We start from the raw sequence: 57,671 nt of genomic DNA on the forward strand, positions 1-57,671 counted from the left end.
TCTGCCCGTACAGGCAGGCAGCAACCGTATCCTGAAGCTGATGAACCGGGGTTACGACCGGAACTATTACCTGAACTTGGTAGAGCGCATTCGCCGGGCTATACCCGGCGTGGCCATAACCACTGATATCATGGTAGGGTTCCCCGGGGAAACGGAAGAGGATTTTACCCAGACCATGGATCTGGTGGAAAGGGTGCGCTTTGATGGCGCTTTTACCTTTGTATATAACCCCCGACCGGGCACCCCGGCAGCGCGCTTCCCTGAGCAGGTACCCGACGAAATAAAGAGCGAAAGGATCCAAAAGCTCATTGAAAGACAAAACGAAATCACCCTAGCCCATAACCAGGCCCTCGTTGGCCGGGTGGAGCAGGTTCTGGTGGAAGGCGAAAGCAAAACCAACCCCGAAATGATGAGCGGCCGCACCAGGACCAACCGGCTGGTGATTTTCCCCGGCTCCAGGGATCTCGCCGGACAACTGGTGAATGTGACCGTTACCGGAGCCCGCCTCACTCACCTGGAAGGCAAATTGGCGGCGACGGTATGATCAATATTTCCCCGGATGGGAGGTGATTGATGTGTCTATAATCGCAAAGGCCCGGGAACTGGGAGAAGAAATTGCCCGCTCCCATGAGCTGGCGGCCATGATCCAGGCCCAGCAGGCTATGCTGCAGGATCCTGCCGCCAAGCAAATCATCGATGAATTTCATCAAAAGCAGCGGTTCCTGCAAATGATCCAGACCCAGGGCCTGGAACTTACGGAAAGCCAGAAGGCCGATGTGGAAGATCTGGAAAAGCGCATGATGGATAACCCGTTGATTACGGAATTTTTCCGTGCTCAACACAACTTCGAACAGTTACTGGAAGAAATCAACCAGATCATTAGCGATGCCATTTCCGGCGGCCAGCATTCCTGTTCCGATGAAAGCTGCAGTTGCTGCTGCGGCTGTGAGTTTTAGTTATAACTGCTGGCGCACCTGCAAGCGGCGGTAGCGGTTAATAGCGGCGGCAATTTCCTGCACCCGGGGGCGGGCATAATCCCCCGGGTGCAGGCCTTTAAAGGGAGATACAACATCCAGGCCCTCTCTATCTATATCCGCCAGCACCGCCAGGACTACTTCCCTCAAGGTTCGTTCTCCGTTAACGTAGTGTTTAGCCGCATATTTGATGATCTCAGCTATGGCCCGCAATTGAGCTGGATCCACCAGTTGCTCCACATCCTGCAGGTCAATATCCATGTGGCCGTAGACAATTTCATCGGTACCCCGCGCTTTTACCTTGGCCCGTCCCTCGAGGATAAAGGAGGCAGGCAAAGGGATACGGGGGGTAACCCGGTTAAAAGTACCAACAGCCTCTACCCGGCGCTCATCACGGTGGCGTAAAGCAATCTCTCTGGCCCGCCGGGTTACATCCAGGGGGATGTAATTTTGCATCATAATAACCCGATCGGCCACCGCAAAGTAATCTCCCGATCCGCCCACCACCAGCACGGTGGAAACCCCCAGGTGCTCGTAAAGCTGGCGCACTCGGTCAATAAAGGGGGTGATGGGTTCGAATTCCTTGGCCACCAGTTCCTGCATGCGGCCATCTCGGATCATAAAGTTGGTTGCACTGGTATCCTCATCCAGAAGCAACAAGCGAGTCCCCACTTCCAGAGCCTCCACGATGTTGGCCGCCTGTGAAGTGCTGCCACTGGCGTTTTCCGTAGAAAAAGCCCGGGTATCCTGACCATGGGGTAAATTGTTTATAAAAGCGCTGATATCCACCTTTTCCACGCTACGGCCGTCCTCAGCCCGGATTTTCACCGCGTCACCCACGGTAATCACCAGTTCCCGCCCGTCGCCGGGGATATGGTTGTAGACTCCCCGTTCCAGGGCCCGCAAAAGGGTGGATTTGCCGTGGTAACCTCCTCCCACAATGAGGGTGACCCCCCGGGGAACGCCCATGCCAGTCACCCTACCGCGATTGGGCAGCTCAAAGGAAACCTCCAGTTCCGGCGGGGATTGAAAGGGAATTACCCGGCCCCGGGTTAAAGGACGGTCGCTTACGCCACTTTCCCTGGGCAGGATGGCCCCGTTGGCCACAAAGGCCACCAGGCCCCGTTCATCCAGCCGGGCCCTTAAAAATTCCTGGTCTTCCACAAGTTCCACCTGTTGTTTTAAGGCGGCTGTGTCCAGACTTTTATAAAACAGAGATTCGTTGACTATAAACGGGACCTCTTCAAAGAAGATGCGCAATGCTTCCCGGCCGGTTATGGTACGCCCCCGGGCAGGCAGGCCGACGGTAAAACGGATCTCTACATACTCTTTATTCACAACTGCCCCGGTACGCTCGAGAATTTCCTGACCGCAATGGTCTATAGCGATCAGGCCGCTTTTACCGGTACCCCGGTACCCCCGGGCATGGCGGCTGATTGCCCGGCCAAACTGGCGCATCAGGTAGTCCTCCAGGGCAATTCTCCGGGGGGTGGTGGAATAAAGTTCGGGGGGAAAACCGGCCAAACGCTGGCCCACCCGCACCCGCAGGCGGCTGGGGGGTGCAAAGGGATCGCTTTGTACGTGATCAATAAATAGAGTGTAACGGTCGAAGGAATAGCTGCCACCAATGGACTTATAGGCACCGTAACCACGGCCATCTATGCCCAGCAGGCGTGAACGCAGTGTTTCCTGGTTGGACAAGCAAAACACCTCTTTATGTAAACTACAAAATACTAAGGGGAAACGCCGAGGAACGCCCCCTGAAAGGAAGCAAAATCCACAACAAAGGGCCACCCGTGTGGCCCTGAAACAAGGCAAAACCCGCGGCCTACAAAACCCGGCCCAGGTTCAGCAATAACCACAGGCGGTCGCCTTTTTTTATTACCCCCCGGAGGAACTCCATGTTGTCTCCCGCCACCGCCGGCGGTTCCATTTCATCGGCGTTGTATCGACCCACCTCCAGAACATTATCAACAATCATACCCACTTTTTGTCCTTCATACTCCACCACAATGATCCGGGTGGCATCGGTGTAATCCCGCACAGGCAGGTCCAGGCGCCTGTTCAGGTTTATTACCGGCACGATACTACCCCTGAGGTTGATGATACCCTCAACGTAACTTTTAGTATTGGGCACCCGGGTAATATCGGTCATGCGAATAATCTCCTGGGTTTCCTGGATGGGCAGGGCATATTGTTGATCGTTTAATTGGAAGATAACCACTTGTTGCTCATCACCCATAATTGACTCACCTTCCTAGATTGCTATCAAACAAGTTAGTCTTAGAACGGTATGGCCCCACGCCGCTTTCCCACTACAGGCTAAGGAAGGTTTTGACGAAAAGGGAAGAAATTCCTGCCTGTGCCTGCGACAAATTTCTAAATAAAATTCGCTCCTGTTCGGGTTTATCGCCACGAGGTTATGTATGGGACATGGTTGCTCCAGAGAACTACTTCTTGGGCTGGGCTTCCTTGACCAGTTTATCTTTGGGTGCGCCGCAGGACTTGCACTTGCCGGGCTTGCAGCGGGCCTCCACTACATTCCCGCACTCCTGGCACTTCCAGACAGCCATCTACTCACCCCCTTTTGCCGCCTGCCGGATTTCCTGGATAGCCGCTGCCGGATCCGGAGCACCAAAAACAGCCGAACCGGCCACCAGTACCGTAGCCCCGGCCTGTACCACCAGGGGGGCGGTAGAGGGATTGATACCACCGTCCACCTGGATTTCCACCTCCAACCCGGCACCATCCAGCATCTCCCGAATCTTGCGGATTTTAGGAATGGTCTGGGGAATAAAGGCCTGCCCACCAAAGCCCGGGTTAACGGTCATCACCAGTACCAGATCAAAAAGTCCGGGCAGGTATTCCAGCACTTCAGGGGGAGTGGCCGGATTCAGGGCTACCCCGGCCCTGGCCCCCTTTTCCCGGATATGCGTGAGCGTGCGGTGCAGGTGCCGGCAGGCTTCCGCATGTACCGTGATCAGGTCTGCCCCCGCCTCAACAAAGGAATCTATATAACGGTCGGGCTCTTCGATCATTAAATGAACGTCAAAAAACAGCTGGCTGTGGGGCCGCAGAGCCGCCACCACCAGTGGCCCGATGGTAATGTTGGGCACGAAGTGGCCGTCCATGACGTCAAGGTGGAGATAGTCTGCCCCGGCCCTCTCCACCCGCTGCACGTCTTCCATAAGGCGGGCAAAGTTGGCCGAGAGAATCGACGGTGCTATTTTGATCACTCAGTATCTCCTCTCCAGTTCCATTACTTCCTGCAGCAGTCGCAAATAGTTTTCGTAGCGAAAGGCGGGGATTTCCCCCTCCTCGACGGCCTTTTTTACCGCACAATCGGGCTCCTGGAAATGCAGGCAGCCGGTGAAGCGGCAACCGTCGCGACGGGCCACGATTTCCGGGTAGAACTCCCCCAGTTCTTCCCGTTTCATTTCGGGTAAATAAAGGCTGGAAAACCCCGGGGTATCTGCTACCAGACCTCCCCCGGGCAAGCGCAGGAGCTCTACATGCCTGGTGGTATGCCGGCCCCGGCCCAATTTGCGGCTGATGTCCCCGGTTTTCAGATTTAAACCGGGGACCAGGGCATTTAACAGGCTGGACTTACCCACCCCCGAAGGCCCGGCCAGTACGGTAATATGCCCCTCGAGCAGGGCACGCAATTCATCAAGGCCGCTGTCATCCAGGGCACTGGTACAAACAACCGGGTAACCTGCCTGGCGGTAGGCCCCGATCATATCCCGGATCAGTTCTTCTCCCAGGTCCACCTTGTTAAAACAAATGGCTGGCCCTACCCCGGCATGTTCGGCCTGGGTGAGAAACCGATCCAGTAAAAAGGTATTGGGGTCGGGATCCTTCACCGCAAAAACAATCAGTGCCCTGTCTACGTTGGCTACCGGCGGACGCACAAGGGTGGTCCGGCGGGGATGTACTTCTTCAATTACCCCCTGACCCCCAGGTTGGAGGCGAAAGGTAACCCGGTCCCCCACCAGCACCTGCTTCTTTTCCCGGCGAAAGCGTCCCCTGAGGGCGCAATCGTGGATTTCCTCACCGCTGGATACATAATAATGTCCGCCGTAAGCTTTGACCACCGTTCCTTCCCGCAGCATCTTTTAACCGGTTACGCTCCCCCCTTTTCAATCATCGTTATCGTTTTTTCCCTCTTGAAGAGATTTCTGTCTCACCAGTTTATTATCAACGTATATTTGGATAGTGGCCCTGCCGTAATAGCGCACGGTCGTTTCCACTTTCTCCCCCGGTTGATGAGTATTTACATAGGCTAAAGTGGTTCCCCGGACATCGTTAATCACAATCTTGACCTGGTGAGCCTGCCCATCGTTGTCAAGGAGCACCCTCACCCCGGCCTCCCTGGGTACGGGTCCCGGCCCCTTGCTTAAGGTTACCTTTACGGACGTGCCCTGGTCAACCATGCTGTCGGAAACTGGATCCTGGCTGATCACTTGATTTTGAAAGTAATCGGTACTCTCCACCCAATGAACATTTTCATCCAGACTCAGATTGTTTTCGGCCAGCTTGGCCCGGGCCTGGTCCAGGGTCAGCCCAATGAGGTTCGGCACCTTGGACTGCCTGGGCTTTGGTCCCAGGGAAAGATAAACCGTCACCGGGGTGTTGGGAGCTACCCGTTCCCCGGCAGCAGGAAATTGTTGAAAGATCAGATCCGGGGGAACGTTATCGTCGTAGCCCTTCTGCACCTGTTCGGCCAGGACCAGACCCCTTTCAGTCAGGCGTATGCGCGCGTCTTCCAGACTCAGCCGGTACAGGTCGGGTACTTCCCGCAGGTCGGGGCCCAGGCTGACCGTGAGGGTGATATCCCGGGGAGGCTTTACCGGCGCATCCGCCGGGCCAATATCCTGGTCAATAACAAATCCCTCGGGGATCTTGGGATGGTGTTCCTTGCGCACTTTCACCTGCAATCCCAAATCAGCCAGTATCTTCTGGGCCTCGGACAACTCCTTGTTTATTACTGATGGCACTGTAACCGGGGGCGGTCCTTTAAGATAACTGTTCAGGGCAAAGGCGCCCCCTGCCAAAAGGGCCAACAGGAGAAGGGCCAGGGCCACCCATCCCACCGGACGCAGCCTGCGACGGCGCACCCCTTCCTCCCGGAGCTTCTCTACTGGCTTGAGCACCCGGGTGGCCATTTCATCCAGGGGAATGAAACGGGTGGCCTCTTCACCATCCCGGGCAAAAAGGTCTTCCAGGTGACGGGCCATCTCCCGGGCAGAAGCAAAACGTGATTGGGGGTTTTTCTGCATAGCCCGCAGGACCACCTGCTCCAGCCCCGGGGAAACAGCGGGATTGCGCAGGGAGGGAGGCTCCGGTTCTTCCTGGATGTGTTTAATAGCTACGGCAATGGGACTATCCCCGGCAAAGGGCACGTTGCCGGTAAGCATCTCATAAAGGACCACGCCCAGGGAATAAATATCCGACTGGGGGCCGGCCAGTTCCCCCCGGGCCTGCTCCGGCGAGAGGTAGTGCACCGACCCCACAATGGTATCGGTCTGCGTGACGGTTGCCGCCGTGGCCTCCCGGGCAATGCCGAAATCAGTTAGTTTTGCCCGCCCGCTCTTCGTGATAAGGATATTATGGGGTTTAATATCCCGGTGCACGATGTTGTTCTCGTGGGCGTGTTCCAGAGCCTCCAGGACCTGGAAAGCAATCTGCACCGCCTTTTCCGGAGACAGGGCACCTTCCCGGCGGATGACGGTTTTCAAGTCCTCCCCGTCCACATACTCCATTACCAGGTACTGGATGTCATCCTCCTGCCCAACATCGTAAATGGACACGATGTTGGAGTGGGAAAGGCTGGCTACCGCCTGGGCTTCCCGGCGAAAACGACGGGTAAAGTCTTTATCCGAGGAGAATTCGGGGCGCAGGATCTTGATGGTAACCAGGCGGTTTAAGAAGGTATCCCGGCCTTTATAAACAATGGCCATTCCCCCTCCGCCCAGCTGTTCCAGGACTTCGTACCGGTTTCCCAACTGCCTCCCAATCATTACTTGTCACCTCAAGTCTTGGTTGGGTAGTTTAGCTTTTCCAATTCCATTTTATTCTAAACTACGGGCCGGCAGTCAGTACCGCCCGGAACATCTCCCGGGCAATGGGGGCGGCCACCACCCCGCCGGCACCACCGTTTTCCACAATCACCGCCACCACCACCCGGGGCCTCTCGGCCGGGGCAAAGCCGACAAACCAGGCATGGGTCTCCCCTTTGGGATTCTGGGCCGAGCCTGTTTTACCGGCCACGGTTATCCCGGAAAGGGCCGCCCCCCTGCCGGTTCCTTCCCTTACCACGTTCACCATAGCCTCCTTGATGACACCGGCAACCTCCGGACTGACCGCGGTAAGCCAGGGCCGGGGGGTCGACTGTAAAAGCACCCCTCCCTGGGGGTCCTGCACCCGGGCTAAAAGATGGGGGTGCATAATCACCCCATCGTTGGCAATGGCCGCCGCCACCAGGGCCATTTGAAACGGGTTGACCAGCACCTCCCCCTGGCCGATGGCGCTGGAGCCCAGCTGGGGTTTATTCATCTTTTCCGGGGGGGTGAGGGCCCCGGGCCGGTAAGCAACCTCAGGAAGGCCACCCGCCCAGGGGTTTAAAGTCAAGCCAAAAGCGCGGGCAGTCTGGTAAAACCTTTCTGCTCCCATCTCCAGGCCCAAGCGGGCAAAAGTGGTATTGCAGGACACCGCCAGGGCACGACGAAGATCCACCTCCCCGTGGGCAGCAGTATCGGCAAGTCGAAAGCCGTCAATTATTAGACTGCCCTGACAATTAAAAATACGTTTGATCACCTCGGGATTTGTAGTCAGGGCACCGGCAGCGGTGATTAATTTAAAGGTTGAACCGGGCGGATAGGCTCCCTGGGTAGCCCGGTTTAAAAGCGGTGCCCTTTTATCCTGCTGCAATAAATCGTATACGGTGAGAACCTTACCGTCAGGGGAACGCCCGGCGGGTTGCCCGATAGCATTGGGATCGTAGCTTGGACTGCTGGCCAGGGCTAAAATCTCCCCGTTCCTTGGATCCAGCGCCACGACTGCTCCCCGCCGGTTGCCGAGAAGCCGCATGGCCAGTTGCTGCAGGCGGGCATCCAGGGTAACTACCACATCGTTGCCCACCCGGGAACGCCCCAGCAGGCGGTCAATAATCATCTCAATTTTATCTTCGTCGGTCATGGCTAAAAGGTAACGGTCATACGCCGATTCCAGCCCGGTGCGCCCGTAACGATGGGAGATAAAACCAACTACCTGGGCTGCATCTTTCCCCAGTGGGTAGCTGCGCCTGCCCTTCTGACTTTTCGCCAGTACCGTTCCCCGGCGGTCGTAGATGGTGCCCCGGTGCACTTTGGCTTCGTAAGCCGCCAGACGCCGGTTGTGGGGATCTGTGGTCAGCGCCGGGCCAAGGAATACATTGATATAACCAATATAAAAGCTTAACAGGACAAAGGAACCCAGGATCAAATAGCTTAACCGACGGATGTTTGTTTTCATTTTCTCCCTCGCTAATGTTTGCTCAAAAGCGCTAACCGTTTTCTAAAGGCTTTAAAAGCTGTGTCTCGTGGGATATATTCAATAAAAGGCCCAAAATGATGAAATTGGCCACCAGGGAACTGCCACCGTAACTGACAAAGGGCAAGGTGACGCCGGTTAAAGGCAACAGCTTGGTCACCCCGGCAATAATGATAAAGGCCTGCAGTCCCATTAAGGCGGTAAAACCTGTTGCCAGAAGACAGGAAAAATCATCCCGTGCCGCCAGAGCAATGAGAAAGCCCCGGTAAACAAAAAGCATGTAGATGAGTAACAGGCCAAGACCGCCGGCCAGGCCCAACTCCTCCGAAATAGCCGCAAAAATGAAATCCGTATGCACCGCCGGAATGAACAGGGGCAGGCCGGCCCCTAACCCGGACCCGGTGAGACCACCCGCGGCCAGGGCGAAAAGGGACTGGACCACCTGGTAACCGGCGGTTTCCACGTACTGCCAGGGATTGAGCCAGACTTCCACCCGCAGCCGCACGTGTTCGAAAAGGGCATAACTGCCTGCCGCCCCGGCTAAAAAAAGCGCTCCCCCCAGGAACACATACGTAATCCGGGCAGTGCTGGCATAAACCATGGCTAAAAAGGTGGTGAAATAAATGAGTGCAGCACCCAGGTCCTTTTGAAAGACTAAGAGCAAAAGGGAAATACCCCACATGACCAGCAAGGGTCCCCATTCCTGTGGTGCCGGCAGGGCTACGCCCATTATCGTCCGGGTGCCTTCAGCCAGGGCCAGGCGGTTTTCCGCCAAAAAGGCGGCCAGGAAGAGCACCAGCAGGATCTTCACAAACTCCGAAGGCTGCACCTGAAACAATCCTAAATCCAGCCAGCTTTTTGCCCCTCCCTGCTCCACCCCAAAAAAGATGGGCAGCAAAAGACCGATTACTCCTGCCAGGGCATAAACATACTTATAATCGGCCAGCACCCGGTAACGGATCAAAAAGCGGGTAATTACCCAAAGGGTGAACAGGCCGATCATCAACCACACAAACTGGCGGAACGCGTAAGCCGGATTTAAACGATAAAGAAAAACCAGGCTGGTAGAGGAAAAAAGGGCCACTAAGGGCAGCAGAAAGGGATCCCCGACAAAACCGGTCCACGACCAGAAGAAGTGCAGACCCCAGAAGGCCGCCATGGTGGTCAGCGCCCCCACCAGTACCACCGCTGTGGACGGTGCCGGTTTAAGGAAATAAAGTGCCCCCGCCCCTACCAGCAGGTAAGCGAAGGCCCAAAAAAGCAACTTTCCTTCGACGGCCCGCAAATGGTATGCCCTCGGAAAAAACATCTTTATTCCACCGCCATTAGAATCACGGTAATGTTGTCACTGCCACCCCGCTCCAGGGCGGCCTGCACCAGCTTGTTCACGGCCCGGTTCAAATCCGGGTTTTTTTCCACCAGCATGCCTATCTCCTGGGGCGATAAATGCACCGTTAAGCCATCGGTGCACAGGAGTACTTTGTCACCCGGCTGGAGTTTCACCCGCCCTCCATCAACTTCTACCCTGGGTTCAATACCCAGTGCCCGGGTGAGTACATTGCGCTGGGGATGACAACGGGCCTGCTCTTCACTGAGGCCCCCCAGCCGGACCAGTTCCTGCACCAGGGAATGATCTTCCGTAAGCTGGTGCATTTTCCCCTCGCGCAACAGGTATATGCGGCTATCCCCTACATGGGCCAGGTAAAGATAATCTTTTGTAACCAGTGCTGCGGTCAAGGTGGTGCCCATACCCCTGTAGCTCGCGCTGCTGGAAGATAACTGATAAACCAGACGGTTGGCTTCTTGCACACCCTGTACCAGTATTGTTCCCGGATCGTCCGGGAGGGGATGGTGCGCCTTAAGAAAGCGCACCAGTTCGGCGATGGCCATCCGGCTGGCAATTTCGCCGGCCTGATGGCCGCCCATACCATCGGCCACGGTAAATAAACCCAAACCGGGTTCTACGCACAGGCTGTCTTCATTTACTCGCCGTACCAGCCCCGCTTCACTAGCTTGACTCCACTTCATAAGCCCACCTCACAAATTGAAAGGTAACACCGCCGATACGTAAACGGTCGCCATCGGCCAGAACGGTGGGCCGGTCCAGGCGCACCTCATTAAGATAGGTACCGTTTAGACTACCCAGATCCTGCACCCAGTACTGGTCACCCCGGGAAAAAATAACCGCATGCTCCTGGGAGGAAAAAGGATCGGGAATAACCAGGTCGTTATGTTCCCCCCTGCCCAGGGTAATCCTTTCCCCCAGGTAAAAGGTCATTCCCTTTTCCAGCCGGGGATCGGGACTGGCCAGAACCACCAGCCGCCCACTCGGTTTCGAGACGGTAGCCTCCCGGTAACCAGGGAAAGGCTTAGTGTCACTGCCGGGGCCTCCCTCAGCCGCAGCCGGGGTCGGGTTTTCCCGTAGGCCCAAAAACATCTGGCGGACTACTACAAACAAGAAAGCGTAAAGGAGAAAGAGGAAAAGATACCGCAATACCGTCAGCAAAAGACCCAGCACATCATTCCACCTCGAAAACACAAAGGGTGGCGCCCATTTTAATGGTATCCCCCGGAGCTAATACCTTGGTATTCACCCGTACCCCATTAACATAAACACCGTTAGTGCTGCCCAAATCTGTAATCACATACTCGCCACCCCGGTATTCCAGCTGGGCGTGGCGGCGGGAGACGCTGCCATCGCTTAAAACTACATCACAGGTATCCCGCCGGCCAATGACCATGGTAGAGGGTCGTAGGGTGAAAACCTTTCCTTCCTGGGGGCCGGCCTTGACCACCAGGCGCGCTCTGGGCCCCGCGGTAATCACCGGTACCGGGGCAGTGTGCCGGGCCGGTTGATATTCCAGGGTATCCTCGAACTCCCCTTCCCTGTTTCCAGCCGGGCGTGCTTCCTCTGCGCCAGGTATGTAAACCGCTTCCCCAAAGCGTCCCTCAATGCGCATCTGCCCTTCCGGTACTGCCGCGTCCTCCTGGATTTCCACCCGGGGAGGGGCAACCAGGGTAAAGTTTTTTTCTTGCGCTTTTTGGGACAGATAATCCTGTAACTCCCTGGCCAAAAGTGGAGCGATCGAAGAGACCGCACGGTAATCCTCCGGGTGTAAATAAATGGTAAACTCATTGGGTACATAAATCCGGCTGATACTTACCCGTTTTCGGTCGCGCATTTCCCGGGCCAACCTCTTGGCCATTTCCAAAGGCTGTACCCGGCCTTTAAATTTATCCCGGAAGAAGCCCTCAATGTATTTTTCCAAACTGCCTTCCAAACCGGAAAAGAGTCCCATGGGGGTCCCCCTCCCTACCCATTCAATCCCAGGACCCGGCGCCGCAGCTGCCCGCAAGCAGCATCAATATCGCCGCCCAGTTCCCGCCGCACCGTTACTGAAAGCCCGGCCTTTTCCAGCAAATTTTTGAAGCGCTGTACCCGCACCGCGGGAGTGCGGGAAAAATCCTTTCCGCCCACGGGGTTCGCCGGGATAAGGTTGATATGGCAAAGCATTCCCCCCACCAGCCGGGCCAGCTCAAGGGCACAGCGGGGGCTATCGTTCACCCCGGCCAAAAGGGCATATTCAAAGGTGATACGCCGGCCGGTAAGTTTTATGTATTCCCGGCAGGCGGGTATCAACTCCCCCAGGGGATGGCGCCGGTTGATGGGCACGAGCCGGTTACGCAGTTCATCGTTGGGAGCATGCAGGGATACGGCCAGGGTTAGGGGCAGGCGCCGCCGGGCCAGCTTTAAAATCCCCGGTACCACCCCACAGGTAGAGAGAGTAATATGCCGGTATCCAATATGCAAACCGTAGGGTGCGGTAAGGTGTTCCAGAAAAATCATGACGTGTTCGAAGTTGTCCAGGGGTTCCCCGGAACCCATGAGTACCACGTGGCTGATCCTCTCACCAACGTCGGATTGCATGGCCAAAACCTGATCGTACATTTCCCCCGGTGAAAGGTTGCGAATAAGGCCGCCAATGGTGGAAGCACAAAAACGGCAGCCCATACGGCAACCAACCTGAGTGGAAATGCAGGCGGAACGACCGTATGTGTGGCGCATGAATACGCTTTCTACGGCCTGGCCGTCGGCCAGGCCAAAGAGGTATTTGATGGTATCCCCTCGGCGGGAAACCTGCTTCTGAACCAGGGTCAAGCCCCGCAAAATGGCCATTTCTTTTAGCCTGGCTCGCAAGTCCTTGGGCAGGTCGGTCATCTCATCCCAGGACGGGCAACCCCGCTGAAAAAGCCAGCGGGCCAGTTGCAGGGCCCTGTAAGGAGGTTCCCCCAACCGGCCTAAAAGGTCCTTTATCTGGTCAAGGGTGAGGTCCTTTAAATTAACCATGGCCGTGTTCCCCGTTTCGTCGACATCACCTATCACTATATTATACCATACCCGCAACTAAAAATTTTCAAATCCTGGAGCCCTTACTATGAGGCGGCAATGTCCCTGGTTGGGAAAGCCGCTTCTTCGTAGCGGACTGCCACTCACGCGGTGATCCTCTTGCGCAGGCGGGCCATGAAAAATCCGTCCATCCCGTGCCGGTGGGGTAAAAGCTGGATATAACCGCGGGACAGGGTTCCCTGTTCATCCAGACCGGCAGGCAAAAGTGTAGAAAGATCTTCCAGTTGAAATTCTGGATGGCGGGTTAGAAAGTCTTCCACCTGGCCGAGGTTTTCTTCCCTAGTTACAGTACAGGTGCTGTACACCAGCACCCCGCCCGGTTTCAGGCAGCAGGCTGCCCCCTCCAGCATCTCTTTTTGCAGGCCTGCCATTTCCGCAATGGAATCCTCGGCCTTGCGCCAGCGCGCATCGGGCCGCCGGCGGAGCACCCCCAACCCGGAACAGGGGGCATCCAGCAGGACAAAATCGGCCCATTGATGCATGCTTTGGTCAGGGTAACGTGCATCCCCTTCCACGGGCCGGACACAGGTGATGCCCAGCCGGCGGCAGTTGACGGCAATCAATTTTATTTTGTGGGGATGGATGTCCAGGGCAGTTATTTCCCCCCGATCCCCCATCAATTGGGCCAGGTGTGTGGTCTTGGTACCTGGAGCAGCTGCCGCATCCAGTACCCGCGCTCCCGGGAAAGGCGACAGGGCATGTCCCACCAGGATGGAACTCTCATCCTGGACCAGGAACAGGCCTTCTTCAAAGGGAGCAAAGCCGTGCAGGGAAGGAAAACCAGCTATCTTCAACCCTTCCGGAGCAAAGGAGGTAGGTTCCGCCGTCACATCCTCTTCCCTTAAGCGTTCCATTAACTCCTGCCGGCTGACCTTCAGGGTGTTGGTACGCACCGTGTTGGGAGCTGGGCCGTTGTTGGCCTGACAGAGGGCTATCGTTTCCTCCAAACCATATTCCTTAAACCACCGCCGGACCAACCAGGCCGGATGGGAGTAACGAAGGGAAATGTAGGCAACCGGGTCGTCATTTAGATCGGGAAAAGGTATCTGCCTGCCCCGCCGGGCCAGGTTACGCAGCACCCCGTTTACAAAACCCACCACCCCGGGGTGACCGTAACGGCGGGCCAGTTCGCTGGACTCATTGCATGCCGCCGCATCGGGCACCCGCTCCATGTACATGATTTGATAGGCCCCGAGACGCAGGATATTACGGATCCACGGGTTCTGGGAGGCCAGGGGTTGGCGTAAGAAGTGGCCCAGGAGCCAGTCCAGAGTATTTAAATGGCGCAGGACGCCGTAGGCCAGCTCGGTGGCAAAGGCCCGGTCCAGCTTACCCGGGCGGTAATGTTCCAGAATGCGGTCCAGAGCCAGGTTGGCATATGCCTCCTCCTGATCCACGGCATATAAAACTTTTAAGGCCACTTCCCGGGCACTGATCCGGGCCAAAACAAATCACTCCTTATCCAACCCGCAAAAGTAGCGAATTGCTCCCTCCACCATGGGTATGGACACGCAGGTATTGAAACAGGGTCCGCAGGGTCGCTCGTTGGTCACCCCCAGAACGGGAATGGGATTGCTGTCCAGAATGCCACTGGCCAAATCCCGTTCACAGGCAACGGCTACAATCGCCCGGGGGTGGTATTCTCGCACGTATTTACGGGCCAGGGTACCCCCCGTAGCCAGGCCCATATTAAAACCGTATTTATCCTTCAGGTCCAGCAACTTGCTTATACAGCATCTCCCACAGCGGCGGCAGTTGTCAACATGGACCGTGATTTTATGGGGACATTCGCTGTACTGCAGGCAGTGGGGTACAAGCAAAAGCAATTCTTTTGGCTTCACCTTTAGGTGCCTGGCCTGTACCAGCTGGTTGTTGACCTCAATAAAGGATCTTTTAATCCGGTTGGGGTCTATACGCAGCAAGCGGCCAAGGGCAAGGGCTACCGGGAAAAACAAATTTACGGCCACTCGCATGGGTCCCTGCAGCGGTTCAAAGGTACGTGCCGCCAGAAGGGTAATCACTATTCCCGCCAGACCGCCAAAAGCCCAAAAGACGACCCCTACCAGCAGGGAAACCATGGTAAAAAGGATCACCTGGTAGGCAATGGAACGGGCCGGGTTAAAAATCAAGTACCAGGTACCTGCCGCCAGTAAAGCTACCAATAACAGGCTGGCCCCTAAAAGCCCTAAAAATAGCCGCTTATGAGTGTTCATGAATGGCAACCGCCCTTTGACCGGCCCAGAACCGTCCCCGGAGCCAGGGGGTGACCGCGCAAAAACTCCGCCACTGGTAAACGCCGTCCCCCCTGCAGTTGCACTTCCTGCAAAGATAGACAACCCCTGCCCGTGGCCACCACCACTTCCTCACCGCCGGCTATTACTTGGCCGGGCAAGGCTCCTTTTGGAGCAGCTTCCTCCTTCACCCCCGCCCGCCAGACCTTGAGCACCTGTTCTCCCCACCAGGTCCGAGCACCGGGCCAGGGGTCCAGCCCCCGGATCTGGTTGTATAAATCCCGGGCGGGTCTCTCCCAGTCAATTATTTCATCCTCCCGGGTTAATGGGGGTGCATAGGTGGCGAAACTATCCTCCTGGGGACGGGCATGAAGGCATCCCCGTTTTAAGAGGTTCAGGGTTTGTAACAAAAGCTCCGCCCCCAGCAGGGCCAGCCGGTCGTGAAGCGCCCCGGCGTTATCTGCTTCACCAATAGCCACGGCCTGCTGCAACAGGATGTCACCCGTATCCAGACCCTCGTCCATGAGCATGATGGTTACACCCGTTTCCCTCTCCCCATTCATAATCGCCCGGTGAATGGGAGCAGCTCCACGGTAACGGGGCAATAAAGAAGCATGAATATTGATACACCTCCGGGGAGGAAGGTGCAAAATGGAGGGCGGCAGGATCTGTCCAAAGGCCGCCACCACAATTACTTCCGGCTCCAGCTGTTTAAGCTGCTCAACAAAGGCAGCGTCCCGTACCCGGACGGGCTGCAGAACCGGCAGCCCCATGTGCAGGGCAGCCTGTTTCACTGGAGAGGGTTGAATTTTTTTGCCCCTTCCTTTGGGACGATCGGGCTGGGTAACCACTCCCACCACCGGGTACCCGGCACCCACCAACGCCTTCAGGGCGGGCACGGCAAAGTCGGGTGTACCCATAAACACAACACGCATAAACCCTTCGCTCCCCTAATCAGGCCCCTGGTTTGACACGCCGGATGCGCACAGCCCGGTCGATAAATAGTATGCCATCCAGGTGATCAATTTCATGCTGCAATGCCCTGGCCAGGAAACCCCGGGCATGGTGTTCCACCGGGTTACCGTGCCTATCCAGCCCTTTGACCCGCACCTCAGCGGCCCTGGTTACTTCCCCTACCACATTGGGCAGGCTCAAGCATCCTTCGGTATCAGTTTCTTCCCCCCGGGCCTCTACAATTTCAGGATTGATTAACTCAATTAAGCCTTCTCCGGTATCCACCACAATTACCCGCTTTGAGACCCCGATCTGGGGTGCGGCTAGCCCCACCCCCCGGGCGTGATACATGGTGTCCCGCAGGTTATCCAAGAGCTTATGAATATTTGGGGTAATTTTGGCAACCGGCCTGGCCTTCTCGCGCAATACCTCATCTCCATAAAGAACGATCTTAAAAACTGCCACCCCTTAAACCTCCTCAATTACATCATACTTTGTGGGGCAATGTCCACGGAAACCTGAACCCGGCGGTACCGGCCCGTCCCGGAAAAACCGTCCAGGGCGGCCGTTGCCGCTTCCCGCAGAACGCTTTGGACCGAAGCTTTCAATACCAGGTGCCAGCGGTAGCGATCTTTAATGCGGGTGAGGGGAGCAGGAGCCGGCCCCAGCAGTTCAACAGGCACGCCAGCAGCATGGACTGCTTGGGCCAGGAAATCTGCCGCCTCCTGGACCTCCTTTTCCACCCTCCCGGTGACCAGCAACCGGGCGAGGTGGGTAAAAGGAGGGTAGCCCAGGGTCCGTCTTAAAGCCATTTCCCGGCGGTAAAACCCCTGGTAATCATGGTTTTGGGCACAGGTCACGGCATAGTGATCCGGAGAATAAGTCTGGATCAGCACCTCTCCCCCCTGCTCTCCCCGGCCGGAGCGACCGGCCACCTGGGTGAGCAGCTGAAAAGTACGTTCGCTGGCCCGAAAATCGGGCATATAAAGGGAAATATCGGCATTGATCACTCCAACCAGGGTCACGCCGGGAATATCCAGCCCCTTGGCCACCATCTGGGTACCAATGAGGATGTCCGCTTCACCCTCACGAAAAGTATCTATGATCTCTCTGTGGGCACCCCGCCGGCCTACTGTATCGCTGTCCAACCGCAGGACGCGGGCCGTAGGAAATAATCGCCGGATTTCCTGTTCTACCTTTTGGGTGCCCATACCCAGATAGGCTACATGCCGGCTGCCGCAACCGGGACACAGAGAGGGAGCCAGCACACTGTAGTTGCAATAATGACAGCGCAGCCGCCCGCTGACATGATAGGTGAGGGAAATATCGCAGTGGGGGCATTTCAGCACCAGACCGCACTCCCGGCAAACCACCAGCGTGGAATAACCCCGCCGGTTTAAAAAAAGGATAACCTGTTCCCGGCGGGACAATCGCCGGGCAATGGCTTCCCGGAGATCACGGGAAAACATGCCCTTGTTCCCTTCCTGCAACTCCCGGCGCAGGTCGACAAGGCGCACGGAAGGCAAGGGGAGTTCGCCCACCCGCCGGGTCAGTTCCAGCAAATGGTACGCCCCCCCACCAACGGCCTGGCAATATGATTCCATGGAGGGAGTCGCGCTGCCCAGAACTACCACCGCCCCGGCATACCCGGCCAAACGCAGGGCCACTGTCCGGGCATGATAGCGAGGGCTTTCCTCCTGTTTGTAGGAGGGCTCGTGTTCCTCATCTAAAATGATCAAACCGGGTTGCTCCAGGGGGGCAAAAATGGCCGAGCGGGCACCCAGCACCACCCCGGCCTCCCCGGTACGAAGGCGCTGATATTCATCATATCTTTCCCCATCAGAAAGGCGGCTATGTAGCACAGCCACCTGGCGGCCAAAACGCCCCCTGAAAATATCAATCATCTGGGGGGTAAGGGCAATTTCCGGAACCAGCATCATGGCCTGTTTTCCCCGGGCCAGGGCCGCAGAGATAGCATGGAGGTAAACCTCAGTTTTCCCGCTGCCCGTTACCCCGTGGAGCAAAAAAACCTGCCGTCCGCCTTTTTGATCCAGGGCCTCAATAATCTTGCTTACCGCCCGGATCTGTTCCCCATGGAGAACAGGTGGTTTTATCCTTTTTTCAGGCAAATCTTGGCACGGATCCCGGGACTCAATGCGTTCCTCACTGCGTAAAAGCCCCCTGGCAACCATGGCATCCACCACCCGAGGGGAAACACCGGCCGCTTCTGCCAGTTCCTTCCTGGACAGGCCGGGGCGGGCCTGAATAACCTGCCACACCGCAGCACTCTTTGGTGCTCGCCGGGGATCGGGAACCTCGCAGCAGGCTGCCGGCCACAATCCCCGTACCTTTTTCGGCCCCTTCACCTGTAAAAGGGGCCAGAACATGGCTCGCAGTGCTTTAACTGTAGGGCAGAGGTAATAGGCCGCCATCCAGCGGGCCAGGGCCAGCTGGTGGGGGGTGAATAGGGGCCCCTCGTCTAAAAGGGCAGCCACATCCTTTAAATCAGCAGGGTTCGGTGCCGGACTAAAACCAACCACATAGCCCTCTACTTTACGGCGACCGAAGGGTACCAGCACCCTGCTGCCAACCTGCACCTTGCCCGCCAGGGAAGGGGGCACGTTATAATGAAAAACCTTGTCCACCTGACGGAGAGCTAAAGACACCAGCACTTCCGCGTGCAACCTTATCTCTCCCTGCTACTAAACTTCAGGCGGGGTACACAGGCCCGGGGGGGCGGAGCAGAAACCTCCGGTAGGGACTTTTTTTTCGGTCTCTCAAACTGCCAATTTATGTTAAATACCGGTTTTTCTGTTTCCGCACCCTTATCTGCCGCCTCCAGCATCCCGGGCGGCGGCACCGGTACCGGTAACCGTCCTTCCTCCGAGGGAAAACGGGGTGCGTGGGTAATGGTAATGCTGCTTAAAATGAATTCGTCTTCCCGGGTCAGCTCTCCACCGCTGTAATAACGCCGGCGCAATTCAGCCCTTGGAATAAAGGCCGAAAATTCCGCCGGCACATTCATCTTGTTGCGACGGCTCATGCGCATGGTTAATTCGCCGAGCCGGATGTCGACCTTGTCGACCTGACGCCACTTATGCCGTTCCGGACAATGAGGTGCGGAAAACCAGGGATGGAAAAACATGGCGCTCACTCCCTGGTATATTTTACTGCCCTTGGCGCTAAAAGGATACATTTACACTCTCAAGGGTCAAAAATTAAAGCAATCCCGTGTCCGCACAATGATATGATACGGTTATTAACCGTTGACGAAAGTATTTAATATATTTACAATTAAAGTACAGAATACTTTAGGAGGAATGTGCTTGCCTCCAGAAAAAAACCAAACCCAGGGAGAAGGTTACCTGGCCGTACGTACCGTAATCGAGCTTACCCGAACCATGGATTTGCTGGAAGACTTGCTGGCTAGGCACTTTGCCCATTTCAACCTTTCCCAGCCCAAATTTAATGCCCTGATGGAACTGTATTATGCCGGGGAAGAGGGCCTTCCCCTTTCCGAATTGGGGCAGCGTATGCTGGTTAGCCGGGCCAATATTACCGGCCTGGTGGACCGGCTGGAAAGGGACGGGCTGGTAGTCCGTGTTGTTGATCCTAAAGACCGGCGTGTGATCCGCGCCCAAATCACTCCCAGGGCCGTACAGCTTATCCACGGGGTCTTACCCCTGCACATGGACCTGCTTAAACGAGCCACATCCAGCTTAAACATCGAAGAAAAGGAAACCCTTATCCGTCTTTTAGTTAAACTGCAACAGGGCCTGGATAAATTGTAAAAAGCCTTTCCAACCCCCGGTCGCAAACGGGGGAAATTTAACGCTTTTGTAAGGGGTTGATCGCTGTGAAGTGCGTCAGATGTCAGGAGGAAGTACTACCGCAAGATAGCTATGACTATTACGGGCAAACCTTATGCGAGGACTGTTACATAGCCGCTCTGCAACCTCCGAAACCCTGCGACCCGACAGCCGTGGCCAGCGCTAAAGCCACCAGAACACAGCTGGGACAGACAGGCACCGCAGGTCTGACCCCGCTCCAGAAGAGAATTTATGAATACATCAAGGAAAAGGGAAAGGCAACCAAGGAAGAACTGGCCAGTACCTTTAATCTGCCCCAATGGGAACTGGAAAAACAGTTTGCAGTTTTACGCCATTGTGAACTGATCAGAGCCACCAAAGAAGGAAATCAAGTATACCTCACTTTATGGTAATATAAAAACCTTTTAGCTGTGCGTCTGGGAACGCAGCTCTATAACCGCATCGAGGATGCGGTGTGCTAGTGTTTTTTTGTCCATCACCGGCAGGGATTGGGTGCGCCCGTCGCGATAGAACAGCTTGACAATGTTGGTGTCGGCGCCAAAGCCCGCCCCCGGTTGGGTAACATCATTGGCCACCAGCAGATCCAGATTTTTTTTGCGCAGCTTTTGCTGGGCATTGGCCTCTAAATCTTCGGTTTCAGCAGCAAAACCTACCAGTGTCTGGTGTGGTTCTTTGCGTTGCCCCAGTTCATATAATATATCGGGGTTTTTTTCCAGTTCCAGGATCAGAGTTCCATCGCTCTTTTTTATTTTCTGGTCCGCCACTATTTTGGGGCGGTAGTCGGCTACTGCTGCCGCTTTAATAACCACATCCTGGGTGGAAAAGCGTTCCATTACAGCCTGGTACATCTGCCGGGCGGTTTCCACGGAAACGAGCTCCGCGCCAGCGGGCGGATCCAAACTGGTGGGAGCGGATACCAGGGTAACCGCGGCCCCGCGCTGTATAGCTGCCGCGGCCAGGGCGTAGCCCATTTTGCCCGAACTGCGGTTGGAGATATAACGCACCGGATCAAGAGGCTCCCTGGTCCCTCCGGCGGTAACCAGGACTTTTAATCCACCGAAATCACCCGGTGAAGAGATCAGGCCTTTAATATGTTCCAGGATGACCTCAGGGGCAGGCAAACGTCCACGGCCTTCCACACCACAGGCCAGGCGGCCTGCCTCCGGTTCTAAAACATGGTAACCCATCTCAAAAAGCCGTTTCAGGTTGGCCTGCACCGCCGGGTGCGCATACATGTAGGCGTTCATGGCCGGGCAGAGGAGCACGGGGCAGGTAACCGCTAAAACCAGGGAGCTTAAAAGATCATCGGCGAGGCCGTGGGCCAGCTTGGCCAGGATATTCGCCGTGGCCGGGGCAATCACAACTAAATCGGCCCTGGTGGCTAGCTCAATATGGGGAATAGCTTCACCGGCAGGGGGGCCGAACAGGGCAGTATGCACCGGTCGCCCGGTAAGGGCGGCAAAGGTTAGGGGTCGCACAAATTCCTGTGCCGCCTGTGTCATGACCACGTCCACCAGGGCACCAGCCTTGACGAGGGCACTGGCTAGCTCCGCGGCTTTATAGGCGGCAATTCCCCCGGTTACGCCCAGGATGACGGACCTGCCCGCAAGCATGCTTTTCGCCCCCCCGCGCACTACTTAACGCCATGTTTGGTCCGGCGGTAACGGATCTGACCCCGGACAACCTCGTGTAATGCCCTCGTAACCGGCTTTACTGCCGGGTTATCTCCTTCTTCTTCGCCTGTTTCCGTCAGCATTCTTGCTCTTTTCGCCACCACCACGACCAGCGTGTAGCGGCTATCAACTTTTTTCATTAGTTCGTCTAAAGACGGTTGATTCATGGCGATCCCCCGCACTCACCAGGAATTTTCTTTAAGATCCGTTAAATTACCCCAGCTTTCATCCATTTTTATGCGCTGAGGACGGCATTTTTCGGCTACAAGAATCGATTGCAGGACAGCAACTGCTTCCTCAACATGCCGGTTAATCACCAAATAATCGTAACGGAAAAGGAACCTTAGTTCCGTGTTAGCCCAGTGCAACCGTCTTTGAATCTCTTCGATGGAATCCGTGCCGCGACCGACAAGGCGCTCGGCCAACACAGCCCGGGAAGGGGGTAGGAGAAAAACCAGTACTGCTGAGGGAAACTTCTTTTTTACCTGCAAGCCCCCCTGAACATCAATCTCCAGGAGCACATCCTCACCCCTGGCCAGGGCATCCTCTACCGTTTTTAGCGGCGTACCGTAATAGTTGCCATAGACCTCCGCCCACTCCAGCAATTCCCCGGCATCGATCATTTGCTGGAACTTTTCCCGGGAGACAAAAAAGTAATTAACCCCGTCCACTTCCCCGGCCCGGGGTTTTCTGGTCGTAGCGGAAATGGAAAGGTGAATCCCCGGTTGTTTTTCCAGCAAAGCGCGGCAAACGGTACCCTTACCGGCCCCCGAAGGACCGGACAGTACCATCAATATGCCCTCCGATTTCATGATTATTCATCCGGCCGCTCTTCCGACTGGGCAGGAGTGCTCTCCTTGTTTACCAGACGATGGGCTACCGTTTCCGGCTGTACGGCGGAGAGAATTACGTGATCGCTATCGGTAATAATCACTGCCCGGGTACGCCGCCCGTAGGTGGCATCCACCAGCTTGCCCTGATCACGGGCCTCGTTAATAATGCGCTTGATGGGTGCCGATTCGGGGCTGACAATAGCCACAATGCGATTTGCCGAAACAATATTGCCAAAACCGATATTAATCAATCTAATCTCCATCATTCTCCCCCCTGCCACGGGATTATTCGATATTCTGCACCTGTTCCCGCATCTTCTCCAGTTCGCTTTTTACCTCCACCACCACCCGGCTGATCTCAAGGTCAGGTGCTTTAGAGGCAATGGTGTTGATCTCCCGGTTCATCTCCTGGATCAAGAAGTCCAGCTTGCGGCCCACGGGGCCACCCTCGTTTAGAAAGTCCCGGAACTGGGCTATATGGCTGGCCAGGCGCACCACTTCCTCGGCAATACTGGAACGCTCGGCAAAAATTGCTACCTCCGTAGCCAGCCGGGCCTGATCCAGCGGTGTATCGCGCAACCATTCCTGCAGTCTCTGGGTCAGGCGGTTGTGGTATTCCGTGACCACCTGCGGTGCCCTGGCTTTGATTTGCTCGTTTAGTTCCGCAATCCGTTCCAGGCGGCGGGTCAAATCCACCTTAAGCTGGCTGCCCTCGGAAAGGCGCATTTGCACCAAACCATCCAGCGCCTGTTCCAGGGCCTCGGAAACCAGAGGCCACCATGCATCATCATCTTCAACAGGCTCGTCCACCACCAGCAGTCCCGGTAGATTAATTAGATGCTGTATGGTGACGGGATCTGTTAATCCCAGGGTGACCTTTAATTCCTCCATTGCCTTATAATACGATGTAGCCAGGGCTTTGTCAACTTTTACAACTGGACTTTGCTCACCGCATTCCTCCACGGAAAAGTAACCGTCAATCCGCCCGCGGGAGATGCGAGACTGAATCAGCCTCCTGGCTCGATCCTCCAGGGAAACCATATTCCGGGGCAGGCGCAGGACAACTTCACAAAAGCGGTGATTCACAGATTTAAGTTCCACCGTAAATTTTTTGCCCTGCCCGCATGATTCACCCCGGCCAAAACCTGTCATGCTCTTAAGCAAAAATCCTGCTCCTTCCCGAAAGTGTATTAATTGTTTACGCAAGGGGAACGATCAGCCCTCGTTCCCCGTAAATATTCAGCGAACCCGGTTGGATGCGGTGCTGTCCTCGTCATAACGGTTTTACTGAACATTTACCGTTCCCCTTAATCAATTTGGAAGAAAAACTGTTCAATGCGGTTGAGTCCTTCCACAATGTTTTCCATGGAGGTGGCGTAGGAAAGGCGGAAACAGCGGTCATCGCCAAAAGCCACCCCCGGAACCACCGCCACCTTGACCTCATCCAAAAGAAGGCTGGCCAGATCGCTGGCTCCGTTAATTTGCCTCCCTTTATACTGGCGGCCAATATACCTGGCCATAGAAGGAAAAACATAAAAGGCGCCACTCGGAGTGTTACAGGAAATTCCCGGTATGGCGTTCAACCGCTGGAGCATGTAATCCCGGCGCCGCCGGAATTCCGCCACCATCTCCATCAAGGGCTCCTGAGTGCCGGTTAAGGCCGCCACACTGGCCGCCTGGGCAATGGAGGTGGGATTGGAGGTGGAGTGGCTTTGCAAATCAACCATGGCTTTAGCCACCTCCGTGGGGGCGGCGGCATAGCCAATACGCCAACCCGTCATAGCGTAGGCCTTGGACATTCCGTTGATGACCACAGTTTGCTCCTTCAAGGCCGGACTCAAGGAGGCTATGCTTACGTGTTCGCAACCGTCATAGATCAGTTTTTCGTAGATCTCATCGGAAATAACCACCAGCCCGTGGTCTTCAATCACCTTTCCCAGCTCCACCAATTCTTCCTTAGCGTATACTGCGCCGGTGGGGTTGCCGGGAGAGTTTAAGATGACCATCCTGGTGCGCGGGCTGACGACCGAAAGCAGTTCCTCGGCCGTCAATTTGAATCCGTTTTCCTGGCGCGTCTGGACGATTACCGGCACCGCACCGGCCAGCTTGATCTGTTCCAGGTAGGTGACCCAGTAGGGTGCTGGCAGGATAACCTCATCCCCCGACTGCAGGAGCACCATCATGGCGTTGTAGAGGGAATGCTTCGCTCCCACGGAAACCACAATCTGCTCTGGTGTATACTCCAGTCCGTTGTCGGCCTTCAATTTTTGTACGATGGCTTCTTTTAACTCCATGGTACCGCCCACCGGGGTATATTTGGTCATGCCTTTACGGATGGCGGCCATGGCCGCTTCTTTTATATGCTCCGGAGTATCGAAGTCCGGTTCCCCTGCACCAAAATTAATTACCTTTTCTCCGGCCGCAATCATTTTCTTGGCCCGGGCATCGATGGCCAGGGTGGGTGAAGGACTAATGTTTTTGACCCTGTCGGCAAGTTTCACAGCTGATCACTCCTGCAACGCGTTTTTAGAATCTTACTGGCCCGAGGTTTTTCTTAATGCGTTCCACTGCTTCTTTTAGACGGGCGGTATCCACAGTAAGGGACATCCGGAAATAACCCGCTCCATTGGCACCATAACCGGTACCCGGCGTTATCACAACGCCAGCCTTTTCCAAAACCAGCTCGGTAAAGGATTCGCTGGTGTGCCCCGCCGGAACGGGAGCCCAGACATAAAAGGTTGCCTTTGGTTTTTCCAACTTCCAGCCCAGGGAGTTCAAGCCGTCCACCAGGATGTCCCGGCGCTCCCGGTAAAGGGCGTTAACCCGGTCAATAACCTCCCGCGGGCCGTTTAACCCCGCCATGGCGGCATACTGGATGGCCTGAAATTGTCCGGAATCCAGATTTGACTTCAGGCGGCCCAGAGCTTCGATAACTTCCGCGCAGCCTGCGGCCCAGCCAATCCGCCAACCGGTCATATTAAAGGGCTTGGAAACGGAGCTAAACTCAATACCTACCTCCCTGGCGCCGGGGACTTGTAAAAAGCTTGGCGGCCGGTAACCATCAAAGGCCACTTCCGAGTAGGCCGCATCGTGACAGACCAGGACGTTAAACTCCCGGGCAAAAGCAACCACTTCCGCAAAGAAAGACTCACTGGCCACCGCCCCCGTGGGGTTGTTGGGATAATTTATAAACATCATTTTAGCCCGCCGGGCCACTTCTGTGGGGATGGTGGCCAGATCGGGAAGGTATCCCCGCTCGGCCTTTAAGGGCATATAGTAGGGCTCCGCCCCGGCCAGGATGGCCCCCCCTGCATAAACAGGATAACCCGGGTCTGGTACCAGCACCGTATCCCCGGGGTTGAGGTAGCACCAGGAAATATGGGCGATGCCTTCCTTGGAACCAATAAGGGTGACCACTTCGGTTTTGGGATCCAGCTGTACTCCGAAACGTCCGGCATACCAGTTGGCCACTGTCTGGCGATAGCTGAGCATACCTACAGAAGAGGGATACTGGTGGTTGGCCGGGTTACGGGCTTCCTTAATCAGTTCCTCGATAATGTGGTCCGGGGTGGGTTGATCCGGATCGCCTATCCCCAGGCTTATGATGTCTATCCCGGCAGCCTTTTTTTCCTCGATCAACCGCTCAATGCGGGCAAAGAGATAGGGGGGTAAGTTTTTTACGCGTTGCGCCTGTTCGAACCGCAAAATCAATACCTCCTTACGCACACTACTACGAACAGGGAATCTGGCCGCAGAAGATTTCCTCTGCCGGTCCGGTCATATATAGATGATTGTCTTCCTTCCATTCAATGAGGAGGGTTCCCCCCGGCAGGTGAACCTTGACCTCACGGTCCGTATAATTGTTCAACACACCGGCCACCACCGTGGCACAGGCCCCGGTACCGCAGGCCAGCGTAGGCCCCGCCCCCCGCTCCCAAACCCGCACCCTTACCTCGCTCCTGTTTAAAACCTGCACAAACTCCACGTTGGTTTTACGGGGGAAAAGGGGATGCTTTTCCAGCTTCGGCCCCAACCCGTACAGGTCTACCTGCTCCACATCGGGAACAAAAAGCACACAGTGGGGATTGCCCATGGAGACGGCAGTTATATGGAAGGTTTGCCCCTCCAAAACCAGGGGTTCTTTGATCACCGACCCCGGAGGGCCGATCATGGGAATGTCCTGCCGTTCCAAACGGGGGATGCCCATATCCACCCGCACTGCGGCCACCCGCCCGTTCTCCAGCACCAACCGGGGCACCATCACGCCGGCCCTGGTTTCGATATGCATTACTTCTTTTTTAATCCCGCCCCGCTCGTAGAGATATTTGGCCACGCAGCGGATGGCGTTGCCGCACATTTCTGCCTCGCTGCCATCGGAGTTAATGACTTGCATGAAAACATCGGCCCTGGGGCTTGGGTGGAGGAGCACCAGACCGTCGGCCCCGATACCAAACTGGCGGTGACAGAGCCGCCGGGCAGATTCAGACAAATTCTCCCCACCCGGCCATTCCTGTTTTACCAGATCGACCAGGATAAAATCGTTTCCCAAACCATGTACTTTGAAGAACTGCAATCAGGTAAGCCCTCCTTAAAGAGATACTGTCTCCTAACCCTCCCGCGCTTGGAGACAGTACCCCTAAACCGTATTATTTCCTTTAGCCGGAAGGGATAAAATTAATACTTCGCCCTGTCCGGTAGTTTTCCTGCAAAAGATCCAAAAATTTGGCCTTAGACTTTAATATACATTATTTTTTCCCTGGCCCGCAACTGCAGGTGCCTGAAGGCAGTACTAAATAAGGGCGGGGCCAGTGAGATTAGAATAATTACCAGCCACTGGGGAGCATCCAGGGGCACGGTATGAAATACCGGCTGCAAATAGGGTACATAGGTAACCGCTAGTTGCAAAAATATGGAACAGAGTACTGCCCCCAGCAGGTGGGGATTTGAGAATAACCCCACTTCCCAGATGGTATGATGTTCCGAACGACAGGCAAAGACAAAAAACAGCTGGGAAAATACCAGGGTATTAAAGGCCATGGTCCGGGCCAGATCCAGGTGGCCGTGACCAAGGACATGAACTCCGGCAAAGACCAGCAACGTGCACAGACCGATGGCCAGGCCGCTGCCCAGGATACGCCAGGCCAGGCCGTGGGCAAAAATGCTCTCCCGGGGGTGCCGGGGCGGCCGGTACATGATATCGGTATCAGGCGGATCCACCCCCAGGGCCATGGCCGGCAACCCGTCGGTAACCAGGTTCATCCATAATATCTGAATGGGCAAAAGGGGCAAAGGCAATCCGGCCAGCACGGCAAAAAACATGACCAGCACCTCCCCCACATTGCAGGAAAGGAGGTAACGGATAAACTTGCGGATATTATCGTAAATACCCCGCCCCTCCTCCACGGCGGCCACAATGGTGGCAAAATTATCGTCGGCCAAAACCATGGAGGAGGCCTCTTTGGTTACGTCCGTACCGGTTATGCCCATGGCGATACCGATATCCGCTTCCTTAATTGCCGGAGCATCATTGATCCCGTCTCCGGTCATGGCCACCACGTAACCCGCCTGCTTCAACGCCCGAACGATACGCAATTTATGCCGCGGCGACACCCGGGCGTATACCGCCACTTCCCCCACCATCTGCTTCAACTGATCATCATCCAGCTGGTCCAGTTCTCTTCCGGTTAAAATGCGCCCCTGGCTTCCTAAAATACCCAACTCCTTGGCCACGGTTGCAGCGGTAAGGCGGTGATCCCCGGTAATCATCACCACCTTGATCCCTGCCCGGCGGCAACGCTGCACGGCGGTCACTGCCGCTGGCCGGGGCGGGTCGATCATCCCTGCCAGACCCACAAAAACCAGGTTTCGTTCGACCTCCGTCTCCGTCAACTCGCCCGGGGGTTTGGGCCCCAGCCTACACCAGGCCAGGGCCAGGACCCGCAGGGCGTCGGAAGCCATGGTGGCATTCTGACGTAAAATTTCCTCCCGCTGGCGGGGTGTTAAAGGAACTACCCGGCCGTGGCGGTAGTGGTGGGTGCACAGTTCGAGCACCACATCAGGGGCCCCCTTGACGTAGGCAACCAGGGTACCGTCGGCTTGCTTGTACACCACGGACATGCGCTTGCGCTCGGAATCAAAGGGGAACTCCATCACCCTCTGCTCGTGGCGTTCCAGTTCTTCCCGCCAGAAGCCTGCCTTGGCCGCCATGATCAGCAGCGCCCCTTCGGTAGGATCGCCGTTGATGGTCCAGACGGGGGATTCCCGGCGGGCCAGGCTGCGAAACAATCCCCCTATGGAAACCCCGCTGCGGGTAAGCACCGCATTATTGCACAAGGCGGCAATCTTGAAAAATAATTGGAGCTCCTCAGCACGGGGGGACAGCGAGGTGATGACTTGCCCCTTGGGATCATATCCTTCACCAGTAAACTCCAGGGGAACCTGGCCCACCACGGCCCGGCGCACCATCATTTCATTCTGAGTCAGGGTGCCGGTTTTGTCGGAACAGATCACCGTAGCACAGCCCAAGGTCTCTACCGCCGGCAATTTGCGAATGATGGCCCGGCGCCGGATCATGCGCTGTACCCCGATAGCCAGAGTGACGGTAACAATGGCGGGCAACCCCTCGGGAATGACCGCCACAGCCAGACTGACTCCGGCCAGAAACATCTGGTAGGCCGGCTCACCACGGTAAATGCCCACCGCCACCACCAGGGCACAAACCAGCAGGCAAAAAGCCACCAGTCCTCGTCCCAACTGGGCCAGGCGGCGCTGCAGGGGGGTCTCTTCACTCCCCGCCTCTTGAATTAATCCGGCAATGCGGCCCATCTCGGTGGCCATTCCCGTGGCCACCACTATCCCCTTACCCCGGCCCCGGGTTACCACCGTTCCCAGGTAGGCCATGTTACGGGCATCTCCAGGGGTAACCCTGCCCGGAATGGGCTCTACCTTCTTTTTAACGGGGGCGGACTCACCCGTAAGGGCAGACTCCTCTATCTCCAGGTTTACCGCCTGCAATAGCCGCAGGTCCGCCGGCACCCGATCTCCCGCCTCCATTAAAACCAAATCCCCGGGCACCAGTCCTGCGGCGGGGATCTTTTGTTCCATCCCCTCCCTGATTACCCGGGCCTCGGGAGCGGTAAGCTCTTTTAAAGCCTCCATGGAGCGCTCAGCCCGGTATTCCTGGACACAGCCCAGGATGGCATTGATGATCACAATGACCATGATGGTAGCGGCGTCCACAAACTCTCCCAAAAAGCCGGAGATCATGGTAGCCGCCAGCAAAATTAAAACCATGAAATCTCTAAACTGTTCCACGAACATCCGCCATAAGGGCACCCGCGTTGCCCTGGCCAGTTCATTGGGACCAAAGCGGGCGGCTCTCTCCCTGACCTCCCGCTCATCCAGGCCCCGGTGCGGATCGGACTGGAACACCGCTACCACTTCTTCGCCAGTTAAGGAATACCATTGTTCCGGCATTGGCCCTCACCCCTACCATTGCGGTTTGTCCCACTTAAACATATGCGCATTACCTGGCAAAAATAACCTCCGGGAGGCATGGTCCAAACTATCCCTTTGCTAAAGTTGGCAAAGGGGGCGGGGCAGCAAAAAACCGTTTACGAAACGTGGCGCGGTGGTAAACAAACCGCGTGCCTTGGGTAATCCTGTCGATATTGGTGCGGTAAGGAAAAACGGTAGCAGAATCCTTGCCCGTACCTTGCGGCCCGCCGGCCGGAAGTGATAAACTGTTTGGTAGCATGCCAGTGGAAAGGAAGTCTTCTATGCCCTTTGATGGACTGGTAATGGCAGCAGTACGCAAAGAGTTGGAAAGCGAACTGCTCGATGGACGCATTGACAGGATCTACCAACCTTCTCCCCTGGAGATACATTTGCTCACCCACCGCCCGGGCACCCGGGCCCGGTTGTTGCTTTCCGCTCATCCGGAAAACGCCCGGGTACACTTAACCGGGCGGGTAAGGGAAAACCCCCCATCTCCACCGGTATTTTGCATGGTCCTGCGCAAGCACCTGGAGGGAGGCCGCATCCGGGGAATCCACCAGCGGGGGCTGGACCGGGTACTGGTTCTCCAGGTTCAAAGCTACAACGACCTGGGAGAACCCTGCTTGAAGGAACTGGTATGTGAAATCATGGGGCGGCACAGCAACATTATTCTGGTTAACCCCGGTACAAAGCAAATTATTGACGCCATAAAGCGCTATACTTACGCCGTCAGCCGCCACCGGGAGGTTTTGCCCGGGCGGGAATATATACCCCCGCCGGAACAGCATAAACTAAATCCCCTTGAACTGAAAGAAGAGGAATTCCGCCAGGCGTTGCTCGAAGCTCCCCTGGAAACCCCCGTAGCCGCTGTTTTGCAGCGTATCCTGGATGGGATCAGCCAGGTAATGGCCCGGGAGATCCTTTACCGGGCCGGGCTGGCGCAAGACCTTATTCTGGATCATTGCGGGGAACATGAACTAGTGGTTTTGTGGCAGGCAATTCAACAAATGGCCGGTGCCATTGCCCGGGGAGAATTCCAACCTTCCCTGGTGCTGGACGAACAGGGCAGGCCCAGGGAATTTGCCGCCTTTGATTTAACCCATTTTCACGCTTTCACCCGCCGGCAGGGCAACATGAATGCTTTAGTCGACCTCTTTTATACGGCCAGGGAAGAAGATCAGGATTATCAAAGTAAAAAACATTCCCTGCTTACCGTTGTGCGGCGGGAGATGGGTCGCCTATCCCAAAAGCTTTCCCTGCAGGAGGAAAGCCTGGCCAAAGCCGAACGTGCGGAAGAATATAGAATCCTTGGGGAACTGCTCATGGCCAACCTGTACCGCCTGGAAAAAGGTCTTAGCGAGGTTATCCTGGAAAATTTTTACGATCCGGAAAAAAAGATGGTAATCATCTCTCTCGATCCCCGCTTGAACCCGGTGCAAAATGCCCAGGCCTACTTTAAAAAATATACCAAGGCCAAACAAACCAGGGAGGAAACCGGGAACCGGATCGAGCAAACCCAAAGGGAGCTGGAATATTTAAAAGGCGTAGAAACGGCCATTATCCAGGCCACAACCGTACCAGAACTGGTGGAAATCAGGGAAGAACTGGAGGAGCAGGGCTACTTGAAGCCGGCAAACAGGGAAAAGAAAAGGGAACCGGAAAAACCCCGGCCCCTTGTTTTTACTTCCAGCGATGGTTTTACCATCTTAGTGGGACGGAACAACAAGCAAAACGACTACCTCACCCTGCGCCTGGCCAAAGGTGAAGACGTCTGGCTGCACACCAAGGACATCCCCGGTTCCCACGTGCTCATTCGCACCGGCGGACGGACAGTACCGGAAACCACCCTGGCCGAAGCTGCCTCCCTGGCCGCTTACTTCAGCCGGGCCAGGGAATCGCAAAACGTGCCGGTGGATTATACCATGTGCCGAAACGTACACAAACCCCGGGGAGCCCGTCCCGGCTACGTTATATATACCGGACAGCGCACCCTCACCGTTAATCCCGATCAGGAACTGGTAGAAAGGCTCAAGGCGTAATCGCCGTAATCGCACCTTTTTTGGGATCAGCCCCCGGCAGCCAGCCTTAACCCCGCGGCGGCTATCATGTCCAGGTCTTCTTGTACTTCATTGCCCCGGGTGGTGAGATAGTTGCCGATCATCAGCCCGTTAACGGCCACCTCCAGGGCTTTTTGCTGCTTTTCCCCCAAACCGGGCTCCCTCCCCCCGCACAGGCGTAAAACGGCCTGGGGCATGATCAGGCGGAAAAGGGCCAGGGTTTTGAAGATTTCCTCTACCGGCAGGGACTTTTGTCCGGCCAGGGGCGTGCCGGGAATGGGATTTAAAATGTTTACCGGAACTGATGTTACCCCCAGTTCCCGCAGCTCCAGGACCATTTCCAGCCGGTCGGCCATGGCTTCCCCCATGCCGATGATCCCGCCGGAACAAACCTTTAATCCGGCCGCCTGGGCGGCCCGGATGGTGGTCACCCTCTCCTCAAAGGTATGGGTGGTGCAGATGTGGGGGAAATAACTCCGGCCGGTTTCCAGATTGTGATGATAGGTGGTTACCCCGGCTTCCCTTAAACGCCGTGCCTTATCCCCATCAATGATACCCAGGGAAGCACAGAGTTCCAGGCGGGTTTCGGCCCGTAGCACCCGGTAAATGTCCAGCACCCGCCCAAAATCCTGCTCTCCAATGCCCCGGCCGCTGGTCACCAGGGCAAAACGCCGCGCCCCGGCGGCTTCCATGCGCCGGGCCTTTTCCAGGGCCTCTTCCGGCCCAATCAAAGGATAGGTTTTCGCCCCGGTCCGGTAGCGGGAGGACTGGGCGCAAAAACGGCAGTCTTCACTGCAAAGACCAGACCGGGCATTAATGATGGAACAGAGCTCCACCTCCCGGCCCCCGAAGCGCTCGCGTACCTGCCGGGACAAGTCCAGCAGCTCCCCCAGCTTCTCCGGCAGCCAGCCGGCCAGGGTAAAGGCTTCTTCCCGGGTTAAGCCCTCCCCTTCCAGGACCTTACTTTTTATCTCCTGCCACATAAGCTAAAACCCCCCAAAGATTTTCAACTAATTATCCAGGCATGGGGTGTAACCGCTTTTTTAGGGTTGGAACGAAACTTTTCCATTGTTCACTTGAGCTACTTATGCTGTAACTATCCATGAGGAAAAAGGCTTCCGGCGCATATGCAACGCTGCCAGGTTCGCTTCGAGGCAAGCCGATGTTTCGTTCGGCCCGTAGCACGGAGCGACGAGAGGGACGACCGCCGCCCCCGGGCAGTTATGCGACATTATCAAGTATGGGATTAGGTCTATTTACTTACCCGTGACCACGGCTATGGATTCATAAGTGATCTCCAGGACCTGGTTCAGTTCCTCTTCCGACATGGCCAGTACGGGCATGAGCACGATCACATTGCCCAGGGGACGGATAACCAGCCCCCGCCGGCGGGCTTCCAGGATTACCCGGTGGCCCACTTGCTCCTCCAAAGGGTAAGGTTGTTTGGTCTTTTTATCCGCAACCAGCTCAATACCCACCATCATGCCCCGCTGGCGGATGTCCCCCACATGGGGTAGCTCCCAGAAACTTTCCAGCTTGCGGTGCAGCAGTTCTATTTTAGGTTGCAGGGCGGCCAGCAAGTTTTCCTTTTCAAATAACTCAATGCTGGCCAGGGCGGCAGCACAGGCCAGGGGATTGCCCGTGTAGGTATGGCCATGATAAAAGGTCTTGCATTCCTCCGGTGTACCCAGAAAGGCGCTGTAAACTTCATCGGTAGTAATGGTGGCAGCAAGGGGAAGATAGCCCCCGGTAATACCCTTGGCCAGGCACATTAAATCGGGAGAAACCCCTTCGTGTTCGCAGGCAAAGAGCCGACCTGTCCGGCCGAAACCCACCGCCACCTCATCGGCAATCAGCAGAACGTTGTACCTGGTGCATAGTCCCCGCACCCGGCGAAGGAAACCCTCCGGTGCGGTAATCATCCCGGCGGCCCCCTGAACCAGGGGTTCGATGATCACGGCGGCAACCTCCTGTTGGTGCTCCTTTAACAACTCCTCCAGCCGGTCTGCACAGGCCATCCCGCAGTTTTCCCTTTCTCTTTCCAGCGGGCAGCGATAGCAATAGGGAGCGGGAGCATGCAGGCATTCGAAAAGCAGAGGCTTAAAGATACCGTGAAAAAGGGGCATGCCACCCACGCTGACCGAACCAATGGTGTCCCCGTGGTAGGCTTCCACCAGGGAGATGAACTTCGTCTTGCTGCGGAAGCGCCCCCCTTCCTTTTGCTGCCAGTATTGAAAGGCCATTTTTAAGGCAATCTCCACGGCGGTGGCACCGGCGTCGGAGTAAAAAACTTTATTTAGTCCCGGGGGAGTAATCTCAACCAGCTTTTTGGCCAAAAGGATCGAGGGAACGTTGGCCAAACCCAACAGGGTAGAATGAGCTATTTTATCCAGCTGTTCTTTGATAGCCCGGTTTAATGCGGGATGACAGTGGCCGTGTATGGTCACCCAGAGGGACGAAACTCCATCCAGGTAGCGGTTTCCCTCTACATCAATAAGGTAGCTTCCCTCACCCCGGGCAATGATCAAAGGTTTTTCCCGGACATATTGCTGCATCTGGGTAAAAGGATGCCAGACGTACTGCTTGTCCCACTGTTCCAAAAGGACGGGATCGTATTTAGTCAAATCCAGCACCTCCGGAAGAAATAGACTGGATAAATGCCCGGTTGGCTGCCGCCCAGCACTCACCCAAAAATATGACTATACTACCGGCGTTCCAGGTTTAAATGGCACATCGGGTTTCGAAAAGAGCCAGTAATCATGGTGAGTGCTGGGTCCACTCGCCCATTTTAAGCGGCAACGTTTTCATTTCATCCTGGGAGCAAGCACGTTTATCCTGTACCAGTGCACCCGCAAATCCGGGGAACCAAATCTTCCCAGAACACAGTGTTTTCCACTGTCTCCACCAGCCCGTCAGCGCTCCCCTCTTCCACACTGACCCCCGGCAAGTAGGGTACTATCCCCAGCACGGGCACGCCGGTCATAGCTGCAATAATCCCCGGGTTGTCCTTTTCCGCAGGACCCGCCTCCCCCGCTTTTAGGCCGTTAATAATTATTCCGGCCACGGGAATACCTCTGTTTTGAGCATAGGCTACGGTCAGCACGGTATGGTTAATGCTGCCCAGCCCCGGGCGGGCCACCACCAGCAGGGGCAGGGAAAGCTCCCGGGCCAGTTCGGCCACGGTAAAGTCGGGACCGGAAAGGGGTACACACAACCCCCCGGCCCCCTCTACCAGGACCAGCTCGTAGCGTTGAAGCACTTCCCGGCAAAAATCCACCACCCGTGATGGTTCAACTCTTTCCCCCGAAAGCTTTGCGGCCAGGTGAGGGGAAACAGCAGAGGTAAAACGATAAAGGTTCAGCTCATCTATGGACTGGGGTAGGCCGGCCACATGACGGTAAAAAACTACATCCTCGGGGACTAACCGCCCGTTGGCCTCAATTGCCCCGCTCTGTACCGGTTTTATGGCTACGGCATCAATACCACGGCGACGCCAGACCCCCACCAGGGCGGCGGTGATGACTGTCTTGCCCACACCGGTATCAGTACCGGTAACCAGATATCCCCTGCCCATTAAAACACCTCCCGGTGGACCGGATTGACGGATTGTAGTGTCTTATATATCCTGCCGCCAACCAGGGAGGCCACCAGGGATAAAAACAAATCCCCCGGTGCACAGACAATGGCTCCAAACCATACCGCCTGGGCCAGGGTGAAGGGTTTTTGGACCACGTAATTTAAAATTATGTACAGGTGGATCACTCCCAGGACGTAAACCACCACGAGCCCGGCCATACTGGCCAAAAAATAACCGGGTACACCCTTCTCCCTCACCTTTTCCACAACCGCCCCGATAACGTAAGCACCCAGGGCAAATCCCACCAGGTAACCAAAGGTAGGCTGCAGCACGTAGGCCGGGCCGCCACCCTGGGCAAAAATGGGTAGTCCGGCCAATCCCAGGGCAAGATAGATTACCTGGCTCAAAAAAGCCAGCCGCTTGCCCAACAAAAGCCCGGCAAAGAGGACAAAGAGAAACTGCAGGGTAAAGGGCACATAAGGAATGGGAATCTTAATGAAAGCTCCCACTGCCGTCAGGGCGGCAAACATGGACACCAGAACCATTTCTTTTACCGACAGCCGCAAAACTCTATCCCTCCTATCGTTAACCATTGATAAATGTTTGGTTAACAAATAATATACAAAAACCTTTTCCTCAAGTCAACCAAAATTGCCTTAGTTCTGGAAGGCCGTTCTCCTGGGGGCACTGTTTGGGCCAGACAACCGTTGCCTACAAAACTGCAAACTGGGCCGGGTTTAACCCGGCCCGTTCAGCCATCCTGTTCAATCATTAAGATAAATACGCGGTACCCGCTTACTGATCAAGCAAACCATCTCATAATTAATTGTGCCCATATGGGAGGCCACTTCCTCAACGGCTAAAAACTGCTCCCCCTGCACTCCAAAGAGAACGACCTCGTCCCCCGGCAGCACCCCCGGAATCCGGGTTACGTCCACCATGCACTGGTCCATGCACACCCGGCCCACCAGCGGGACCCGCTGCCCGTGAATTAACACTTCGGCCTTATTGGACAACAGCCGGGACCAGCCGTCGGCATAGCCAAGGGGGAGAGTAGCAATAACCGAGGGGCCGGTGGTGGTAAATTTACGGCCGTAGCTAATGGAAGTACCCGCCGGGACACGTTTTACATAAGCTATCCGGGCTTTTAGCTGCATGGCCGGTTTTAAATCAATTACCCGCCGTACATCAGGAGAAGGCCACAGGCCGTACATAATAATACCCGTCCGTACCATATCCAGATGCATTTCCGGTAAATCCAGGGTGGTGGCACTGTTAGCCACGTGTTTAAACGGTATAGCTACGCCCCGGGCTTCAATGCCGGCCAGTGCTTCTTTAAAGCGGTCAAACTGCCAGCGGGTGTAAGCTTTGTCCTGTTCGTCGGCACAGGCCATGTGGGTATAGACACCTTCGATAAAGATACCCGGCAGCCGGGATACGGCCTCAGCAAAATCCGGTGCCTCAGAAGGGAAGACTCCAATACGGCCCATACCCGTGTCCACCTTTATGTGTACCCGGGCGGTTTTCCCCGCGGCTACGGCAGCAGCAGAAATGGCCTGGACTACCTCCAGGGAAAAAACGGTCTGGGTCAAATCATGCTCCACCAAAAAGGACGCCTGTTCCGGGGGGGTATAACCCAGGATCAGGATGGGGGCGGTTATACCTCCCCGGCGCAGGGCCAGGGCTTCATCCAAAATAGCTACGGCCAGGCACTCGGCGCCATTGGCCAGGGCTACCCGGGCCACAGGCAGCGCCCCATGACCGTAAGCATCGGCCTTGACCACGGCCATCAGCTTTGTACCCGGTTGAAGTAATTTGCGGATCTCCCGCACGTTATGGGCAACGGCCCCCAGGTTTACCTCTGCCCAAACAGGACGGCCGTTGCTGCAACTTCCGGTGATCATAGCAGAACCCCTTTTGGTACCATGTTAAAAACCTGAAGCGGTAATCGTCCCTTCCACACTCTATCCGAACATAAGTCAGCCAGGTTCTTTCTCAAAATTATAACTCTCAAAATTATAACATTAACAGGCCCTTTACTTATTTGACTGCTCCGCAAACCACCAGGCAAGTACGTGTTAGGCAATGCGCATTAAATCCGCCGGCACATCCATCAGTTCATGCAGCGGGGTATACTCCAGATTCAGGGCTTCGGCCACGGCCTTGTACGTTACCTTGCCGTCCATTACGTTCACGCCCCGGGCCAGGGCAATGTCGTCCTTGACCGCCTGGGCCAGGCCCTTACTGGCCAGCTCCAGGGCGTAGGGCAGGGTAACGTTGGTCAGGGCATAGGTGGAAGTCCGGGCGACCGCACCGGGCATGTTGGCCACAGTATAGTGAATGACCCCATGCTTGATATAGATTGGATTGGAGTGAGTGGTCACCCGGTCGGCAGTTTCCACACAACCACCCTGGTCAATAGCCACATCCACAATAACGGACCCGGGTTGCATAGTTTTAACCATCTCTTCCGTGACCAGCTTGGGAGCCCTGGCCCCAGGGATGAGTACGGCCCCAATGACCAGATCAGCCTCCTTAACGGCTTCCTTGATGTTATAACTTGTGGAGATGAGGGTTTTTATGCGGGGACCGAAAATATCGTCCAGATAGCGCAAACGTTCGGCATTCTTATCGATAATGGTTACATCTGCCCCCATGCCCACAGCAATTTTGGCCGCATTGGTACCCACGGTACCCCCGCCAATGATGACCACTTTAGCCGGAGGCACGCCGGGAACCCCGCCCAGGAGCACCCCGCGACCACCGTAGGGTTTTTCCATAAACTGGGCACCAACCTGGACGGACATCCGACCCGCCACTTCGCTCATGGGCATGAGCAGCGGCAGGGTACCCCGGTTGGTTTGAATGGTTTCGTAGGCAATGCCCGTAACCTTTTTGGCCAGCAGGGCCCTGGTAAGTTCCGGCTCAGGAGCCAGGTGCAGATAGGTAAAGAGTAACTGACCCTCTTTAAATAAATCGTATTCTTCCGGCAGGGGTTCTTTAACCTTCATGATCATGTCGGCCTGCTCGTAAACATCCGCCTTGGTGGGCAACATGCGGGCGCCGGCAGCCACATACTCCTCATCGGTGATGCCGCTGCCCAGACCGGCCCCGGCTTCAATGACCACCTGGTGTCCCGCTTTAACCAGGGTTTCTACACCGGAGGGGGTGATACCAACCCGGTTCTCATTATCCTTTATTTCCCTGGGCACACCAACGATCATTTTCCGTACCTCCTTTAACAGCGTACATACATAGCTCTACCGGTTACTATTCTTTTGAGCAATCATTTCCCCTTGAGGTTTTTTTATCTACTTATATCGGAAATTTATCTTCACTATATTACCTGCATCTTTTCCACTCATTTTTGCCAGCCTGAATCGCACCAAGGTGGGCTTACGCCAAACTTGTACCCCGGATCAGCCTACAGGACAGTCCCAAACAAGAAAGAAGGAGCCAGAAAGTAGTGCACATTGTGACAACTGGATTTCCCCAGATCCGGACCTTCTACACCAGATGTGATGTCCAATGTACTCCTGCTATGGCTCCTTGGCGCAAAATATTTTGCTTATAGAGACATCTAAGGCCGAGCCTCCACCGACATAACAGCCTTTAAAAACAAACTTGAAGGATTAACCCGTAACACTAACGGGACAGGGTTTGCTCCAGGGAGGCCTCCAGTGACCCTTCCCACAGGTATTTGCGGGTTTCCGAAACCAGTACGCCGCTCAACCCTATGAGGGCAATCAGGTTGGGTATGGCCATCAACCCGTTGGCAATATCGGCAAAGGACCACACCAGGGGCAGGCTGACCACGGAACCGACAAAGCAGGCAATAACCCACAGCACCCGGTAGGGCAAAACGGCCCGGTAGCCCAGCAGGTACTCGACGGCCTTTTCGCCGTAATAGGACCAGCCCAGGATGGTGGAGTAGACGAAAGTCAACAGGCCGACGGTGAGAGTGATGGGGCCGATGATGGGCACCATGGCAAAGGCGGTTTTCGACATGGCCGCACCCTGAAGGCCGCTTTGCCACGCGCCGGTGGTCACCAGTACCAGGCCGGTCATGGCGCAAACAATCACCGTATCCCAAAAGGTACCGGTCATGGACACCAGGGCCTGCCGCACCGGGTTGGTGGTTTGCGCCGCGGCGGCCACAATGGGAGCACTCCCCAAACCGGATTCGTTGGAGAAGAGGCCCCGGGCCACCCCGTAGCGAATGGTCATCATCACGGTAGCCCCCGCAAAACCACCGGCAGCGGCATGGCCGGTGAAGGCGCTTTTCAAAATAAGGGCAATGGCCCCGGGAATGGCCTGGGCATTCATAATTAAAATGATCAGGCAGCCCAGCACGTAGAAAAAGGCCATGAAGGGCACCAGCTTCTCGCAGGCGCGGGCAATGCTCTTGATACCGCCCAGGATGACCAGGGCCGTAAGAACGGTAAGTGCCAGGCCGGTGATCCACGTCGGTATTTTAAAGGTCTCGTATACCATGGAGGCCACCGAGTTGGCCTGCACGGTTACGCCAATCCCAAAGGCGGCAATGGAAGTAAAGAGGGCAAAAAGAATGCCCAGCCAGCGAGCCTTCAAGCCGCGTTCCAAAACGTACATGGGTCCCCCGGCCATGGTTCCGGCTGGAGTTACGACCCGGTACTTCACCGCCAGCAGGGCCTCGGCATATTTGGTGGCTATGCCGAATACCCCGGTGATCCAAACCCAGAACACAGCCCCAGGACCGCCGGACGCTACCGCCGTGGCCACCCCCACAATATTGCCGGTGCCTATGGTAGCCGCCAGGGCAGTGGCCAGGGCTCCGAAATGGCTTATGTCCCCCTGGCCTTCGGCTGTACGGGTAATTGAAAGCCTGATTCCCCGGCCGATGTACCTTTGAATCCCCCGTAATCTCAGGGTGAGAAAAATATGAGTACCAACGAGCAAAATTAACATGGGGGGACCCCAAACGATATTACTTAAATTCCCCAGTAATTGTTCCAGTGTTTCCATGGTTCTCATCCTCTCCTTGAACTGAAAATGGGCTGCTTACGCAAAAATAGCCTTGGTGGATCAAAGAAAATCATGTCCGCACTCAGGATAATCATGACAATGATTTAATCAGCGCAAATCAGAACTCAAAATAACCACAGGCCTTTACGTTGATCAGGTTGACCAGGATCAAAATTATTTTTAACATATCAACTCCCGTTTTCATCCCTCCGTTTCGTTATATTGTTGAAATTTCCCTGTTTGGAATTTCCTGATTGATAAGATTAAATTAAATTTTCGACAAATTGTCCCTTCCCCCTTGAAAGTTATAATACCACCCTTGGTGTATTTTTGACAAAGACTTTCAATACACCAGTGGAAATATCAATATCTTGTCCATGGGTGTTGTATTTTTGTTTTATCCATAACTTGAGAAACCTTCACGGTGCGATAGGACAAGAATTTTGATATAATAGTATACGGGGGGTTTTTCGTGAAGCTCAGCCCTGAAAACCTGTCTCAATTAATTGAAAAGGATAAGTTTCTTAAAATAATCGAAAGTTTTACCAGAGCAACCGACATCACGATCGATATTAACGATGTATACGGCAACCCGGTGGTGGAACATGATTTCTTTTACGGTTTTTGCGCCACCATCCGTTCTACAGCCGAGGGGCTTAAACGGTGCATCCGTTCCAACGCCGAAGTAGGCTTTCGCACCGCAGCTACGGGAGAGGTATGTTTCGGCACCTGTCACGCCGGAGGAACTTTGATGGCCGTACCCCTGGTGGTTGAAGGACAATTCTGGGGCTCCATCACCTGCGGCCAGATGCACCTGTCCCCGCCGGATAAAAAAGCCGTGGAAAATATGCTTAAGGCAACGGCAGACCTGGGACTGGATGAACAGGAACTGGTTCGGGGATTCCAGGAAATCCAGGTTATTACCCCGCAGAAGTGCCAGGCTGCTTCCCAGCTAATTCAGTATGTGACAAACTATATTGCCGAGCTCATTTACCGGGCCAAAATCCAGGAAAAAGAAGCCCGTGAGCAGCTGCGCACCATGGATGAGGCCAGGGTCCGGGCGGAACTGGAAAAGTCTTTACGCCTGGCCGAGCTAAAAAATTTGCAGGCGCAAATCAAGCCCCATTTTCTATTCAATACCTTAAACACCATCACCAGCCTGGTTAGCTTAAACGAGAACCAGAAAGCGTTGAAAACACTTTACGCCCTGTCCAACTTGCTCCGCTGCTACATCCACCACCCGGAAGAACTGGTATCCTTGCGGGAGGAATTAAAATATGTCCAGAGCTATTTAACCATTCAACAAACCCGTTTTGGTAACCGGCTTAATGTAACCATCAATGTGCCGGCCGCCCTGCAGGAATTACCGGTACCCTTTTTAAGCCTGCAGCCCCTGGTAGAAAATGCCTGCATCCACGGGCTGGAACCTAAAGAAGGGTCGGGACACCTGATCATCACCGGGGAAATCAAGGATGGGATCTGCGAAATCAGTGTTACCGACGACGGCGTGGGAATTCCCCGGGAAGTACTGGATGCGATCAATGGCAATAGCCAGGCCGGAGCAGGTAAGCCGCGGGGAATTGGTCTTAAAAATGTCGACGAAAGGCTGAAGCTTTATTATGGTCCCCAATACGGCGTTTCCCTGGATAGCCACCCGGGTTGGACAAGGGTATGTCTGAAGCTGCCTGCAGGTCACATCTTATAAGACAATCCGGGCCAAAAAAAGGCTTAACTGGAGCACATTATTTTCTTCACCGTAGGAGAAGTGATACATGTGTATAAAATCCTGTTAACCGAAGATGAAGAACTGGAACGCAGATTTTTACGCCACCTGGTGGAAAATACCGGCCTCCCCCTGGTCGTGGTCGGTGAGGCCAAAAACGGCAGGGAAGCGGTGGAACTGGCTGAACTCCTCCAGCCCGAGATCATCCTCATGGACATCAAAATGCCTGGAATGGATGGCCTTGCGGCCACCAGGACGATCAAAGGGAAAAACCCCGCCGTGGAGGTGATCATTATCACCGCCTACGGGGAGTTTTCCTACTCGCAGCAGGCCATTAAATATCAAGTGGCCGATTACCTTTTAAAGCCGGTACAACCGGATGAGCTGACCGCGTGCCTGGAACGGGTCATGTCCCAACTGGCCAAAAGAGCATCGGGAATCGAGGGGCTCCTTGATACCGCCCCTCCCCTTTATCCCCAGACTGCCGACCTGGTGAACGCCATCAAATACATCGACCGGGAAGCCGCTATGCGGGCCGGGAATGAACTGGTGGATGCTTTTCTAAACGAAGTGGAGCATCCTTCCCCCCGGCAAATGGCCGCCTTTGCTTTTGAATTTTTGGTTATGGCCGGTCAGGCCCTTTTGACCTCGGGAGAAAGTAAAGTAAGCATTTCTTCCCGGCAAAATGAACTGGCACGCCAGATTCCTGTCCTCCAATCCCCCAGCGACCTGCGCCGCTGGGTGGAAAAAGTTGTTGTCACCCACATACGGTGGGTGCAGGAACAAATTCACGGCACGGACCAGGTTATCATTCGCCGGGTGAAAGAACTGATCAGCAAAAATTACACCAAACCGATTACCCTCACCCAGGTGGCCCGTCAGGTTCATTTAAGCCCGGCATATTTAAGCCGCCTGTTCAAACAGCGCACGGGCCAGAGCTTTATTGATTACCTTACCCAGGTCCGGCTTAACGAAGCCAAGGCCCTCCTGCTGGCTGGGGAAAAAACCATCGACCAGATTGCCAGCGCAGTGGGATTTAACAATAATAGCTATTTTACCGCGGTATTTAAAAAACGGGAAGGGGTTACCCCCTCGGAGTTCCGCCAGCGCCGGAGAGGTGACGGCTCCCGGGTTTGACCGCGGGGATACCCTGCCGGCAAAGAGGGCATTCTTCCGGGCTGTAGCTAACCGCCGGAACGGTTAACAGTGTCCGGAGGGGCACACCCAGATCAACCGTTCCATTGCTGCGGTCGACCAGTGCGGCGGCTCCCACAACCTGTGCCCCGGCCTCCCGGGCCACCGCAATCACTTCCCGCACTGACCCGCCAGTCGTAATCACATCCTCCACTACCAGCACCCGTTCTCCGGGAGAAAGCACAAAGCCCCGCCGTAGAGTCATTACCCCGTTTTCCCTTTCGGTGAAAAGACTCCTTGCTCCCAGTGCCCGGGCTATTTCATAGGACACAAGGATACCGCCTAAGGCGGGGCCGATTACAGCACCCACATCCTTAAGCCCTGCACCTATCCAACCCCGGGCCAGTTCCCCGCATAACAACTCACAATACCGGGGGTGTTCCAGCACCCGGGCGCACTGGAAATAACGGTCGCTGTGGCGGCCGGAGGTAAGCACAAAATGACCTTTAAGCATGGCCCCGGTTTTTTCAAATATGGACAAAATTTCATCATGATTGAGCAAAGCCAATTCACCTCAAAATATCGATTTGAAGAATATTATACCAGATCCTTGGTTGCAGGAATGTTCCCCGGGCATAAATCATATAATAAATATGCCGCATTGTCCTGCTCGCCAAAAAGGAGGCAGGCTAATGGGTAGACGGCGTGGAGGATTGATGTCCGACAGGCTGAAATACGATTTAGCCGAAGAGCTGGGAGTAGCCGACCTGGTGCGCAGGGAAGGCTGGGGAAGCGTTTCCTCGCGGAACTGCGGTAACCTGGTCCGACTGGCCATCGAACGGGCTGAGCGGGCGATGATGCAAGGACAATAGCGGCAGGGGAACGCTTTTAAAATAAAAAGCGCTCCCCTTTTTACATTGAACTCGCCACCACCACCACCATCTCAGACAGAATAGCCCTGGCGGCTTTTACCGGCTCCGGAGCGCCAATAATGGGGCGGCCCACCACCAGACGGCTGGCTCCGGCTGCCAGAGCACCAGCAGGGGTTACAATTCGTTTCTGGTCGCCGCCGGCGGCTCCGGCGGGGCGAATACCGGGGGTAATGATTAAAAAGTCCGGCCCGCAGGACTGCCGGATAGCCGCTGCTTCCTGGGCCGAAGCCACCACGCCATCCAGACCGCACTCTTTGGCCAGCAGTGCCCAGGCTACCACCCTGTCCAAAACTGGCCCGGAAAGACCCAGTTCCCGGTTAAAAGCAAGCTGATCGATGCTGGTAAGAACCGTAACGGCAACGACCAGCGGGCGGGGAATACCCAGGGCTGTCGATTCCTCCCCGCAGGACTCTAGCGCCGCCCGCATCATGGCGCGCCCACCGGCGGCATGGACGTTGAACATGGTCACCCCCAGCCTGGTGAGAACCCGGACTGCCTGGGCCACGGTATTGGGGATATCGTGAAGTTTTAAGTCTAAAAACACTTTCACTCCCTGCCGGCAAATATCTTTAATTACAGCCGGCCCCTGGCTGTAAAACAGCTGCATGCCGACCTTGAACATGCCCGCCCATGGCTTGAGCTGTTCCACAAGATCAAGGGCCTGTTCCGTAGACTCCACATCCAGAGCAACAATTAACTTTTCCCTGGCCTCATCGATGTTCACAAAAATCCTCCTTAACAGGGACGGCGCGCTGATCCCCGCCAACCCCGGTATGCTTGGCAGGTCGCTCGCCGGGAACCGGACCGTCCCCTGTGACTTCTTTTGAGCGGCAATGCTATCATTGCCTGCCAGCGCTTTTAAATCTGATTTGGATTGTACAACCTGCGATTATAACCCCTTACTAGAGGCTACATGTGGGCCGCCCCGATTAATTCTTGAATGTCCGGTACCCCCTCTTCCACTAGAAACCTTTCAATCCCATCAATAATGTCCATGGTGGCACGGGGGTTGATGAAGTTGGCCGTCCCCACGGCTACGGCGGTGGCCCCGGCCATGATGAATTCCAGGGCATCTTCGGCGGTAACGATGCCCCCCATGCCCACAATGGGAACCTTTAAGGCCTGGTAAACCTGCCACACCGCCCTTACCGCCACCGGCCTGATGGCCGGGCCGGATAGACCGCCCATGACGTTGGCCAGGACCGGGCGGCGACGGCGAATGTCTATGGCCATTCCCAGGAGGGTGTTGATCATGGACAGGGCATCGGCCCCCGCCTCCACCACCGCTTCCGCCAGACGGACAATACTAGTCACATTGGGAGAAAGCTTGACCACCACCGGAAGTCGAGTAGCCCCCTTTACTGCCCGCACCACGGCGGCTGCCGAATCGGGATCGGCACCAAAGGCCAGACCCCCCTTTTTGACATTTGGGCAAGAAATATTTACCTCCAGTCCCGCCACGCCGGGCACCTCGTCCAACCTGGCCGCCAGGGCGGCGTAATCTTCCACCGAATCCCCGGCAATGTTCACGATCACCGGCAAGTCAAACTGCCTTAAATAAGGTAGGGCTACTTCGATGAAGTGGTCCACACCGGGATTTTGCAAACCAATGGCATTAAGGATTCCAGCCGGTGTCTCCACAATGCGCGGTGGAGGGTTTCCCTGGCGGGGCAAAAGGGTGGTGCCTTTGACCACAATGGCTCCCAGGCGGTTTAAATCAACAAAGGGGGCGTACTCGGATCCAAAGCCAAAGGTACCCGAGGCAGTGGTCACGGGATTTTTCATCCGTATACCGGCAACGTTTACGGCAAGGCTGGGTTTGGCCATCAAAAACACCCCCCTCCCTAATCCCACACCAGCTGTTCCGTCCGAAAAACCGGCCCTTCCACACATACCCGCCGGTACTCGAAGGGCTTTCCGCCGTTACCGGCGGTTTTACAGACGCAGGAAAGGCAGGCTCCCACCCCGCAGCACATGCGTTCCTCCAGGGAGAATTCTCCGGGCACGTTATACCGGACTAAAAGCAAAGCCGTTTGACGCAGCATACCCCGGGGACCGCAGGCGTAAACCATGTCCGCCCCTTCGCCGGCAAGCATTTTTTCCAGCAGGTCCGTAACGGAACCGTGGTGACCGCAGGAACCATCGTCAGTGGCCACAGCATGGTCGAACGGCACAGTATATCCCTTCTTTCCCACCGGCAACTGGTCGGCACTGCGGGCACCCACCAGTAAACAGACCTGATTTTTTCTTTGTACCAATTCATGCCCTAAAAAAACAAGGGGAGCCACACCGATGCCGCCTCCTACCAGAATCACCCGCCGCCCCGGCTCCGGCAGGGTGAAACCACGGCCCAGGGGACCCATTACTCCAAGCCGCTCTCCCCTTCTTCTGGCGGCCAGCAAAGCGGTACCCCTTCCGACCACCTGGTAAAGAAGGAACAGCTTTCCCTCCTTCCGGTTTACTCCGTGGATGCTTAAAGGACGGCGCAGCAGGGGATCCAGGCTGTCGGCACAACGTATGTACACAAACTGGCCGGGAACGGCATAAGAAGCGATCGCTGGGGCATAAAGGGTCAACCGGTATTGCCCCGGCCCCACTTGCTCCTGCTGTACGATATTGGCGGGCACATCAGCTACCATACTAGGCTCCCTCCTGTTTTAATGAAAATTTTTTCGAGGGGGATAGCGCAACAGGGAACTTGACGCTTCGCGGCGAATATTTCCTTCCGGCTTTGCCCCAAAATGACAGGTCTCTTGGGAATTGAACAGTAGTGCAGAAAAAGCAGAAAAAGCAGAAAAGGAGCGACGACATCATGAACCTTTTGGGGGTGGCCAAGCTGTTACTTCTTTTCGTTTTACCATGGTTTATCTCCTTTTCCCCGCCAGCTCATTCCGCCGCATCCTCTAGTTCGCATCCGGGTTATGAAAACCGGGTGGCGGTGCTGATGTACCACCACATCAGCGATACCGACCGGGGTCCGGCAGTAATTACTCCCCGGCTATTTCAAGCACATCTGGATACTTTGAAAAAGGAAGGCTACCATGTTATTTCCACGGAAAGGCTGGCCCGGTTTTTATCCGGAAAGGATACCATACCCCCCAAAGCAGTGGTTATTACCTTTGACGACGGGTACGAATCTTTCTATACCTATGCCTACCCGGAACTAAAAAAAAGAAATATGCCGGCCACCTGCTTTGTCATTGTAAAGTCGGTAGGTGACCCAAAAGAGAAAATACCCAAGCTGACCTGGGAACAAATGCGAGAAATGCAGGCCAATGGCATGAGTTTTTATCCTCACTCCTACGACAGCCACTACCAGGCCAGATTCGCCCCGGGCGTGCCCGCCGCCCGGTACACAAGGCCCGCCCTGGCAGGCCCAATCTGGCTGGACAAGCTGAACCGGCGGGAAACACAGGAAGAATATGAAACCCGGGTGAGAGCAGATCTGCTCAAGGCAAAAGAAGTTATGGAAATGGAGCTTGGCCGGCCTATGGACCATTTTTGCTGGCCCTACGGAGCCGATAGCCCCACCGCAGCCAGAATTGCCCGCTCCCTTGGCTACAAGTACCTTTACTATATACGCAAAGGTTTAAACGCCCCCAGTACCGCAGACGGTTTCATCCGGCGGATCAATGCGGGTAGCCCGAATGTTACTCCGGAAATTTTGACCCGCAAAATCGAAAAGTATTCCTTGCTTACCTCCGCCCGTCAATGGTGCCTGGTCCTTTCCCCCCTTTACCCGGCGCTGCTCAAGCCAACCTTTGTCGCCCTCGACTCAATTTAGAACATTAAATCCCTTTAAAAAAGTAGCGGGAAAAACCCCGGGTCAGTACGCCCGGGGCTAGTTTTCTCCACTGGCCAGCTCCTGGATGGGAGTAAGATCCATATCCGCGCCATCCTGGATGGAAATAAGTACTTCCACGATGGCCCGGGCGGTATCCAGGGAGGTCAGGCAGGGGACGCCGTGTTCCACCGCCGCCCGGCGGATGCGGAAACCGTCCCGCTCCGGAGCCCTGCCCCGGGTGAGGGTGTTAATGACCAGGTGAATCTTCCCCGCCCGGATGAGATCCACGATATGGGGGGAGCCTTCCCGCACCTTGTTTACCCGCTCCACCCCCAGGCCATTTTCCTGCAAAAAGGCCACTGTCCCGGCGGTGGCGCAAATATTGTATCCCAGACGGGCCAGACCCCTCAAAAGGGGCAGGGCCTCTTTTTTATCCTTGTCGGCAATGGTGGCCAGGATGGTGCCGTTCCGGGGGATGCTGTAGCCGGCCGCCACCAGGGCCTTGTATAACGCCGCCGGGTAACTGATGTCCACCCCCATGACCTCGCCGGTGGACTTCATTTCCGGCCCCAGGGAGATATCCACCTGGAGCAGTTTGGCAAAACTGAATACGGGAGCCTTGACTCCGAAATAACGGCCTTCCGGGTAGAGGCCGCCGTCATAACCCAGGTCCTTTAATTTGCGCCCCAGGATAACTTTCGTAGCCAGACTGACCATGGGAATGCCGGTGATTTTGCTCATGTAGGGCACCGTGCGGCTGGCCCGCGGGTTGACTTCCAGCACGTAGACCTGCCCGTTGTAAAGCACGTACTGGATGTTGATCATTCCCCGCACATATAAAGCCCGGGCTAATCGGGTGGTGTAGTCTACCAGCTGGGCTTTTACCTCCGGGGTGATGTTGTTAGCGGGGTAAACGGCTATACTATCCCCGGAATGAACGCCGGCCCGCTCGATATGCTTCATGATCCCCGGAATCAGCACCGTCTCCCCGTCGGCTATGGCATCTACTTCCAACTCCTCGCCCTGCAGGTACTTATCCACCAGCACCGGGTGCTCGGGGGTAACCCTGACCGCATTGGCCATGTAGTTAAGCAGTTCTTCCTGATTATAGACAATCTCCATGGCCCGTCCACCTAGAACATAGGAGGGCCTGACCAGCACGGGAAACCCAATTTCCCGGGCTATGTTTACTGCCTCGTCTACGGAAAAAGCCGCCCTCCCCGGCGGTTTGGGGATACCCAGTCCCACGAGCAGTTGATCGAAACGCTCCCGGTCTTCCGCCCGGTCGATATCCTCCACCGCCGTACCTAAAATGGGTATGCCGGCTTTGGCCAGGGGTACGGCCAGGTTAATGGCCGTCTGGCCGCCAAACTGGACAATTACCCCCTCGGGACGTTCCTTCTTCAGGATGTTCAAGACGTCTTCAAAAACGAGAGGCTCAAAATAGAGCCGGTCGGCGGTATCAAAGTCGGTACTGACCGTCTCCGGGTTGTTGTTAATGATGATCGCCTTTACGCCCTCTTCCCGCAGCGCCCACACCGAGTGAACCGAGCAGTAGTCGAACTCGATACCCTGCCCGATACGAATGGGCCCCGAGCCCAGGACCACCACTTTGCGTACAGCGGTGTTTTGCGCTTCGTCCTCATGATCGTAACAGGAATAGTAGTAAGGAGTAGCGGCCTCAAATTCTGCCGAACAGGTATCCACCATTTTATAAACGGGCCTGATTCCGTAATCCTCCCGCAGGGCCCTTATTTTGGCCTCGTCCTGGCCGGTAATTTGGGCCAGATAGGCGTCGGCAAAGCCCATTTCTTTGACCCGGCGCAAAAGGTCCGGCGTTAAGGCCGCCGGTCCCTGGCGGCGGATCTTCTGCTCCAGTTGCACAATGTTTTGGATCTTGTCCAGGAAAAAGCGGTCAATGCCCGTTAAGGCCCGGACCCTGTCCACAAGCATCCCCCGCCGCAAAGCCTCGGCCACCACAAACAGGCGCATGTCCTCAGCCCGGGACAGCTTGGTTTCAATCTCTTCATCGCTCAACTGTTCCATCTCCGGGACCAAAAGACCCGCCAGGCCGATTTCCAGAGAGCGCACTGCTTTTAACAGGGCGCCTTCCAGGGTGCGGTCAATGGCCATAACTTCCCCGGTAGCTTTCATCTGCGTGCCCAGGGTGCGGTCGGCCAGAGCAAATTTGTCAAAGGGCCAGCGGGGGAATTTTAACACCACGTAATCTATGGAAGGCTCAAAGCAAGCATAGGTTTTACCCGTAACCGCGTTTTTAATCTCATCCAGGGTTAACCCCACGGCAACCTTGCTGGACACCTTGGCGATGGGGTAGCCAGTGGCCTTGGAGGCCAGAGCCGAAGAACGAGACACCCGGGGGTTGACCTCAATTACATAATATTTGTAGCTGTTGGGATCCAGGGCAAACTGCACATTGCAGCCCCCCTCCACCCCCAAAGCCCGAATGATGTTCAGGGAGGCGGTGCGCAGCATCTGGAATTCCTTGTCACTCAAAGTTTGCACGGGAGCAACCACAATGCTGTCCCCGGTATGAATGCCCATGGGGTCGATATTTTCCATGCTGCAGATGATGATGCAGTTGTCAGCGCTATCCCGCATCACCTCAAACTCGATTTCCTTCCAGCCCACCAGGCTTCTTTCCACCAGTACCTGGTGAATGATGCTGGCCTTTAAACCTTTGGTGACCGTGGCCTTGAGCTCGTCCATATTATAGACCATGCCCCCGCCGGTACCCCCCAGGGTATAGGCAGGACGAACCACCAGGGGAAAGCCGATTTCCCGGGCGAAGGCCACCGCTTCATCAACGCTGCTGACAATGGTGCTCTCAGGAATGGGCTCGCCAATGCGTTCCATGGTGAGCTTAAATTCTTCCCGGTCTTCGGCCCGGCGGATGGCTTCCAGGGGCGTACCCAAAAGCTGTATTCCCTCGGCCTCCAGCACCCCGGTGTTCGCCAGTTGCAGGGCCATGTTCAGTCCCACTTGGCCGCCCAGGCTGGGCAAAAGGCCGTCCGGTTTTTCCTTGCGGATGACCCGGGCAACAAACTCAGGCGTTAAAGGTTCGATATATACCCGGTCGGCCATGTTGGCATCGGTCATGATGGTAGCCGGGTTGCTGTTTACCAGCACCACTTCCAGACCCTCTTCCCGTAGAGCGCGGCAGGCCTGGGTCCCGGCATAATCAAATTCCGCCGCCTGGCCGATGACGATGGGCCCGGAACCGATGACCATTACTTTGCGCAATCCCTTTTTCAACGGCATACTCTCCTACCCCCGATGCATTAAATCAATGAACTGGTCGAATAGATAAGCTGATTCCCGCGGCCCCGGGGAAGCCTCAGGGTGATACTGCACCGAGAAAAGCGGCAGGTCTTTATGCCGGATGCCCTCCACCGTACCGTCGTTCAGGTTCCGGTGGCAGACTTCCACGGGCAAAACGGCCAGGGAATCGGCATCCACCGCAAACCCGTGGTTCTGGGAGGTGATGTAAACCTTGCCCGTAGCCAGGTCCTTTACCGGGTGGTTGGCCCCCCGGTGGCCGAATTTCATCTTATAGGTCCTGGCCCCCAGGGCCAGGGCAATCACCTGGTGGCCCAGGCAAATGCCAAACATGGGGCGCTTTCCGATCAGTTCCCTGGTGGTCCGGATGGCGTAGGGAACATCCACCGGGTCGCCGGGGCCGTTGGATAGCAGGATGCCGTCGGGATGCAAGGCTAGAATTTCCCGGGCCGTAGTAGTGGGAGGCACCACCACTATTTCGCATTCCCGCTCCTGTAAATGCCGGATAATGTTTAGTTTGGAACCGAAATCCATCAAAACAACGCGGTAACCCTTGCCCTCTAGGGTATAGATTTCCTTTGTGGCCACCTCGGGCACCAGTTCCTGTCCGGTCAGGTGGGGGCACTGTTTGGCTTTTTCCACCAGGAGGGCGGGATCGTGGCATTCGGTGCTCAGGACCCCCCGCATGGTCCCCTGGTTGCGCAGGTGGCGGGTTAAGGCGCGGGTGTCGATGCCGGAAATGCCCACCACCCCTTCTCGGGCCAGGAAGTCGGACAGGCGGTAGCTGGCCCGCCAGTTGCTGGGACGGTCGCACTCCTCCCGCACCACAAAGCCCCGTACATAGGACTTTTTTGCTTCAAAATCCTCCCGGTTGATACCGTAGTTGCCAACCAACGGGTAGGTCATCACCACAATCTGGCCGCAGTAGGAAGGGTCGGTGAGTATTTCCTGGTAGCCCGTCATGGCGGTATTGAAGACTACTTCTCCCCATCTTTCCCCCCTGGCCCCGAAGGCCCGGCCGGTAAACACAGTTCCGTCTTCCAGAGCTAATATGGCCTGCATCATCGTAACACCTCGCATTCTGGTGGTTATATGATTCCACTAACCGGTCGCGCCCCCCGTTTTCAGGCTATCACCGCCAGATCGCGGTTGTAAACCACCCGTCCTTTGACTATGGTAGCTACAGGGAGTCCCTGTAAGCGCCTGCCGCTAAAGGGGGTGTTCCGCCCCTTGCTGGCAAAGGTAGCGGGATCCACCACTTCCATCAGCTCGGGATCGATAATGGTTATATCGGCATCCGCCCCCACTTTGAGCACCCCTTCCTGGAGGCCCAGGATGCGGGCGGGGTTTACCGTCAGCTTGCGGATGGCTTCCACCGGGCTTAAGACACCCGGTACCACCAACTCTGTCCAGACCAGTCCGAGGGCGGTTTCCAGGCCCACCAGGCCAAAGGGAGCCAGCTGGTATTCCACGTCCTTTTCCTCCAGCGTATGGGGGGCGTGGTCGGTGGCAATGACGTCAATGGTGCCGTCAGCCAGGGCTTCTTTCAACGCCGCCACATCCTCCTCCGTACGCAGGGGAGGGTTGACCTTGGTGCTAGTATTATAATCAGCCACCGCCCGGTCGGTAAGAGTGAAATGATGGGGAGTAACCTCGGCGGTCACCGGCACTCCCCGGGCCTTGGCCTCCCGGATCAGGCGCACTGAACCGGAAGTGCTGACGTGAGCAATGTGCAGGGGGCAACCGGTGTACTCGGATAGAATGATATCCCGGGCGACCATAATTTCCTCGGCCGCAGCCGGTATGCCCGGCAGTCCCAAAACGGTAGACATGTAGCCTTCATGCATCACACCGCCAGCAGACAGGGTTGGTTCCTCGCAGTGGGAAATAACGGGCAGCCCCACCATCCGGGCATACTGCATCGCGCGGCGCATTACCGCCGCACTGGCCACCGGGTGGCCGTCATCGGAGAGGGCCACCGCGCCGGCTTCTTTCAAATCGGCCATTTCCGTCAGCTCTTCACCCCGGCTGCCGCGGGTGAGGGCTGCGATGGGGTACACTTTTACCAGGCCTGCTTCTTCTGCCCTAGTCTTGATGTAAGTAATAACTGCCCGGTTGTCAGCTACCGGATTGGTGTTAGGCATACAGGCCACGGCGGTAAACCCCCCCCGGGCAGCCGCCCGGCTGCCCGAAGCAATGGTCTCCTTGGCCTCAAAGCCCGGTTCCCGGAAATGAACATGCATGTCGATTAACCCCGGTGCAACAAGCTTGCCAGCAACATCCATTACCGCACCTTCCCCCGGTTCCAGGCCTGGGCCGATGGCGGTAATTCTCCCGTCTACAATTAAAATGTCCGCAGCAAAAATTTCCCCGGCCTGGGGATCAACCACACGGCCACCTTTGAGCAGCAGTTTATGCATCCGGCATCCCCCCTCCACCCAGCAGGTAAAGTAAAGCCATGCGCACGGCCACACCATTGGTAACCTGTTCATTGATCACCGCGTTAACCCCATCGGCCACCTCCGGGGATATTTCCACTCCCCGGTTCATTGGTCCAGGGTGCATGACCAGGGCACCGGGACGGGCTAGGGCCAACCTTTTCCGGTTAAGGCCAAATAAACGGGCGTATTCTCTGATACTGGGAAAAAGTCCTTGCTGCTGCCTTTCCAGCTGGATGCGCAGCATCATCACCACATCGGCGCCGTCCAGGGCCTCCTCCATACGCGTACACACATATACACCCATAGCTTCTATTTCCGGAGGGATCATGGTAGCGGGACCACAAATGCGCACCCGGGCGCCCATTTTGGTAAAACCCCAGATGTTGGAGCGGGCCACACGGCTGTGTAAAATGTCCCCAATAATGGCCACGTTGAGCCCCGCTAATTGTCCCATTTTCTCCCGTACGGTAAACATGTCCAGGAGAGCCTGGGTAGGATGCTCGTGGGCACCATCCCCGGCGTTTATGACCGCCGCCGGGATGGTGCTGGCCAGCAGGTTAGGTGCTCCAGCCATAGGGTGGCGCAGGACGACCACATCAGCGCCCATGGCCACCAGCGTACGGGCGGTGTCCTTCAGGGTTTCCCCCTTGACTACGCTGCTGGTAGAGGCGGAAAGGTTCACGCTGTCAGCGCTTAAATACTTGGCGGCCAGCTCAAAGGAGGTACGGGTGCGGGTGCTGGGTTCGTAAAATAGCGTTACCACCGTCCGCCCCCTTAAGGTGGGTACCTTTTTAATGGCGCGCCCAAGAATCTCTTTCATGGGGACAGCCGTATCCAGGATCAGCCCGATTTCTTCCGCCGACAGGTTTTGCAGGCCGAGAATATCCTTGCGCTTCCAGTTCATCATGCCAAGCCTCCGATTCCTAAAAATAAAGCCCCGCCCGGTATCAGTCCCGGAACGAGGCCGACAAGCCCTGCTGGGCGTGCCCTCCTTGCCGGCCTCTCTGGACCGTTGCTTAAAAGACGGCACCGGAGCATTTAATTTTTTTCCAAAATGAGCACCCTTTCCTCATCATCGGTTTCCTGCAACCGCACCGCGACCACTTCCCGCCGGGAAGTGGGAACGTTTTTACCAACGTAATCGGCCCGGATAGGCAGTTCCCGGTGTCCCCGGTCAATAAGGACCGCCAGTTGAATCACCCGGGGCCGGCCCAAGTCCATAATGGCATCCAGAGCCGCCCGGATGGTGCGCCCGGTATATATTACATCATCCACCAGCACGATTATTTTATCTGAAACGGGAAATGGTACTTCGGTCCGGTGGACCAGCGGCTGCTGGTCCAGGGTGGTCAAGTCGTCCCGGTACAGGGTGATGTCTAGGGTACCTACCGGGACGGTGCTGCCCTCAATTTCCCGGATCTTCGCCGCCAGCCTTTCCGCCAGGGGCACCCCTCGCCGGCGGATACCGATCAGGGCCAGACCGTCCGTTCCTTTATTGCGCTCAATAATTTCGTGGGCTATCCGGGTCAGTGCCCGTCGGATACCCTCCTTATCCAGGATCTGGGCCTTGTGTCTCATAGCCTTTCCCCCTCTTGCCCATAAAAATGCCTGCTTACCACCGGCAAGCAGGCATAGTTCAAACGATACTCCATGTCCTATGTTCCTTGCCGGCCTCACGGGACCAACTTAAAGGCTTTTATTGTTACTCTTAAACAGAATACATAAAACCAAACCAAATGTCAAGAACTAGTTTGGCTGCCCGGTTTATTAGCTGGAAGACTATTACATCCTGTTAACGCCTATAAAAATCAGGGCAACCCCCAGCAGGATAATGGCCATGCTGCAAGGAGAAACTTTACCCGCCAGACCGACCAGTCCCAGGCTGGTAGTAGTAAGCAGTACTGTCGGACCCACCAGGGCCAAAAGACTATTTATTTTAAAAGCTGTTTCCACCCGGTTAAAATATAACATTAACATGGCTGCGCTAAATTCAATGGATGAAGAGAGCAGCCGCAAAAGGGCCATGCCTAAAACGATGCGGTCCAGGAACAAAAACATAAAATCCCTCCTGCCGGTTTTTACTAAAATTTCATATGCCCCGCGGCATGGATAAATGCATAGGCAGGATGAAAGGCAGGGAAAACTTTTGGCGAAAGGATGGGATCTCCGATGAAGCCGCAAAAAAGCACCCTGGTGCTGGCTGCCTTAAGCGGGGTGCCCTTTATTATGGTTTTAGGTAATTCCATGCTCATCCCGGTACTACCCGCCATCAAGGCAGCACTGAACCTCACCCAGTTTAAGGTTAGCCTGTTGATTACCCTCTTTTCCATCCCTGCCGGGATTGTTATTCCGTTGGCCGGTTTTCTGTCCGATCGTTTTAGCCGTAAAAAAGTAATTGTGCCGGCACTAATCCTTTACGGCCTGGGAGGCATAGTGGCCGGACTGGCGGCAATTTTCTTGAAAAGCCTGGCCTACCCGGCCATTCTCGGAGGGCGCATTTTGCAGGGCATCGGCGCAGCAGGGACAGCACCCATTGCCATGGCCCTTACCGGGGATCTCTTCACCGGCAAGCAGCGGGGCACTGCCCTGGGTATCATCGAGGCGGCCAACGGTCTGGGCAAGGTGGTAAGCCCTGTTTTGGGTGCCCTGCTGGGCCTCATCACCTGGTATGCCACATTTCTTTTTTTTCCTCTGGTGATTATCCCCGTGGTATTGGGAGTATGGTTCCTGGTTAAGGAACCGGAAAGCAACCGGCAGGCACAAAGTGTAAATGAATATCTGAAGTCCATCGCCCGGATTTTTGAGAAAAAATCCGCTATGCTACTCACTTCTTTTCTGGGCGGGGCCGTAGCGTTACTCATTCTCTTCGGAGTATTATTTTTTCTCTCCGAACACTTAGAAACGGTTTTCCGGCTAAATGGGGTGCGCAAGGGCGGGGCCCTGGCTATACCGGTATTATTTATGAGTACAACTTCTTATCTCACCGGCCGGATCATCAAAAAGCGCCTGGCATTAATGAAATGGCTGGTGGTGGTAGGTCTGGCTCTGATTGGCGGGGCTTTAACCATGATGGGTTTTTATCGCACCACCTATCTCTTTTTTATTGCTATTTCCTTGGCCGGCATCGGTACCGGACTAACCCTTCCCTGTCTAAACACCATTATTACCAGCTCCACGGCCACGGAAAGGCGGGGTCTAGTCACCTCTCTGTATGGCGGTGTGCGGTTTGTAGGAGTAGCCTTTGGCCCTCCCCTTTTTGGCCTTTTAATGGGTTACGGCCTGTCCCTCATGTTCTGGAGCACGGGAGCCCTCGCGGGGGTTGCTGCCCTACTGGCGGCCTTTCTTATCCGGGTAAAAGACATGAAAGCTCCCACCGCACCGGAAGAAAAAAATCGCCTTACTCCTTATACCCTTCAACCGGCCTTCGGCCTGGCCGCGCGTAAGCCCTGGAATCCTCCGGATGAACAGGGAACATGATTCCGTTAGATTCAATTGCCATTTTTACCAGGGTAACCTTTCCCTCCCCGCGGTAATATTTCTATATATGGCTAACCTTTCGGGAGACCCGGGAAGGAGGTGTCCGACAAGGCACCTGCATAAACAGGTGCATTGCCATCCCCGAAAGGAGCTTGAGAGTATGAGCGAACAGGAGGGTACCCGGACATGGCAGGCATTCCTTAGCTTCCCCCTGGGCAAAAGATTGGAAAAACCGCGGCAGCAGGGCTTGACCATGATCATTGACAAGGGCCTGGGCCTGGTGGAAACAAAGGATATCTTGCATGTATGCGGCCA

General features: G+C 55.7%; 55 protein-coding genes (2 of these 55 cut by a window edge). 11 read left to right on the plus strand and 44 right to left on the minus strand.

The window, feature by feature from the left end; all coding sequences use genetic code 11:
- Positions 1 to 544, plus strand: partial view of a tRNA (N6-isopentenyl adenosine(37)-C2)-methylthiotransferase MiaB gene (miaB, locus tag BUA65_RS02230; RefSeq protein ID WP_072867145.1) — the 3' end only. It extends 797 nt beyond the left edge of the window; only the last 544 of its 1,341 coding nucleotides appear in the window; its start codon lies off the left edge, out of view; the stop codon is at positions 542 to 544.
- 31 nt (positions 545 to 575) lie between these two features.
- The gene (locus tag BUA65_RS02235) at positions 576 to 956 is read left to right on the plus strand and encodes a YlbF/YmcA family competence regulator (RefSeq protein ID WP_072867146.1); all 381 of its coding nucleotides are present in this window, start codon (positions 576 to 578) and stop codon (positions 954 to 956) included.
- On the opposite strand, the gene BUA65_RS02240 is transcribed toward BUA65_RS02235, so the two are convergent.
- The 18 genes from BUA65_RS02240 to BUA65_RS02325 form a co-directional block, all read right to left on the minus strand.
- Positions 957 to 2,675 (minus strand): ABC-ATPase domain-containing protein, encoded by a 1,719-nt coding sequence (locus tag BUA65_RS02240; protein ID WP_072867147.1) that lies wholly within the window; start codon positions 2,673 to 2,675, stop codon positions 957 to 959.
- A gap of 127 nt (positions 2,676 to 2,802) precedes the next feature.
- Positions 2,803 to 3,216: a chemotaxis protein CheW gene (locus BUA65_RS02245; protein ID WP_013822424.1), complete on the minus strand. Its 414-nt coding sequence runs from the start codon at positions 3,214 to 3,216 to the stop codon at positions 2,803 to 2,805.
- 208 nt (positions 3,217 to 3,424) lie between these two features.
- Positions 3,425 to 3,547 (minus strand): RCKP-type rubredoxin-like domain-containing protein, encoded by a 123-nt coding sequence (locus BUA65_RS02250; RefSeq protein WP_072867148.1) that lies wholly within the window; start codon positions 3,545 to 3,547, stop codon positions 3,425 to 3,427.
- Positions 3,548 to 4,210 carry a ribulose-phosphate 3-epimerase gene (gene rpe, locus BUA65_RS02255; protein ID WP_072867149.1) on the minus strand — a complete coding sequence of 221 codons (663 nt, stop codon included), beginning with the start codon at positions 4,208 to 4,210 and terminating at the stop codon, positions 3,548 to 3,550. It abuts the gene before it with no gap.
- Positions 4,211 to 5,086, minus strand: a complete 876-nt coding sequence (gene rsgA / locus BUA65_RS02260) for a ribosome small subunit-dependent GTPase A (protein ID WP_072867150.1) — start codon at positions 5,084 to 5,086, stop codon at positions 4,211 to 4,213.
- Between the two features lie 27 nt (positions 5,087 to 5,113).
- The gene (gene pknB / locus BUA65_RS02265) at positions 5,114 to 6,979 is read right to left on the minus strand and encodes a Stk1 family PASTA domain-containing Ser/Thr kinase (protein ID WP_341349595.1); all 1,866 of its coding nucleotides are present in this window, start codon (positions 6,977 to 6,979) and stop codon (positions 5,114 to 5,116) included.
- Positions 6,980 to 7,055: 76 nt separating this feature from the next.
- Entirely contained in the window at positions 7,056 to 8,486 is a 1,431-nt protein-coding gene (locus tag BUA65_RS02270) for a peptidoglycan D,D-transpeptidase FtsI family protein (RefSeq protein ID WP_072867152.1), read from the minus strand.
- Positions 8,487 to 8,517: 31 nt separating this feature from the next.
- The gene (locus tag BUA65_RS02275; RefSeq protein WP_072867153.1) at positions 8,518 to 9,813 is read right to left on the minus strand and encodes an FtsW/RodA/SpoVE family cell cycle protein; all 1,296 of its coding nucleotides are present in this window, start codon (positions 9,811 to 9,813) and stop codon (positions 8,518 to 8,520) included.
- Positions 9,814 to 9,815: 2 nt separating this feature from the next.
- Positions 9,816 to 10,532, minus strand: a complete 717-nt coding sequence (locus BUA65_RS02280; RefSeq protein ID WP_072867154.1) for a Stp1/IreP family PP2C-type Ser/Thr phosphatase — start codon at positions 10,530 to 10,532, stop codon at positions 9,816 to 9,818.
- The gene (locus BUA65_RS02285) at positions 10,513 to 11,022 is read right to left on the minus strand and encodes an FHA domain-containing protein (protein WP_072867155.1); all 510 of its coding nucleotides are present in this window, start codon (positions 11,020 to 11,022) and stop codon (positions 10,513 to 10,515) included. Before BUA65_RS02285 ends, BUA65_RS02280 begins: the two co-directional genes overlap by 20 nt.
- A 1-nt stretch (position 11,023) precedes the next feature.
- Positions 11,024 to 11,803 (minus strand): FHA domain-containing protein, encoded by a 780-nt coding sequence (locus tag BUA65_RS02290; protein WP_072867156.1) that lies wholly within the window; start codon positions 11,801 to 11,803, stop codon positions 11,024 to 11,026.
- A gap of 14 nt (positions 11,804 to 11,817) precedes the next feature.
- Positions 11,818 to 12,852: a dual-specificity RNA methyltransferase RlmN gene (gene rlmN / locus BUA65_RS02295; protein ID WP_072867157.1), complete on the minus strand. Its 1,035-nt coding sequence runs from the start codon at positions 12,850 to 12,852 to the stop codon at positions 11,818 to 11,820.
- A 143-nt stretch (positions 12,853 to 12,995) separates the two neighbouring features.
- Positions 12,996 to 14,357: a 16S rRNA (cytosine(967)-C(5))-methyltransferase RsmB gene (gene rsmB, locus BUA65_RS02300; RefSeq protein ID WP_072867158.1), complete on the minus strand. Its 1,362-nt coding sequence runs from the start codon at positions 14,355 to 14,357 to the stop codon at positions 12,996 to 12,998.
- 6 nt (positions 14,358 to 14,363) lie between these two features.
- The gene (locus BUA65_RS02305) at positions 14,364 to 15,125 is read right to left on the minus strand and encodes a DUF116 domain-containing protein (RefSeq protein ID WP_072867159.1); all 762 of its coding nucleotides are present in this window, start codon (positions 15,123 to 15,125) and stop codon (positions 14,364 to 14,366) included.
- Positions 15,122 to 16,078 carry a methionyl-tRNA formyltransferase gene (fmt, locus tag BUA65_RS02310; protein ID WP_072867160.1) on the minus strand — a complete coding sequence of 319 codons (957 nt, stop codon included), beginning with the start codon at positions 16,076 to 16,078 and terminating at the stop codon, positions 15,122 to 15,124. Before fmt ends, BUA65_RS02305 begins: the two co-directional genes overlap by 4 nt.
- 19 nt (positions 16,079 to 16,097) lie before the next feature.
- On the minus strand, positions 16,098 to 16,562 hold the full coding sequence (gene def / locus BUA65_RS02315) for a peptide deformylase (protein WP_072867161.1): 465 nt from the start codon (positions 16,560 to 16,562) through the stop codon (positions 16,098 to 16,100).
- Positions 16,563 to 16,579: 17 nt separating this feature from the next.
- Entirely contained in the window at positions 16,580 to 18,781 is a 2,202-nt protein-coding gene (gene priA / locus BUA65_RS02320; RefSeq protein ID WP_072867162.1) for a primosomal protein N', read from the minus strand.
- Between the two features lie 2 nt (positions 18,782 to 18,783).
- On the minus strand, positions 18,784 to 19,242 hold the full coding sequence (locus BUA65_RS02325; protein ID WP_072867163.1) for a hypothetical protein: 459 nt from the start codon (positions 19,240 to 19,242) through the stop codon (positions 18,784 to 18,786).
- 181 nt (positions 19,243 to 19,423) lie between these two features.
- Between BUA65_RS02325 and BUA65_RS02330 the strand changes: the two genes are divergently transcribed.
- Both BUA65_RS02330 and BUA65_RS02335 read left to right on the plus strand, forming a co-directional pair.
- Positions 19,424 to 19,888, plus strand: a complete 465-nt coding sequence (locus tag BUA65_RS02330) for a MarR family winged helix-turn-helix transcriptional regulator (protein ID WP_242656210.1) — start codon at positions 19,424 to 19,426, stop codon at positions 19,886 to 19,888.
- Between the two features lie 65 nt (positions 19,889 to 19,953).
- Entirely contained in the window at positions 19,954 to 20,319 is a 366-nt protein-coding gene (locus BUA65_RS02335) for a helix-turn-helix domain-containing protein (protein WP_072867165.1), read from the plus strand.
- A gap of 12 nt (positions 20,320 to 20,331) precedes the next feature.
- On the opposite strand, the gene coaBC is transcribed toward BUA65_RS02335, so the two are convergent.
- The 9 genes from coaBC to BUA65_RS02380 all read right to left on the minus strand — a co-directional run bounded on the left by coaBC (position 20,332) and on the right by BUA65_RS02380 (position 29,909).
- Complete coding sequence (gene coaBC / locus BUA65_RS02340) at positions 20,332 to 21,540, minus strand: bifunctional phosphopantothenoylcysteine decarboxylase/phosphopantothenate--cysteine ligase CoaBC (RefSeq protein ID WP_072867166.1); 1,209 nt, start codon at positions 21,538 to 21,540, stop codon at positions 20,332 to 20,334.
- Between the two features lie 20 nt (positions 21,541 to 21,560).
- A complete protein-coding gene (rpoZ, locus tag BUA65_RS02345) occupies positions 21,561 to 21,767 on the minus strand; it encodes a DNA-directed RNA polymerase subunit omega (protein ID WP_072867167.1) in 207 nt (68 codons plus the stop codon).
- A gap of 15 nt (positions 21,768 to 21,782) precedes the next feature.
- Complete coding sequence (gmk, locus tag BUA65_RS02350) at positions 21,783 to 22,412, minus strand: guanylate kinase (RefSeq protein WP_072867168.1); 630 nt, start codon at positions 22,410 to 22,412, stop codon at positions 21,783 to 21,785.
- Positions 22,413 to 22,414: 2 nt separating this feature from the next.
- Positions 22,415 to 22,696 carry an extracellular matrix/biofilm regulator RemA gene (gene remA / locus BUA65_RS02355; protein ID WP_072867169.1) on the minus strand — a complete coding sequence of 94 codons (282 nt, stop codon included), beginning with the start codon at positions 22,694 to 22,696 and terminating at the stop codon, positions 22,415 to 22,417.
- Between the two features lie 22 nt (positions 22,697 to 22,718).
- A complete protein-coding gene (locus BUA65_RS02360; protein ID WP_072867170.1) occupies positions 22,719 to 23,597 on the minus strand; it encodes a YicC/YloC family endoribonuclease in 879 nt (292 codons plus the stop codon).
- A gap of 143 nt (positions 23,598 to 23,740) precedes the next feature.
- The gene (locus BUA65_RS02365) at positions 23,741 to 24,934 is read right to left on the minus strand and encodes a pyridoxal phosphate-dependent aminotransferase (protein ID WP_072867171.1); all 1,194 of its coding nucleotides are present in this window, start codon (positions 24,932 to 24,934) and stop codon (positions 23,741 to 23,743) included.
- A 25-nt stretch (positions 24,935 to 24,959) separates the two neighbouring features.
- Positions 24,960 to 26,138, minus strand: a complete 1,179-nt coding sequence (locus tag BUA65_RS02370) for an LL-diaminopimelate aminotransferase (protein WP_072867172.1) — start codon at positions 26,136 to 26,138, stop codon at positions 24,960 to 24,962.
- Between the two features lie 25 nt (positions 26,139 to 26,163).
- On the minus strand, positions 26,164 to 27,006 hold the full coding sequence (gene dapF, locus BUA65_RS02375) for a diaminopimelate epimerase (protein ID WP_072867173.1): 843 nt from the start codon (positions 27,004 to 27,006) through the stop codon (positions 26,164 to 26,166).
- A 155-nt stretch (positions 27,007 to 27,161) separates the two neighbouring features.
- The gene (locus BUA65_RS02380) at positions 27,162 to 29,909 is read right to left on the minus strand and encodes a calcium-transporting P-type ATPase, PMR1-type (RefSeq protein ID WP_072867174.1); all 2,748 of its coding nucleotides are present in this window, start codon (positions 29,907 to 29,909) and stop codon (positions 27,162 to 27,164) included.
- Between the two features lie 302 nt (positions 29,910 to 30,211).
- On the opposite strand from BUA65_RS02380, the gene BUA65_RS02385 reads away from it, so the two are divergent.
- A complete protein-coding gene (locus tag BUA65_RS02385) occupies positions 30,212 to 31,969 on the plus strand; it encodes an Rqc2 family fibronectin-binding protein (RefSeq protein WP_072867175.1) in 1,758 nt (585 codons plus the stop codon).
- 26 nt (positions 31,970 to 31,995) lie between these two features.
- Here the strand turns inward: BUA65_RS02385 and bioB are convergent, their stop codons facing one another.
- The 7 genes from bioB to BUA65_RS02420 all read right to left on the minus strand — a co-directional run bounded on the left by bioB (position 31,996) and on the right by BUA65_RS02420 (position 40,568).
- Positions 31,996 to 32,970: a biotin synthase BioB gene (bioB, locus tag BUA65_RS02390; RefSeq protein ID WP_072867176.1), complete on the minus strand. Its 975-nt coding sequence runs from the start codon at positions 32,968 to 32,970 to the stop codon at positions 31,996 to 31,998.
- Between the two features lie 273 nt (positions 32,971 to 33,243).
- Positions 33,244 to 34,620: an adenosylmethionine--8-amino-7-oxononanoate transaminase gene (gene bioA, locus BUA65_RS02395; protein ID WP_341349596.1), complete on the minus strand. Its 1,377-nt coding sequence runs from the start codon at positions 34,618 to 34,620 to the stop codon at positions 33,244 to 33,246.
- A 197-nt stretch (positions 34,621 to 34,817) separates the two neighbouring features.
- Positions 34,818 to 35,561, minus strand: coding sequence for a dethiobiotin synthase (gene bioD, locus BUA65_RS02400; protein ID WP_072867178.1), 744 nt, complete (start codon positions 35,559 to 35,561; stop codon positions 34,818 to 34,820).
- Positions 35,561 to 36,130, minus strand: a complete 570-nt coding sequence (locus tag BUA65_RS02405) for a biotin transporter BioY (protein ID WP_084061987.1) — start codon at positions 36,128 to 36,130, stop codon at positions 35,561 to 35,563. The genes bioD and BUA65_RS02405 overlap by 1 nt, the downstream gene beginning before the upstream one ends.
- 198 nt (positions 36,131 to 36,328) lie before the next feature.
- The gene (gene alr / locus BUA65_RS02410; RefSeq protein ID WP_072867179.1) at positions 36,329 to 37,468 is read right to left on the minus strand and encodes an alanine racemase; all 1,140 of its coding nucleotides are present in this window, start codon (positions 37,466 to 37,468) and stop codon (positions 36,329 to 36,331) included.
- A gap of 174 nt (positions 37,469 to 37,642) precedes the next feature.
- Positions 37,643 to 38,788 (minus strand): alanine dehydrogenase, encoded by a 1,146-nt coding sequence (ald, locus tag BUA65_RS02415; RefSeq protein ID WP_072867180.1) that lies wholly within the window; start codon positions 38,786 to 38,788, stop codon positions 37,643 to 37,645.
- A 421-nt stretch (positions 38,789 to 39,209) separates the two neighbouring features.
- Positions 39,210 to 40,568, minus strand: a complete 1,359-nt coding sequence (locus tag BUA65_RS02420) for an alanine/glycine:cation symporter family protein (RefSeq protein ID WP_072867181.1) — start codon at positions 40,566 to 40,568, stop codon at positions 39,210 to 39,212.
- Between the two features lie 472 nt (positions 40,569 to 41,040).
- Here BUA65_RS02420 and BUA65_RS02425 point away from each other — a divergent pair, with 472 nt between their 5' ends.
- Both BUA65_RS02425 and BUA65_RS02430 read left to right on the plus strand, forming a co-directional pair.
- On the plus strand, positions 41,041 to 42,273 hold the full coding sequence (locus tag BUA65_RS02425; protein WP_072867182.1) for a sensor histidine kinase: 1,233 nt from the start codon (positions 41,041 to 41,043) through the stop codon (positions 42,271 to 42,273).
- A gap of 69 nt (positions 42,274 to 42,342) precedes the next feature.
- Complete coding sequence (locus BUA65_RS02430; protein WP_072867183.1) at positions 42,343 to 43,428, plus strand: helix-turn-helix domain-containing protein; 1,086 nt, start codon at positions 42,343 to 42,345, stop codon at positions 43,426 to 43,428.
- Here BUA65_RS02430 and pyrE read toward each other — a convergent pair.
- Entirely contained in the window at positions 43,376 to 43,939 is a 564-nt protein-coding gene (gene pyrE / locus BUA65_RS02435; RefSeq protein ID WP_242656213.1) for an orotate phosphoribosyltransferase, read from the minus strand. The two genes, BUA65_RS02430 and pyrE, sit on opposite strands and share 53 nt — an antisense overlap.
- Positions 43,940 to 44,117: 178 nt before the next feature.
- Here pyrE and BUA65_RS02440 point away from each other — a divergent pair, with 178 nt between their 5' ends.
- Positions 44,118 to 44,297: a small, acid-soluble spore protein, alpha/beta type gene (locus BUA65_RS02440; RefSeq protein ID WP_072867185.1), complete on the plus strand. Its 180-nt coding sequence runs from the start codon at positions 44,118 to 44,120 to the stop codon at positions 44,295 to 44,297.
- 40 nt (positions 44,298 to 44,337) lie between these two features.
- On the opposite strand, the gene pyrF is transcribed toward BUA65_RS02440, so the two are convergent.
- The 3 genes from pyrF to BUA65_RS02455 all read right to left on the minus strand — a co-directional run bounded on the left by pyrF (position 44,338) and on the right by BUA65_RS02455 (position 46,996).
- Positions 44,338 to 45,081: an orotidine-5'-phosphate decarboxylase gene (gene pyrF / locus BUA65_RS02445; protein ID WP_072867186.1), complete on the minus strand. Its 744-nt coding sequence runs from the start codon at positions 45,079 to 45,081 to the stop codon at positions 44,338 to 44,340.
- A 185-nt stretch (positions 45,082 to 45,266) separates the two neighbouring features.
- Positions 45,267 to 46,184, minus strand: coding sequence for a dihydroorotate dehydrogenase (locus BUA65_RS02450; RefSeq protein WP_072867187.1), 918 nt, complete (start codon positions 46,182 to 46,184; stop codon positions 45,267 to 45,269).
- 17 nt (positions 46,185 to 46,201) lie between these two features.
- Positions 46,202 to 46,996: a dihydroorotate dehydrogenase electron transfer subunit gene (locus tag BUA65_RS02455; protein WP_072867188.1), complete on the minus strand. Its 795-nt coding sequence runs from the start codon at positions 46,994 to 46,996 to the stop codon at positions 46,202 to 46,204.
- A 173-nt stretch (positions 46,997 to 47,169) separates the two neighbouring features.
- On the opposite strand from BUA65_RS02455, the gene BUA65_RS02460 reads away from it, so the two are divergent.
- Positions 47,170 to 48,141, plus strand: coding sequence for a polysaccharide deacetylase family protein (locus BUA65_RS02460; RefSeq protein WP_165613177.1), 972 nt, complete (start codon positions 47,170 to 47,172; stop codon positions 48,139 to 48,141).
- 57 nt (positions 48,142 to 48,198) lie between these two features.
- Here BUA65_RS02460 and carB read toward each other — a convergent pair whose 3' ends face one another.
- From carB to BUA65_RS02490, 6 genes are all read right to left on the minus strand, one after another.
- Entirely contained in the window at positions 48,199 to 51,420 is a 3,222-nt protein-coding gene (gene carB, locus BUA65_RS02465; protein WP_072867190.1) for a carbamoyl-phosphate synthase large subunit, read from the minus strand.
- 6 nt (positions 51,421 to 51,426) lie between these two features.
- Positions 51,427 to 52,500 (minus strand): glutamine-hydrolyzing carbamoyl-phosphate synthase small subunit, encoded by a 1,074-nt coding sequence (gene carA, locus BUA65_RS02470; RefSeq protein WP_072867191.1) that lies wholly within the window; start codon positions 52,498 to 52,500, stop codon positions 51,427 to 51,429.
- Between the two features lie 62 nt (positions 52,501 to 52,562).
- Positions 52,563 to 53,858, minus strand: a complete 1,296-nt coding sequence (locus BUA65_RS02475; protein WP_072867192.1) for a dihydroorotase — start codon at positions 53,856 to 53,858, stop codon at positions 52,563 to 52,565.
- Positions 53,851 to 54,783, minus strand: a complete 933-nt coding sequence (locus BUA65_RS02480) for an aspartate carbamoyltransferase catalytic subunit (protein ID WP_072867193.1) — start codon at positions 54,781 to 54,783, stop codon at positions 53,851 to 53,853. The genes BUA65_RS02475 and BUA65_RS02480 overlap by 8 nt, the downstream gene beginning before the upstream one ends.
- A 134-nt stretch (positions 54,784 to 54,917) precedes the next feature.
- Positions 54,918 to 55,457 (minus strand): bifunctional pyr operon transcriptional regulator/uracil phosphoribosyltransferase PyrR, encoded by a 540-nt coding sequence (gene pyrR, locus BUA65_RS02485; protein ID WP_072867194.1) that lies wholly within the window; start codon positions 55,455 to 55,457, stop codon positions 54,918 to 54,920.
- A gap of 204 nt (positions 55,458 to 55,661) precedes the next feature.
- Complete coding sequence (locus tag BUA65_RS02490) at positions 55,662 to 55,937, minus strand: YqhV family protein (protein ID WP_072867195.1); 276 nt, start codon at positions 55,935 to 55,937, stop codon at positions 55,662 to 55,664.
- A 111-nt stretch (positions 55,938 to 56,048) separates the two neighbouring features.
- Here BUA65_RS02490 and BUA65_RS02495 point away from each other — a divergent pair, with 111 nt between their 5' ends.
- Both BUA65_RS02495 and comA read left to right on the plus strand, forming a co-directional pair.
- On the plus strand, positions 56,049 to 57,356 hold the full coding sequence (locus BUA65_RS02495) for an MFS transporter (RefSeq protein WP_072867196.1): 1,308 nt from the start codon (positions 56,049 to 56,051) through the stop codon (positions 57,354 to 57,356).
- 160 nt (positions 57,357 to 57,516) lie between these two features.
- On the plus strand, positions 57,517 to 57,671 hold the start of the coding sequence (gene comA / locus BUA65_RS02500; protein ID WP_072867197.1) for a phosphosulfolactate synthase. The gene runs 658 nt beyond the window's last position; 155 of the gene's 813 nt are visible here — the first part of the coding sequence; the start codon lies at positions 57,517 to 57,519; its stop codon lies beyond the right edge, outside the window.

Origin of the sequence: Desulfofundulus thermosubterraneus DSM 16057 (assembly GCF_900142025.1) — a bacterium.
Classification (GTDB): domain Bacteria; phylum Bacillota; class Desulfotomaculia; order Desulfotomaculales; family Desulfovirgulaceae; genus Desulfofundulus; species Desulfofundulus thermosubterraneus.

What these genes read in the sequence shown, in the direction of transcription:
- pyrR (WP_072867194.1), bottom strand. Translation starts at nt 55,457, where the DNA reads ATGAGACACAAGGCCCAGATCCTGGATAAGGAGGGTATCCGACGGGCA.
- BUA65_RS02385 (WP_072867175.1), top strand. Translation starts at nt 30,212, where the DNA reads ATGCCCTTTGATGGACTGGTAATGGCAGCAGTACGCAAAGAGTTGGAA.
- pyrE (WP_242656213.1), bottom strand. Translation starts at nt 43,939, where the DNA reads ATGCTTAAAGGTCATTTTGTGCTTACCTCCGGCCGCCACAGCGACCGT.
- rpoZ (WP_072867167.1), bottom strand. Translation starts at nt 21,767, where the DNA reads ATGAATCAACCGTCTTTAGACGAACTAATGAAAAAAGTTGATAGCCGC.
- fmt (WP_072867160.1), bottom strand. Translation starts at nt 16,078, where the DNA reads ATGCGTGTTGTGTTTATGGGTACACCCGACTTTGCCGTGCCCGCCCTG.
- BUA65_RS02460 (WP_165613177.1), top strand. Translation starts at nt 47,170, where the DNA reads ATGAACCTTTTGGGGGTGGCCAAGCTGTTACTTCTTTTCGTTTTACCA.
- rsgA (WP_072867150.1), bottom strand. Translation starts at nt 5,086, where the DNA reads ATGCTGCGGGAAGGAACGGTGGTCAAAGCTTACGGCGGACATTATTAT.
- BUA65_RS02490 (WP_072867195.1), bottom strand. Translation starts at nt 55,937, where the DNA reads ATGTTTTTGTTCCTGGACCGCATCGTTTTAGGCATGGCCCTTTTGCGG.
- BUA65_RS02325 (WP_072867163.1), bottom strand. Translation starts at nt 19,242, where the DNA reads ATGTTTTTCCATCCCTGGTTTTCCGCACCTCATTGTCCGGAACGGCAT.
- BUA65_RS02245 (WP_013822424.1), bottom strand. Translation starts at nt 3,216, where the DNA reads ATGGGTGATGAGCAACAAGTGGTTATCTTCCAATTAAACGATCAACAA.
- ald (WP_072867180.1), bottom strand. Translation starts at nt 38,788, where the DNA reads ATGATCGTTGGTGTGCCCAGGGAAATAAAGGATAATGAGAACCGGGTT.
- BUA65_RS02480 (WP_072867193.1), bottom strand. Translation starts at nt 54,783, where the DNA reads ATGAACTGGAAGCGCAAGGATATTCTCGGCCTGCAAAACCTGTCGGCG.
- gmk (WP_072867168.1), bottom strand. Translation starts at nt 22,412, where the DNA reads ATGAAATCGGAGGGCATATTGATGGTACTGTCCGGTCCTTCGGGGGCC.
- BUA65_RS02250 (WP_072867148.1), bottom strand. Translation starts at nt 3,547, where the DNA reads ATGGCTGTCTGGAAGTGCCAGGAGTGCGGGAATGTAGTGGAGGCCCGC.
- bioB (WP_072867176.1), bottom strand. Translation starts at nt 32,970, where the DNA reads ATGTGGCAGGAGATAAAAAGTAAGGTCCTGGAAGGGGAGGGCTTAACC.
- rlmN (WP_072867157.1), bottom strand. Translation starts at nt 12,852, where the DNA reads ATGGTTAATTTAAAGGACCTCACCCTTGACCAGATAAAGGACCTTTTA.
- BUA65_RS02275 (WP_072867153.1), bottom strand. Translation starts at nt 9,813, where the DNA reads ATGTTTTTTCCGAGGGCATACCATTTGCGGGCCGTCGAAGGAAAGTTG.
- BUA65_RS02305 (WP_072867159.1), bottom strand. Translation starts at nt 15,125, where the DNA reads ATGAACACTCATAAGCGGCTATTTTTAGGGCTTTTAGGGGCCAGCCTG.
- BUA65_RS02280 (WP_072867154.1), bottom strand. Translation starts at nt 10,532, where the DNA reads ATGAAGTGGAGTCAAGCTAGTGAAGCGGGGCTGGTACGGCGAGTAAAT.
- BUA65_RS02495 (WP_072867196.1), top strand. Translation starts at nt 56,049, where the DNA reads ATGAAGCCGCAAAAAAGCACCCTGGTGCTGGCTGCCTTAAGCGGGGTG.
- BUA65_RS02475 (WP_072867192.1), bottom strand. Translation starts at nt 53,858, where the DNA reads ATGCATAAACTGCTGCTCAAAGGTGGCCGTGTGGTTGATCCCCAGGCC.
- BUA65_RS02270 (WP_072867152.1), bottom strand. Translation starts at nt 8,486, where the DNA reads ATGAAAACAAACATCCGTCGGTTAAGCTATTTGATCCTGGGTTCCTTT.
- carB (WP_072867190.1), bottom strand. Translation starts at nt 51,420, where the DNA reads ATGCCGTTGAAAAAGGGATTGCGCAAAGTAATGGTCATCGGTTCCGGG.
- BUA65_RS02450 (WP_072867187.1), bottom strand. Translation starts at nt 46,184, where the DNA reads ATGGCCAAACCCAGCCTTGCCGTAAACGTTGCCGGTATACGGATGAAA.
- BUA65_RS02440 (WP_072867185.1), top strand. Translation starts at nt 44,118, where the DNA reads ATGGGTAGACGGCGTGGAGGATTGATGTCCGACAGGCTGAAATACGAT.
- remA (WP_072867169.1), bottom strand. Translation starts at nt 22,696, where the DNA reads ATGGAGATTAGATTGATTAATATCGGTTTTGGCAATATTGTTTCGGCA.
- BUA65_RS02290 (WP_072867156.1), bottom strand. Translation starts at nt 11,803, where the DNA reads ATGGGACTCTTTTCCGGTTTGGAAGGCAGTTTGGAAAAATACATTGAG.
- coaBC (WP_072867166.1), bottom strand. Translation starts at nt 21,540, where the DNA reads ATGCTTGCGGGCAGGTCCGTCATCCTGGGCGTAACCGGGGGAATTGCC.
- bioD (WP_072867178.1), bottom strand. Translation starts at nt 35,561, where the DNA reads ATGGGCAGGGGATATCTGGTTACCGGTACTGATACCGGTGTGGGCAAG.
- alr (WP_072867179.1), bottom strand. Translation starts at nt 37,468, where the DNA reads ATGATCACCGGAAGTTGCAGCAACGGCCGTCCTGTTTGGGCAGAGGTA.
- BUA65_RS02380 (WP_072867174.1), bottom strand. Translation starts at nt 29,909, where the DNA reads ATGCCGGAACAATGGTATTCCTTAACTGGCGAAGAAGTGGTAGCGGTG.
- BUA65_RS02420 (WP_072867181.1), bottom strand. Translation starts at nt 40,568, where the DNA reads ATGGAAACACTGGAACAATTACTGGGGAATTTAAGTAATATCGTTTGG.
- BUA65_RS02455 (WP_072867188.1), bottom strand. Translation starts at nt 46,996, where the DNA reads ATGGTAGCTGATGTGCCCGCCAATATCGTACAGCAGGAGCAAGTGGGG.
- carA (WP_072867191.1), bottom strand. Translation starts at nt 52,500, where the DNA reads ATGCAGGCCATATTAGCTCTGGAAGACGGAACTGTGTTTACCGGCCGG.